Raw genomic sequence first — 57,671 nt, forward strand, 5'->3', positions numbered from 1 at the left:
AGCGAGAAATCTATGGACGGAATAAAAACCGTGTATTTCAGATTGAAGATACTCTTACAAAAAATGCTCAAAATTCAGACAATATTAAGAATGTTGTAATGCAAAACTATGGTGCTGCAGGTAATGAGTATTTACAAATGCTTGTTAACAAAGGTCAAGAAATAATCGAAGCCGACTATCAGAAATATAAAGATATGCTCATAAAGAACAGCAAAGAACTTGATGAGAAATTACAAGTCAAAGGCTCAAATATTTTGACCGATAGTACTTTAGCTGCTTATGAACAAAAGAAAAGATTGACAGACAGAATATGCAAAAGAATTATTCAATTTTAATATTGAAATATCTGATATGATAAATTATTCCTTGAATCTGACAAATGCAATAGAATCTGCTCAAACACCAGAAGATGAGTTATTGACAATAGTTCACGAAGATTTTGTAAAGAATATCAGAAAATACAAAATGAATTATCCGTTTGCTTTAAAAGTATTTGGTAAAAGAAAAGCGGAAGCGATTGACTATGACTTGCTCAATAGTGGTTATGTCGGACTGGTAAGACTTAGTGCAAGCGACAATCACTATGAAATATGCGTAGCTAAAAACTACTTTGAGCAAATGATGAAGAATAACGGAATAGTTGATTTCCGCAAAAGACTTAAAAATCTGAGAGCAACAGGTGTACTCATTGCAGAAAAAGACAGACTTGTCGCAAGAGAGAAAATCATAGAAATCATTGACCTGAAAGTATATATTTTCAAATTTCAGTTTAATGACAAGATGATGTCACTTCACAATGCTTATGAAGAAATGTACTTTGACAAAATAGAAAACTCCGATAATAAAGACTTTCTGTCAGATGATGAAGTACAAAATATAGAAGAATGTCTTGGAGGTGAATGATTATGCCAACTTTTGATTTTATACCAAAGAAAAAATATGAATATATTGATGACGGTACCTACACAGGTATTCTTGACGATATATATTTCAGTCCCGATTGCCGTAACTGCTGGTTCACAATAAAGGTAGATTCAATAGAAAACGGCTATTTTAACTGTATGTTCTCTAATATGGATATAGTTTTAAATAACTTCTGTTGTGAGTATGTAGATGATAATAACTGTTTTTGCAGTGATAATGTACTCGGCAAAAAAATTGAATTTTCTGTAAGTCAAAGAAAATACGGCAACAAATCTTTTTCAAAAATAACAGCAATAAAAGTTATTTCCGATAAAGAATAATATTTTAAAAAATTAAATAAAAAATCCCTGCTTGCAGTATTATCTGCAAAAAATAATCATCAGATTTTATTAGATAAATGGTTATTAGTGGTTTGGCATAAGAGTTGTGTAATCTGGGATACACAAGCCAAGCATATAGAGTTTTACTCTATTTTAATCTCTTGATATACATAATATTAGGAGGTTTTAATATGAAAGAATCATTAGTGTGTTGCAGTATACCCCGCAATCTTCTGCTTAAACAGGATTACGACAAGAGTATAGATAAAGCTGAACATACAGACAACCGCATTTCTTCGGATTTCTATAATGTAATAATAGATGTCCTCATCGAAATGCTTAATATAGATTAAAATATAAACTTTGAAAATCATCTGTGCAGTTGCTTTTCAGTGACTGCACTTTATTAAATTATAAATACATATTATTAAAATGAAGAATTATTCTTATAGGAGTGGTATATATGGAAGAAACAATAAAAGCAGTCGGATATGCACGATTTTCTTCTTCAATGCAACGAGAAGAATCTATAACAGCTCAAAAAAGATATATGATGATGTATGCCAAAAGAAACAATATGGAAGTCATTGATTGGTATTGTGATGAAGCAAAATCAGCAAAAACAGTCAACAGACCTGCATTTCAGAAAATGATAAATGACGCAAAGAACAACCCTGAATTTAAGGCGGTATTGGTACATAAAACAGACAGATTTTCAAGAAATTTGAGTGACAGTATTCAATATAAAAAAATTCTTGAAGAATACGGTGTGCAAGTCATATTTGTTAATGAGCGTTTTGAAGATAATCCCGAAAGTCATTTATTGTATCATATAATGGGTTCGGTCAATCAGTTCTACAATGAAAATCTTGCGAGAGAAGTAATGAAAGGACTGAAAGAAAATGCTTATCAATGCAAATTTACTGGTGGCAGACCACCTTTAGGATATGATGTTGACAAAGACCTTAAGCTTGTCATAAATGAAAAGGAAGCCGAAGCAGTTCGATTGATATTTGAAATGTCTGCCGAAGGATACGGCTATGGAGAAACAATAGACAAGCTGAATATTCTCGGATACAAAACTAAAAAAGGATTGCCTTTTGTCAAAAACAGTCTGTATGAAATACTGAGAAATGAAAAATACAAAGGTACATACATCTTCAACCGCAGTTGTTCAGCAAACAGCCTGAATAAAAGGAACAATCACAGAAGAAAGCCTGAAGAAGAAATAATAAGGATTGAAAACGGCTGTCCTGCAATAGTTTCATCTGGCTTATGGCACAGAGCAAATGCAGTTAAAAAAGCAACTCGAAGCAGTTATACAAATGCCAAAAATACATATCTGCTAACAGGTCTTATACATTGCGGAGAATGTGGAGGTAAATTTCACGGAAATGTTCGCTACAACAAAAACAACACAAATCTGGTATATAGATGTAGTTCCAAGAAGAATAAAAGAAAATGCGAATCAAAAGAAATAAGGTTCGAATATCTTGACAGCTTTGTTATTGATAAGTTTGTTGAATTCTTCTTTAATGATGATAATATAAAAGTAATAACAAAGCAACTCAATGAGCAATACAACAAATCCTGTATATCGGATTTGGAATACAACGAAGCAAAATCAACCTTAAAAATTCTTGAAAAGAGCAGGAATAATCTTGTTGAAGCAATAGCAAAAACAGGTATAAATGACATAATGTCCGACAAAATCAAGGAATATGAAGAACAAATCAAAAAGACTTCCGAGTTCATTCATAAGTATGAAAAGCAAAAAATTGACAGAGTAATAACGGAAGATGAAGTCAGAGAACAAATAAATCATTTAAAGGATTACTTTTACAACCCTAAGAATATAATAAGAACAAAATTTGTTCTTTCGCAATATATAGACAGAATTGACATTTCAAATGAAAATGTGCAGGTTCATTTTAAAGTATCAATGTCCCCATCAGGTAATACTGATGGGGATTATTTTTTTGTTCATACTGAAACTATAAAGAGAAAATATCTTTTTGATTATGTCTGCGAAAAGGTCGATTTTGAGCAATGGAACATAGAAAAACTGAATAAGTCCGAAACGGAACATAGAAAAGGAGCATAGAAAAAAGGGACTTATTTGGTGGCGACTGACCGTATACATACTCACAATACTAAAAATGCGATTGGAATGGGAAATTTTTATATGTGGTGAGTTATTCTGTGTACGGTTGCATAATTTATATTGTGTTGTTTTATACTTCATAAATGATTCTTGTTTTGCCTTAAAAACTGCATAAATATTGGAATAATCATATAATAAAAAAGTCACGACTGCATATGCAATCGTGACTATAATGGTGGAGCAGGGGTGCTCAAGGATGAACACCCCTCCGAAGCTCCGGTTTCGCCTTCAAATGCCGTTTCTATATCATCCAGCGGGATATTGTCAATGCTCAACGGCTTTTTGCTGGCGTTGATGATGAGGGTAAAGTGGTCGTCATACAGATAGATGGAATGAACAAAGATATTGATGATAGCTCGGCGCTTGTTCACATCGTCGGCGGGCATCTCGCAGACATAGTCCAGAAACGCCAGAATCTGTGCCTCCGTCAGCGTGATCTTCTTGTTTTCCTCGATGGCGAGCTGCGCCTTTTCCGCCATGCGCTTGTTGAGTCGATCCGTCAGCATCTCCACGGCCTGCCCCTGCTCAATGGCTTTCCAGAGATTCTCAATGGCCGTATCCGCCTCTCGGATCGCCTTTTTCAGCGCCTTGGCGGTCAGGTTATCCGGGCTTTTGGTGCACTCCTCAGCCACTTTCTTGGCAATGAAGCGGATTTTCTCCTCGGTCAGCATTTTCAAACACTCGTTGACCACACGGTCCTCTATATAGGACTTGCTGACGATCTTCTTGCCGCACTTTTTCCTGCGGGCGTTTTTGCACATATAGTAGTGATATTGCCTGCCGGTCTTGCTGGTGCCGCCGTAGCCCACCATCATTTCCTTGCAGTGTCCGCAGAACAGCTTTGTGGTCAGCAGTTATTCGCCCTCGCCGTGAGTTCGGGTCGGCGCACTTTTGTTTTTGTTCATCATCGATTGCACCCGGTAAAATAGGTCATCATCCAGAATGCGAGGCATCCCGCCGGGTGTTTCCTTTCCTTTGTAAAGATAGACACCGATATAACGCTTGTTGCTGAGCAGGCGGCTTAGGCTGTTGGGGCTGAATTCTTTGCCGAGGGAGGTTTTGACCCTGCGTCGTTTCAGATCCCGAATGATCTCCGCTTTCGTCTCGCCGCTGGCGTAGCGCTCATAAATCTCAGGGACAATGGCGTCTTCCTCTTCATCCACATAGAACCGCCGTTCGGCATCGACCTTGAAGCCCAAGCCGGGGTTGCTGCCGTTGGACAAGCACTTTTCGGCATTGATAGCCATACCCCGATGGATCTTCTGAGAAAGCTCCACGGAGTAGTATTCCGCCATACTTTCCAGAACGCCCTCCACCAAGATGTCGGAAGCGTCGTCCGCAATATTCTCCTTGGCAGACAGCACCCGGACACCGTTCTTTTTCAGTTTCGCCTTGTTGATGGCACTGTCATAGCGGTTGCGGGCAAAACGGTCCAGCTGATATACCAAAACGCCCTCAAAGGTGTGCCTGTCGCTGTCGGAGATCATCCGCTGAAATTCGGCACGGTTGTCCGTGGTGCCGCTGATGGCCCGGTCAATATATTCTCCGACAACGGTATAATGATTCGACTCCGCATATTCATAGCACACCTTGAGCTGTCCCTCAATGGACTGCTCCGTCTGGCTGTGGCTGGAAAAGCGGGCGTATATTACAACATTCATCTGTGAGCCTCCAATTCTTTCTATACATAATTATAATCCTCCTTTATTTGCTGTCGAATGTGCGAAAACTCAGACGCCCGATGCAGTTGCATCAGGTGTCCGTTCATCATATTCAGGGTGTTTGGTAAGCCATTTTTCAAAGTAAGCTTTGCCCTCGTCACTATCATAGAACTTCCTAATCTCTGGCGCTAATGCCTTTGCAAAAGAAGTGAGCAGTTCTTCGGGTAACTCTACCTTGGTATAATCAATCCTTGTATATTTCTTCATAGGCTCACCTCATCGTTCTCGGTCACGCTGTCGAATCAGATAGCGGCGGTAATGCTCGCAAGCTTTCATAACAAAGTCTTCTGCTTGCTTTGTATTGGCGTTAGGGACATATTTGCGAATGCGCTCCATCGGCACCTTGAACATTTCACGCTGATTTGCTTTTTCCTCGCTCATAACGGTGGCAATAACTTCGAGTGTCAAGCCTTCCTCCCCACTCATCTTCTTAAAACGGCAAGCCTGAGAGAGCGACGGAGTGCAATCATTCAGCTCCATCTGTTCCAAAAGGTCGTACTGTTCTTGCTCGTTAAGATACGAAAGCTCAACGGCGGGAGTAAAAGCGATACGCCCGTCATCCACATATTGCAGGATTTCGGGAATAAGGTTGGTAAGGCGGATATAGCGTTTAATAGTATCTTTGCTTGTACCCGCATCCTCTGCAATTTGTTCGGTTGCTAACTTCGGTGCAACTTGCACCGAAGTTAAATCTGTACGATATCCTTTGTGTGCCAATGCCTCCGCTTTCATCTTGTAAGCAAAGGCTTTTTCAGAGGGCAGAATGTGCTCTCGGTGTAGGTTGCTGTCTACAAGCACGATTGCCGCCGCATCACGGTCAAGGGAAACAATTAAGGCAGGGACTTCTGTGATCCCTGCCTTAACTGCGGCGTGTAAGCGGCGGTGTCCGCTTATCACCTCATATTCATCTGTGTTTTCAATCGGTCGAACAATCAGCGGCGAAAGAATTCCTTGCGTCTGTACGCTTTCGATCAAGGTATTCATTTCCTCATCGTCCTTGACCTTGAATGGGTGTCCGGCAAAGGGGTGCAATTTTTCTGCCGGAATTGCCACCGGCTTTTTCATCGTATTTTTCATTTTATCTCCCTCTTTCTTTGTATCTTGCACGGGCTTTTTTCTCCAGCTCGTGCTCTTGCTTTAATAATTCATACAAATGCGGAAACTTCTCCAAAATTTTCTCCGCACGGCGAAGCTTTTCTCGAACAGGCTTCATTTGTTTGCTGATCGCTTTTCGGCTCTCTTTGTTTTGGCTTTCATCCTCCGGCGATTTTGGACGGCGGATACGATTGCTGATGTCGCTGCGCTCACGTTCCAGTGTCAAAAGCTCAGACCGAGATTGCTCAATATTTACCTGTAGGTCGGAAACTGTATGAATATCCTGCTCCTGCAAAAAGTGATAGTCGGCAATCAGTTTTTTCAAATCCTTTTCCGCCGCCCTTAAATCAGGTGACAGCAGCATTACATTTGTAAGCTCGGCGGCAATTTGAATTACTGTTATGATGATATAGAATATCATATTTACTAAAACTGTTGCCGCATCGTGGCTGTGGTCGATAGAGAATTCAAGCTTTCGCAGTTCATCTTCCAACGGAAACTTTTTAGGTCTGTACGGTGGGCGGTACTCCAAGGTGAACAGGCGGTATCTGTTCTCGGCGTTTTTATCCAACTGTGCTTGTACGATTTCTTTTGTAAAACCAATATTTGCAAGCCGAACAGAGCGTTCCCAATGCTTTGCTTTCACGGAAAAACGTACGTGGTCAAGCGTATATCCGAGCGCATATAACTGGCTATCAAATTCTCTCGGAGAGGTAGCAAAAGACAGGCAATATTCCACATCCTCACGGAGATAGTCCCGATGTGTTTTCTTGCCGGACTTGTGCCGCCAATAGTCTTTTTTATTACCGCCGTAAAAATTGCTGTTTTCAAGAACAGATAAACCGTGTTCCCGGCATATCTCATCCGATACACGGCGAAGTTCCTTGTGGTCGCCGATTTTATTTTGAAATTTTGTACCGTCCTTAAATGAAACGGGATTCACAACAAAATGACAATGCAGATTATCTGTATTCAAATGAACGGTCACCAACACTTGATATTTATCGCCCCACATCTTTCGGGCGGTAGCTTTTCCGATTTCAAAGGCTTGCTCCGGTGTGACTTCGCCTTCACGGAAACTCTGAATCCCGTGATACCCGACAACCTTACCACGAATCCCGAACCGTCGCTGCACGGCAATCATTTCGGCATAGGCGTTTTGCTTTGAGCAGTTAATGCCGCCAACATACATTTTACGGTCGGTCTTATTATCGTTCTCGGCGTAAGAAAGCGCCGCATACAAATCATCGTCAAGATATTCTCTTGCGGTGGTCTTGTCGGGATTGTCGGCATAGTCAAGCGTTGCTTTCAAATTCTTGTAAATAGGCCAGAAGCCTGTAACAGCCACAATACATCACCCCTTTCCCGGCAGCAGAAAAGTTGCTGTAATTGCTTTCAGTACATCACCGATTTCCTTGTCCAATTCCGGTGAACTCGCTTTATCTGCAAGTTCACCGAGCTTTTCAAAACAAAGAAAAAGAGTGTCGGGTGGAATGCTTCTCGGCTCGTACCCCAACGCTCTTTGCTTTACATATTCAGTTGTACTCAGCCCGCACGTTCGGGCTTTTGACTGTATTTTCTCTTTTTCTTTTGCCGTGACACGCACGGCGATTCGTATATCTTTCATATACATTATTCCTTCTTTCGTTCTTTTTCCAAGGGGCTTGGGGGACGGAGTCCCTCAAAGAGTAAATCAGCCTCTTGGGGCGGATTTTGATTGGGAGTTTGGCACACAAAGTCCCTGCTTGTTACGGTGTAAGACACACACCATATGTGGTATTCGTCTGTTTTTCTGTGGCTTGCACCGTGAGGGAGCGACCTCATACAATTATTGTTTGTGCAAATCTTTCGATTGGTTCTGCTATTGGTTGATATTGGCATCACTTTTATTGTGATTACCGTCAGTTTTGAAAACTAGTGGAGTCATTGGTTTTAGTGGGGGCAATTCCTTTGGGTATTGCCATCACAGTACCGTCAAAAGCAGGAAGCAGTGACATCTTAGAAGCTGTCAAGAAAATCGAGTACCGCTTCTTCGCTGTCGTCGTTTTTTTCCTTTTCGGAAGGTGTTTGTGCAACGGGCTGTTGCACAAGTTGTAATAAGCCGCTAAGAGGGTTTGTTTTTGCCGTTTCCTCTCGGATGGTGGATATAACCCTTTCGAGGAAAGCTTCTTCGGTTGCAGTTCTTTCTGACAGCTCCATATATCCGCAGATAGCAGAAATGACCGCCTTGCTGTATGAAACCTCTGCACCTTGCAGATATTCATAAGCCTTGCGGTCATTTTCTTTACTCAGATTAAAGCGTACTTTTACATTCTTAATGCTCATACCGCACCACCGTTTCTGTTAAGGGAAACGAGTGCCATATACTCATATCCCTTTGCGGTGGCACAAATATCCTCGTTGATGATAACTCGGCTTGCATCGTAATCGGCAAAGTTACGGATAAGGCAACCACCGCCGCCGACCACATATAGTTTCATCAGTTTGGGATCGTATTCGTGTTCACGCAGACGGTGGAAGATACCGGCGGTGTATTCTTTTGCGGTTTTGATAACCGTTTCAAGATACTGCCCGTCAATATCTGCTGTGCCTTTCTTGAGAATTTCTGTGATTATCGCATCATCGATGATTGTATGATATTGCTTCATCATCTGCTCACGGATAAGCAGAGCGCATTGATGGGTGCCGTACTTCTCGGTGAACATACGCTGGGCATCAGGTTTCTTGTTTACAATCCGAAGCAGGTTCATTGTACCGTTGCCAATATCGCAGAGCATATTGACACCCTTAAAATCACCAAGGTTTTCGGCAACAGCAGCGAACCCCTGCGGATAGATTTCTGCACCGACAATTTTAATGCGGTAATCGGTGTTACGGAAAGAAAATTCAACATCGCTGTGTTGAAGCAGATATTTCTTAAACTCAGCCTTTTGCTCACGTACCCAAGTTAAGGGTAGTCCTGCGGCGATAAATACAGAAGCCTCGGTGAGGCGTTCTCTCCGTAACTCCCGTGCGATAGCGGCAAGGGTGAGTACATAATAGTCCTCGTCAGTAAACTTGTCTGCCGTAAATTCCTTATGACCGACGCCGATGGAATAGTATTTGCCGTTCCATTGGAGCAGGTCGCTGACAAAGGTGGTTTCGGTATCGCTTTTCATTACTCCGGTGGGAAAGCAGCAGTTCGCCGTTTTCATATTCCCGTAGCCGTGGTCGATACCGATAACGTACATTTCATTAAATTTTCTCATAATTTCATTTCTCCTTTTCTTACTTCAATTTGTTGTGCTTTTTGATTTGTTCGTACAGCTCTTTATCGGCGAGTAATACTGCTTTTTTGAAAAGCTTAGAGTTTTCGTGAGCCGTGTAAATGAAGCTGACCGATTTGACGAGGAACATTTGCTCCCCATAGCATTAGAAGTATTCGGCTCTGTGCCGTTTCCTGTGACAACGGAATATGTACCGATCAAGAAAGCCAGCCGCAGTAAAACGGCTACTCTTGCACGCAGGCTTTATTTCGACAGCTATTACAGCTTTGTGATGACCTACTTCTTTGAAGGCTTACATTACGGTCATTATCCAAGGAGATGCGATATCTGCAAAAAATATTTCCTTATGACCTCTGCGGCAAGGCAAAAGTATTGTACAGGTTATGCGCCGTTTAAGCTCAAGGGCAAAGCCATTACCTGCCGGAAATATGCGGCAAGGATCAACCGAAAAGAATTAGCGGCCGGAAATCCTGTTATCCGCATCTATAAAAACCGCTGCTCTGTGCTTCGTATGGAAAGAAAACGAGGTACTGTCACAGAAGAATTTGCCTCCACAGCGCTTGATCTTGCAAAAGAGCGTATGCAGCGTGCAAAAGAGGATGCCGAATATGCCAACAGTCAGTATGAGTCGGATATGAGCCGTGAAAAGCTCTACGCCGAAGTCGATAAGCAGTTAAAATAACGGTAAGTATCACAGAACGGAGGTGAGTGCCGTGACAGAAATTTATATAGATAAAGCAGATTTAAATATGTATCAATTGAAGACGGCACCGCCGAAATGGGATTTGCAGGAATATATTGTAACCTATCTGAAAGAGAAAGATAACCGCTATCTTGCTTGGTTTCTGCACTATTATGAAAAAACGCTTAACAACAATGTGCAGGAATATATGCGAAAGCTCTTTATGCCGGAGCATTTTGCGGATATGAAACAGGCATATATTGCCGGACTGCTCAAAGCATTAAAAAACTACGATATTAAGCAAGGCGCGTCGTTTACCTCGTTCAAGGAACGGTATGTGGAACGGGAGATACTGGACTATGTGCGCTCTATGCGTACAGGCTTCACAGCACAAAGCATCGCAGAATATGCCAAACTCCGTAAAGCAATGGCGATATGGTACAAATACGAGCGTGATTATTCAGATGAAACACTGATAAAGGTTGCAGGCGAGCTTGAGGAAACCGTTGAAAACGCTAAAGAAATATTACTCGGCGGTCTGCTCAATGAAAACCGGGTGGATTTGTATCGGCAATACACAGACGATGACGGTGAAGAAAGCACAGAGGAGGCACATTCCGATAGTTCTTCTGATACTTATACGCTGTTTATGAAAAATGAGCTGTATACCCGACTGTGGGAAGCATACGAAAAACCGGAGTATACCGAACGGAAAATGTTATCTCAAAGACTCGGTTTTTGCTTTGAATGCCATAGTGTGTTTTATATAGTTCATAACGATTTGGACGAATACGGTGAGCCGAAAAAGAAGCCAATCAAGAAGATGATGTATACGGATATTGCTACCGACCACGAATACAGCTCAGCAAATACGGCTCATAACAAGTGTGAAAAGGCGTTGGAGAAATTAAGAAAAGCAATAAATGATTTAATATAAATTAGCAAAAAGCGGCGGCAGGAAGATTCTATTCTTTCTGTCGCCGCTTTCCATTTTGGTAGGTATGTTCCGCTAATTTAGGCTTTATTTTTTCTTAACAGTAATCAATGAGGTCTTTTTCCCGTTTTTATTTCTCCTGTGCTATTCTTTTAGCGTAAGGAGGGATTAAATATGTCAGCCATATTTAAAGCTATACACGAATTTGATAAGCGCATTGAAGCACGAGCGGAGCATTTCGCATTCAAGCATCCGTATCTGTCCTTTTTTGCGGTATTTATCGGTATGCCGATTTGTGTTCTCGCTGCCGTGTTTTTCTTCACCGTAATTATTACGGTTCCGATTGCTTTGATTTTCGGATGGCTGTAAGCGTCTTAATATAGTTTTAATGCGCTGTATATTCTGCTAATCCCGATTTAATCTTTTTGCTGTTAAAATATCAAACAAGGAGGTAAGACTATGAATATTATAATCGGATTTATCGGTCTTTGTGCTGCGGCACTGCTAATCTACTATGTTTACATACTGATGAAAGGGGATGAGCAAAAATGAGTGCGGTAATACAATACATACTCTATCTTGCCGTTCTTATTGTTTTGGCGATTCCGCTCGGCGCTTATATCAAGAAAGTAATGAACGGAGAGAAAACCTTTCTTTCCAAAATTCTAACGCCCTGTGAAAACGCTGTGTATAAGGTTATGCGCATCAAAAAGGACGAGCAAATGAACTGGAAAAAATATGCCGTTTCCGTTCTGATTTTTTCAGGCATCGGACTTATTTTTCTGTTTTTGCTTCAGATTTTGCAGGGAGTTCTTCCCGGAAATCCGCAGGGGATTTCGGGTGTAAAATGGGATTTGTCCTTTAATACCGCAGCCAGTTTCGTAACCAATACAAACTGGCAGGCATACAGCGGCGAGTCCACATTAAGCTATCTGACTCAAGCGCTCGGACTTACCGTACAGAACTTTGTTTCCGCAGCTACGGGTATTGCCGTGCTGTTTGCCCTGATACGGGGATTTATAAAAGTAAAAGCCGATGGATTAGGCAGCTTTTGGGTTGATATAACTAGAATCGTCATTCATATTTTGATTCCGCTGAATCTTGTCATCTCCCTTTGCCTTGTGGGCGGCGGCGTGATTCAGAACCTGAAAGGCGCTGAAACCGTATCGTTCGTTGAACCGATTGCGGTAAGCGCAGACGGCGAAATTCTTGAAAACGCCGAAATTGACCTTGATACAAATACCGTAACAGTTGACGGCAAAAAAATAGAAGACGCCGAAATTGTTACCGAACAGTTTGTACCTATGGGTCCTGCGGCAAGCCAGGTCGCCATTAAGCAAACGGGTACAAACGGCGGCGGTTATATGGGCGTTAACTCCGCTCATCCGCTCGAAAACCCGAACGCTTTTACAAATTTGATTGAAATGCTTTCAATTTTGCTTATTCCTGCGGCGCTGTGCTTTACCTTTGGCAAGGCGGTAAAGAATAAAAAACAGGGCGTTGCAATCTTTATGGCGATGTTTATATGCCTTGCGCTGGCGCTGGGCACGATTGCCGTCAGCGAACAGGTTGCGACGCCGCAACTTGCACAGGATGGTGTCAACGTCTCAATGACCGACCAGGCGGGCGGCAATATGGAAGGTAAGGAAACCCGATTCGGTATTGCAACATCCTCTACTTGGGCGGCATTTACAACGGCGGCTTCCAACGGCTCTGTAAATTCCATGCACGACAGTTACACACCGCTCGGCGGTATGGTGACAATGCTCCTGATGCAGCTCGGCGAGGTTATCTTCGGCGGCGTTGGCTGCGGTCTTTACGGTATGCTTGCCTTTGCCATTCTGACGGTATTTATAGCCGGACTTATGGTCGGCAGAACGCCTGAGTTTTTAGGCAAAAAGATTGAACCTTATGAAATGAAATGGTCTGTGCTTGTTTGCCTTGCAACGCCGATTGCTATTCTTATCGGCAGCGGACTTGCGGCGGTCGTTCCGAGTGTGGCGGACAGCCTAAACAACAGCGGAGCGCACGGCTTTTCCGAAATGCTGTACACATATTCTTCCTGCGGCGGTAACAACGGCTCTGCCTTTGCCGGCTTTAATGCAAACACCGTATTTTTGAATGTTTCGCTCGGTCTTGTCATGCTGTTTGCCCGTTTCCTTCCGATCATAGGAACACTGGCGATTGCGGGCAGTCTTGCCGGCAAAAAGAAGATTGCAACAAGCGCAGGTACACTTTCCACAACAAACGGTATGTTTGTATTCCTGCTGATTTTAATCGTCCTTATTATAGGCGCACTCAGTTTCTTCCCGGCGTTGGCGTTAGGACCGCTCGCTGAATTTTTCAATAATGTTATTTAAGGAGGCACTGTTATGGCATCAAATAATAAAAGTGCTTTTGCCGATAAAAAGATGCTCGGCAGAGCCATAAAAGATTCATTTGTAAAACTAAATCCCAAAACACAGGTGCAAAACCCCGTTATGCTTTTGGTATATATTTCGGCGATCCTCACAAGCGGACTGTGGATTGTATCCCTATTCGGACTAAAGGACGCTTCAAGCGGATATACCTTGGCAATCGCAGTTATTCTGTGGTTTACCTGTATTTTTGCCAATTTTGCCGAAGCGATTGCCGAGGGCAGAGGCAAGGCGCAGGCGGACGCTCTGAGAGCTTCAAAAAAAGATGTGGAGGCACACAAGATACCCTCTGCCGATAAGAAAGAACAGATAACCGCTGTTTCTTCCGCGTTGCTTAAAAAAGGCGACATTGTCATTGTGAAAGCAGGAGAGCAAATTCCGGGCGACGGTGAGGTTATTGAGGGAGCCGCTTCCGTAGACGAAAGCGCTATCACAGGCGAATCCGCACCCGTTATCCGTGAGGCAGGCGGCGACAGAAGCGCAGTAACCGGCGGTACTACCGTACTTTCCGATTGGATCGTTGTGCGGATAACAAGCGAAGCGGGCGAAAGCTTCCTTGATAAAATGATTGCCATGGTCGAGGGCGCTTCCCGTAAAAAGACACCAAACGAAATCGCATTGCAGATTTTTCTTGTCGCCCTTTCCATTATCTTTATTCTTGTTACGGTATCGCTTTATACCTACTCCATATTCTCGGCAAAACAGGCGGGAATTGATAACCCCACCTCTGTTACTACCTTGGTAGCGTTGCTTGTCTGCCTTGCCCCTACCACCATCGGCGCATTGCTTTCCGCTATCGGTATTGCGGGAATGAGCAGACTGAACCAAGCAAATATACTTGCTATGAGTGGAAGAGCTATTGAAGCCGCAGGCGATGTGGATATATTGATGCTTGATAAAACCGGAACAATTACACTCGGTAACCGCAAGGCGAACGCATTTATTCCCGTAGACGGTGTAAGTGAACAAGATCTTGCCGATGCGGCACAGCTATCCTCTCTTGCCGATGAAACGCCCGAAGGCAGAAGCGTGGTTATTCTCGCAAAAGAAAAATTCAATATTCGCGGCAGAGAGCTTTCCGACAAGAACATGACATTTATTCCCTTTACGGCGAAAACCCGTATGAGCGGCGTTGATTATGACGGCAACGAAATCCGCAAGGGGGCCGCCGATACCATGGAAAAATATGTAACCGAAAGCGGCGGAATTTATTCGGAGGAATGCGACCGAATCGTTAAAGAGATTGCGAACAAAGGCGGAACTCCCCTTGTTGTAGCGAAAAATCATAAGATTTTAGGCGTTATTCATCTGAAAGACATTATCAAGCAGGGCGTTAAGGAAAAGTTTGCGGATCTTCGTAAAATGGGTATAAAAACCATTATGATTACAGGCGATAACCCGATGACCGCCGCTGCCATTGCGGCAGAAGCGGGCGTGGATGATTTCCTTGCCGAAGCAACTCCCGAAGGCAAGCTTCAAATGATACGCGATTTTCAGAGCAAAGGACACCTTGTGGCAATGACGGGCGACGGCACGAACGACGCACCCGCACTTGCACAGGCTGATGTGGCGGTTGCGATGAACACCGGCACACAGGCGGCAAAGGAAGCGGGAAATATGGTTGATCTTGATTCGTCACCGACAAAGCTTATTGATATCGTCCGTATCGGTAAACAACTTTTGATGACAAGAGGCAGTCTGACCACCTTCTCCATAGCGAACGATGTAGCAAAGTATTTCGCCATTATTCCCGCCTTGTTTATGGGACTGTATCCGGGTCTTTCGGCACTTAACATTATGGGACTTCATTCCCCGCAAAGCGCTGTTTTATCGGCAATCATCTACAATGCGCTGATTATTATTGCGCTGATTCCGCTGGCGCTCAAAGGTGTGAAATACCGTGAGGTTCCCGCAGGCAAGCTTTTGTCCCGCAATCTGTTAATTTACGGTCTCGGCGGTTTGGCGGCACCCTTCATCTTCGTTAAGCTGATTGATATGCTGCTTGTACTGTTCGGCTTGGCATAAGGAGGTTTTATAATGAAAACATTAAAAAATGTACTGCAGAGAGCGGCAATAATTTTTCTTATATTCACATTGCTCTGCGGCGTGGTTTATACGTGTGTCGTTACAGGGTTTGCGCAGCTTATTTTCCCCGACAAAGCAAACGGGAGTATTATTGAGGTTGACGGAAAAAAGTACGGTTGTGAGCTGCTCGGTCAGCAGTATACAGATGACGGACATATGTGGGGGCGCATTATGAATATTGATGTTTCAACCTACAAGGACGAAAACGGAAAAACTCTGATGTATGCCGCACCGTCCAACCTTTCCCCGGCAAGCGAAGAATATGAGGCTTTGGTGAAAGAGCGTGTGGAAAAACTTCGGGAGGCCAATCCCGACATGGACGAAACAGCAATCCCCGTTGATCTTGTGACCTGCTCGGGCAGCGGACTTGACCCCCATATTTCCCCCGCCGCCGCCAAGTATCAGGTGGCAAGAATCGCAAAAGCAAACGATATGACCGAGGACGAGGTACGGGAGATTATTAAGAAATGCACCGACGGTAAATTCTTAGGAGTTTTCGGAGAAGAAACAGTAAATGTTCTTAAAGTAAATTTGATGCTGGACGGAATTCTGTAATAATTTTAAGGCGGAAGAGTTTCGGCTTTTCCGCCTTTATCTTTATGCAATCTTAATATCGTCTTTATCTTGCTTACGCCGATTTAATGCAGATTAAGATAAAATAAAGAAAGTCTAAATTTGATATTAAGATTGCGAAGGTATCCGTTATGATAAAACGACAAAATCCAAAACACAAGCACATTACTTCGTTCCAGATTATTATATTAGGCTTTCTGTCTGTGATAATTTTAGGCAGCATACTGTTAATGCTGCCCGTTGCAACAAGGGACGGCAAAGGCGCTGTATGTTCAGATGCACTGTTTACCGCCACCTCCGCAGTTTGTGTAACCGGTTTGGTTATACACGATACCGCTACATACTGGTCAATGTTCGGGCAGAGCGTAATACTGTTTTTAATTCAAATCGGCGGTATGGGCATTGTCACGGTTGCGGTTTCGGTTGCGGCTTTTTCAGGTCGAAAAATAGGTCTAATGCAGAGAAGTACTATGCAGGAGGCAGTTTCTGCACATCATGTCGGCGGCATTGTGCGGCTTACAAAATTTATATTAAAAACCTCGGTGTGCATTGAGCTGATTGGAGCAGCCCTGCTTTTGCCGGCTTTTATCCGTGATTTCGGAATTGCGAAGGGTTTATGGTACGCCTTGTTCCATTCTGTTTCGGCATTCTGCAACGCAGGCTTTGACTTAATCGGCATTAAAGAGCCATTTTCGTCATTAACCTCTTATTCATCACAGCCTTTTTTCAACTTCACGGTTATGGCCCTTATTATTATCGGCGGAATAGGCTTTTTAACTTGGGAAGATATTAATAACAATAAGCTTCATTTCAGAAAATACCGAATGCAAAGCAAGGTTATCCTCACGGTTACGGGAATACTGATTATCCTGCCATCGCTTTACTTTTTCTTTTTCGAGTATCAGAACCTTCCACTGGGAGAAAGAATCCTGACCTCTCTTTTCCAGTCTGTTACGCCGAGAACAGCCGGCTTTAATACGACGGATTTAACAGCTTTCAATGAGACAGGTCAAATGCTGATAATATTGTTGATGCTGATCGGCGGTTCGCCCGGTTCAACGGCTGGCGGTATGAAAACCACCACAATCGCCGTTTTGGTTTCATCGGCGCTGTCCGTGTTTCGTAAAAAGGAAGATACACACTTTTTCAAACGGCGCATATCCGACGATACCGTGAAAAGTGCGGCAACTATCTTTTTACTGTATATTGGGCTGTTTATAGGTGGCGGAATGATCATCAGCCGCATCGAAAATCTTCCATTGCTCCCGTCACTGTTTGAAACAGCGTCGGCAATCGGAACGGTGGGGCTTTCGCTTGGCATCACCTCACAGTTGGGGGTTGCTTCGCAGTTCATTCTGATTATACTCATGTTTTTCGGTAGAGTCGGAGGACTGACATTGATATTTGCGGCAATGAAAGGTACGGGGACAAACATAACAAAATATCCGCAGGAAAAAATAACGGTTGGCTAAAGGAGAAATAATATGAAATCTGTTTTATTAATAGGGCTTGGAAGGTTTGGCAGGCATATTGCTATGAAGCTTAACGAGATGCGGCATCAGGTTATGGCTGTAGACAAAGACGAAAAAAGAGTAAATGCGGTATTGCCCTTTGTTATGAACGCGCAAATAGGTGATGCAACAAATGAGGAATTTTTGGAGTCTTTGGGCGTAAATAATTTTGATGTTTGCATCGTTGCAATCGGGGACGATTTTCAAAGCTCGCTTGAAACGACATCTCTATTAAAGGAATTGGATGCCAAAAAGATAGTTTCCCGTGCGGCACGGGAAGTACACGCAAAATTTCTTCTGCGAAACGGTGCGGATGAAATCGTATATCCCGAAAGGCAGCTTGCGGATTGGACGGCTATCCGCTATACTGCCGACCATATCCTCGATTACATAGAATTGGACAGCGATCATGCAATTTTTGAAATTGCCGTACCCGAAAAATGGATCGGAAAAACCGTTATTGAAGCAGATGTGCGTAAAAAGCACGGTATCAATATTATGGCGATTAAACGCGACGGTAAAATGAATCTAAATTTTGCGCCTGAAACAAGCTTTATACCGGGTGACACTATTTTGGTGCTGGGTGATACCAAAAATATACAAAAGTGTTTTCACATATAAATTCCGAAAGAAGACGGAAAGCATGAAAGAATTATTGTTAGTGTGCGCAGTGGCTGTCATGATTGTGTTCGGTTACTTTATAATGAAAAGGCTTGATGATTTTTTAGCCAATAACCACCACTTAATTGACGAAGAAATTGCAGAAAACAGCCTTTTTATTGCGTTTGATAATCCTATGATCTTGGATTCGCTGATACCGCTATTTGAAAAGTTTTCAAAAGGAAAGCCGAATTGTCAGCTTCATTTCCTGTTTGGAAATACAGAGGATATATATGATAAGCTAAACAAAAATCGCATTGATTTTGGCTTTATTGAAAACAATGCTTCTGCAAATGACGATACATACCGCTGTCTTATCATTTCTACAAAGCAAAATAGTATTATCTGTGAGAAAGCAGGATGTACGACAGAACCGCTGGATCCTTCCGTAATTCAGACCGCTGTGATATGGAAAAAGGCTTCAAATAATACCTTTGCTAATAGCTTCTCTGATTTTCTCTTTTCAAATCAAGCGGTGATCAATGCGGAATATGTAAAGTAGAAAATACTTTTATACTTGTGATATATGTGATATAATAAAAAGTAGAAAGGGGGAGTTGTAATGCAATACTTTATAAATTCAAAAGACGGGAGTCTGCAAGCCGCCCAAAACTGTGGCGATAAAAAGCCGTTTTTTACATTTATGAGTACGGCGGAATTTCACAAATGTAAAGAACAACTACCGTATTATAAAGAACTTCTTCACTGTCTTGGATCGATTCGTTATTGTAAGGCAGAGGTTTTCAAAAACTGCATCATCGGAACATTACGCCTGCCTCAAAAAAGCGAACAGCGTTCACCGCAGCTTTCCTTCAGCTTTTATTTGAAGGGACAGTCGCTCTTATTTGTCGAAGATGTAGGCGATTTGAAATTATGGGTAGACAAACGGATAAGTATGTTTCAGGAGCTGAACAGTCCGGCTCATCTTCTTTTGCAGTTTATGGAGCAAATGATAGAGGATGATGTTCTCTATCTTTCTCACATCGAGTCAGAAACAGAAAAAATGGAAGAAAATATCGGCTCCGGCGGTTCGACAGACTTTTTCCCTCTGCTCACAAAACACAGGCAAAAGCTGTCCGAATTAAATGCTTACTATGAACAATTGACAGATATCGGAGAGTTGTTTCAATCCCGCGCGTGTTCTTCATTTGCAGACGATACCGGGGACTGGGAAAAATTTACCCACCGTGCCGAGAGATTGCAAAATCATGTTCAGTTGCTTCGTGAAAATATGCTTCAACTTCGTGAGCTTTATCAGTCTAGGCAGGATGCACGGCAAAATAAGATTATGGGGATTCTAACAATCGTCACCACCTTTTTCCTGCCTCTTACTTTAATTACGGGATGGTATGGAATGAACTTTGCTTATATGCCGGAGCTGAAGTGGCGATACGGTTATCTGTCGGTGATTATTGTTTCTCTTATTATCGCAATAGGAGAAATCATCTACTTCAAAAAGAAGAAATTCTTTTAATTTTTTTCCAACTTGAAATATGAGACTTACAGGGGCGTTTATATGGATGAAATAAGGCAAAGTCCAGAACATTTTCTAAAAGAAATTGAAAAGGAAAAACAGAACCTAAACAGAGGACATTTGAAAATCTTTTTCGGCTATGCCGCAGGAGTCGGCAAAACCTATGCTATGCTGAAAGCAGCTCATTCGGTAAAGAGGCATGGTATTGATGTCGTTGCCGGATATATTGAACCTCATGCCCGTCCTCAGACCTCTGCACTTGTAAACGGATTGGAATGTCTTCCGAATCTTGTTTCGGAATATAACGGAATTACTCTTTCAGAATTTAATCTGGACGCTGCACTTGCCAGACATCCACAGTTAATTCTTGTGGATGAGCTTGCCCATACCAATGCCCCCGTGTGCCGACATACAAAGCGTTATCAGGATATTGAAGAGTTACTTAATGCGGGAATAGACGTTTATACCACGGTAAATGTTCAGCATATTGAAAGTCTAAATGACACCGTTGCATCTATAACGGGCATTATGGTACATGAGCGAATCCCCGATTCGGTATTTGATAACGCAAGTCAGGTTGAGCTTGTTGATATTGAGCCGCAGGAATTGATTGAACGGCTGCAAGCGGGCAAAGTTTATAACCCGACTCAAGCTGAGCGTGCAACAGAGAATTTCTTTACCGTGGAAAATCTAACGGCGCTTCGTGAAATTGCCTTGCGCCGCTGTGCCGACAGGGTGAATCTGCTTACCGAAACCGTCAGAACGAAAAGTCACAGCGATTATCATACCGATGAGCATATTCTTGTCTGCCTTTCGTCGTCACCGTCCAATGAGAAAATTATCCGCACCGCCGCCCGAATGGCGAATGCCTTTAAGGGCGCTTTTACCGCGCTGTTTGTTGAAACTCCTGATTATCAGGTAATGTCCGAGGAAGATGTTAAGCGACTGCGGAGCAATATGCGTCTTGCAGAACAGCTTGGCGCTAAAATTGAAACCGTGCACGGTGAAGATGTTTCCTATCAAATTGCCGAATTTGCAAGGCTTTCGGGAGTCTCAAAAATTGTGATAGGAAGAAGCTCCGCAACCCGAAAAAGCATATTTTCTAAACCTACTCTTACAGAAAAACTGATTGCAAACGCACCGAATTTAGATGTGCATATCATACCCGATACTGATGGTAAAAACACCGCATACCGCACCAAAAAAGCAAGGAAGAAAAATGGAATCGTATTTTCGGTTTCCGATCTTTTAAAAAGCGTTGCCATTTTAATTTTGGCAAGCTGTATAGGAATGCTGTTCAGGCAATTGGGGTTTGCAGAGGCAAATATCATCACGGTATATGTTCTCGGCGTTCTTGTGACCTCGGTCGTTACAAGACATCGGGTTTACAGCCTGATTTCTTCTATTGTCAGCGTTTTGGTTTTCAACTTTTTCTTTACCGATCCGCAGTTCACACTTCGGGCTTACAATCAAGGATATCCTGTCACCTTTTTAATTATGTTTTTGGCGGCACTGCTCACAAGCTCGCTTGCCGTGAAGTTGAAAGAGCATGCGAAACAGGCGGCAAAGGCGGCTTACAGAACAAAGGTGCTGTTTGACACAAATCAGCTTTTGCAACAGGCAAAAGACAAAAACGAAATCGTTTCCGCAACGGCAAATCAGCTTATAAAACTACTCGGAAAGGATATAGTGTTTTATCTGACTGAGGGCGAAACGCTCGGAGAACCTCATATTTTTACAGTTTCGGGAGATAAAACAGACAAAGAAATAACGGGTACAAAAGAAGAGGCAGTTGCGGAATGGGTGCTAAAAAACAACAAACACGCAGGTGCTACTACCGAAACACTTTCAAACGCAAAATGCCTATACCTCGCCGTAAGAGTTAACAGCCGAGTTTACGGCGTTGTAGGTATTTATATAGGCGATGAGCCCCTTGATGCGTTTGAAAAAAGTATTCTGTTGTCCATACTCGGCGAATGTGCTCTGTCGCTGGAAAACGAAAAGAATGCAAGAGAAAAAGAAGAAGCAGCAATTCTTGCAAAGAATGAACAGCTCCGTGCAAATCTCCTGCGGGCTATTTCGCACGATCTGCGAACACCGCTTACTTCTATTTCGGGGAACGCAAGCAATCTTATATCAAACGGCAATTCCTTTGATGAAGCGACAAAGAATCAGATTTATACAGATATTTACGATGACTCTATGTGGCTTATAAATCTTGTGGAAAATCTACTTTCGGTAACAAGAATTGAAGAGGGACGGTTGAATCTTCATATTACAGAAGATTTAGTGGACGATGTCATTACAGAAGCACTTCATCATGTGAACAGAAAAAGCGTAGAACATCATATTACCATCTGGCATAAAGAAGATTATCTTCTTGCTAAAATGGACGCAAAGCTGATGGTACAAGTTATCATCAATATTGTGGACAACGCCATTAAATACACGCCGAAAGGCTCCAACATTCTGATAAAAACCTGGAAGCAAGGAGATAAAGCCGTTATATCTATTGCCGATGACGGCGACGGTATACCGGATGAAATGAAAGCGCGGGTATTCGATATGTTTTACAGCGGAGCGAATAAAATAGCCGACAGCCGCCGCAGCTTAGGCTTGGGATTATCTCTGTGCCGTTCCATTGTAAATGCACACGGCGGCAAAATAACCGTTTCGGACAATACACCGCACGGCACGGTGTTCACCGTTACATTACCTGCCGGGGAGGTAGAAATTCATGAATAAACCATTGATATTGGTTGTAGAAGATGATAATTCGGTCAAAAATCTTATTACAACAACCCTTAAAGCACACGATTACAGATACTTAACCGCACTTAACGGTGGCGGCGCCATTTTGGAAGCGTCATCGCACAATCCCGATATTGTCCTACTTGATTTAGGACTTCCCGATATTGACGGTGTTGAAGTAATCAAAAAAATCCGCACTTGGTCGAATATGCCGATTATAGTCATAAGCGCACGAAGTGAAGATACCGATAAAATTGACGCACTCGATGCGGGGGCCGACGATTATCTGACCAAACCGTTTTCTGTGGAGGAATTATTGGCAAGGCTCAGGGTAACGCAAAGGCGGCTTAATATGATACAGAACGAGGCCGCCGCCGAAGCGTCTGTTTTCACAAACGGTCAGCTTCGTATAGATTATGCCGCAGGATGCGCCTATCTCGGCGACGATGAACTGCACCTTACACCTATTGAATATAAGCTTTTATGTCTGCTTTCAAGAAATATCGGCAAGGTTTTAACCCATACCTTTATTACCCAGAACATTTGGGGCAGCAGTTGGGATAACGATATTGCTTCCTTGCGTGTTTTTATGGCAACGCTCCGCAAAAAGCTGGAGAAGGACGCAGATTCTCCCCAATATATCCAAACGCATATCGGCGTTGGTTACAGAATGATGAAGGTTGAATAATCTGTTAAACAGAAAATGCATACGCAAAAACGGTGCTGTAAACCCTTTTGATGTTTACAGCACCATTAATCTTTTATGAAAAAATCAATTCATTATTTATGACTTCCTTTGCTCTGCTGCGGATGTTATTCATCCGACCAACCCATTCCATTTGGTTGTTGGCTTTCAGCGCTTCCGTAATGCCCTCTGCATCTGCCATTTGCTTTACCAGCCGAAGAAAAAGTTCTTCTGCCTGTCGGTCAATATCCACAAGATAGGCATTCAATTCACCGCTGGTCAGCAAATTGGCATATCGTCCACGGTGGTACCTCTTGAGATAGCGGAGATGCCGCTGTCCCCATATACCGACCGGCTCGCGTTCTTCCGGCTCATCTTCTCTGGCAATCAGATAATAGTCGCCAACCAGCTCATACTTCAGCCCAGTGTGTTCATCCGTGACAAATCTTTCCATTCGTATAACCTCCTGTTCCTTTCTGCAATCATTGTAGCAGTAGGAATAGCAGAAATCGAATGTGTGGACAGCAAAAAATCGCCGTCTCGGGATCACTCCCAAGACGGCGATTTTCTGTTGTGGATCAGAGCGAACATTTCACGGCGAAACCGCCGCTGAAGAAATAGGTGTTCGTCCAATACCTGTTTGGTGGAGATGAGGGGAATCGAACCCCTGTCCGAAAAGTGTTTGCCAAGGCTTTCTACGAGCGTAGTTGTCGTTTTAAAATTCCCTTGCCGCAGCACCCGACAACGGGTTATACGGTTTGGTAGCCTCTAATGTGTGATGCTGCCCGAGGCACTGCCGCATTCACATTTACCACTAATCGACGCCCCTTGCATAGCCGTGGTGCTCTATGCAGGAACGAGCAGCTTACGCTGCTAATCTAACTGTATTTTTGTCAGTTATTTTAAAAGTTGCGGATTTTATAGTGGTTCTCCGCACCACTGCTCGCTTACCGAGGTTCACGCTCCCCGTCGAAGCCTTTACATCCCCGAATATTAACAGAAGTTATCTTCTTAAGACTAATATTATAGTATAATATTATAAATTTGTCAATTGTTTTTTCTAAAATAGCGCACCACAATATACAATCTTAAAAATTACTTCATATGTTATTAAAGCTGACATATCTTTGTGCAAGGGCAACATTTCTGTACTCAGGTTCGTAACTTACCTCTCTTATCAATTTTACAAACGGTGGCAATTCATACGGCTGATCTTCGGAAAGCAATTCTATTTCAACTGTTGCTTTATCATTCCAAAACGGGTAAACATCAAGTTCAAAATATTCATCGTTATAAACTATGCAATATCTGTCTTTTGAGATAATTCCCGTAATACAGTCCTTTTTTGAAAGGTAATTGTTATATTCAAGTTCGCTTAAATATGTTTCCTTTTCTATTCTCTTTAAATCGTTGATTTTGATTTTTACGGTTTTTATATACACTGCATCTTTGCCCTGCCCACGCTTGCGAATTCTAAACATTCCCTCTTCGGGTGTATTCAAATACGCTTGCGTTATCGGTACTTTTCTGCAAGTCGTCATATTTTCAAGGAAGTTTATATCGGGATATTCTATCAAAAACTTGCGTTCGATTTCAAGCGGCTCGGGTATGCCGATAAATCCCGTTACTTCTTTCAGCAAATTTTCAAGCTTTTTATTAAAATCTTTATCGTTTGCAATAACTCTTAAATGAGATGTGCCCGTCCATATCGACAATATTTTTTCATCAAGCGCTTTGGCAAGGTCTATATCTTCTTTTCTGATAGAATTCTTATTCTGCATATATACGCTCTCGTCACTGAGCGCAACACTTTTCAAATGAAATACCGCATCGTATGAATTTCTTAACAGGTCTTCATTTTTATTGCTGAGCGAAATGTATCTTTCAAATTCTTCGTCTGTAACATAAGCCTTGCTGTCGAGCAATCCCCTATCAAACAAAATAACTGTCCTCTCGCCCTCGTAGCCAACTGCTCTTTCCTCAAGCATATTTTCTTCTGCCAACTGAGTTTCAAAAAGCTTTTTATGAAATTCATATGCGCCGAGCTTTTGCGGAGTTATACCTTTTTTCATTAACTTGCTTGCTGCCTCTTGCAAAACAAACACCTTTATATTTAATTTTTCGAGTTCTCTTTTCAAAAAATCCATTGCTGTTGTTTTGCCTGCACAAGGGCCACCCGTTAAAACAATTTTAATTACTTCAGCCATAACCACACCTCATTTAGTTTATTATAACCTCAAATTTAAGCTTTATTATTCTATACTTGAAAAAAGGCGACTGCAAATTACTCTGCAATCGCCTTTTTGTTATTACTTACTTCTTTTCTTAGCGAAAATGATTGTTCCTGCAAAGCCTAATGCACATAAACCCGAAAGTACGCCTAAAAATGTGAGATTCTCACCTGTTTTTAGTGTTATTGGCTCTACATACTGAGTTTTATAAACTGTTTTTTCCTGCACAACAGTTTCCACTGTCGGAGTTGGCTGTGATGTTGTAGGCTGTGGCTTTGTTTCGGCTATCTTTTCAAATGAATAAACATAGATTACTTCTTCTGTTCCCGATACGGTTTGAGTCGGCTCAATATCCCACTTGCCGTTTTCGTAGCCGTAATTTGCTATCATACCTGTTGGAATATTTATTCTTGCCGAGCCGTTTACACTCCACTTGCCGTTATCGTCAAGCAGGGTTACATAGAAAGAAATATCTTTGTTTGTTTTATCCTCCCAAGTACCGTTTACCACTTTAAAGGTAACTTTTTTCTGATACTTATCGGGGATTCCGTCAGGGTTCTCTCCGTCACCGATTTTATCTACTTCCCAAAGAGCGGATAATTCATACTTTCTATTAATAGATTCAGTTATAATCTGATTTCCTGTGAAAGTATCGTCACCGCACTGCCAGCCGTCAAATACATATTCATATTTAGTCGGCTTGCTTGCAATCGTTGTAACAGATGCGCCCTCACGATAGATATATTCTAAATCTTCGTTCAGAGTACCGCCGTTAAGATCATAAAGCACTGAGTAATACTTGATTTCAGCGCTGTTATTGTTTTCATCTACGCAAAGTACAACATCTTCAATCTGCTTATAACTGTTGCCGTCCTTTAGATATACTTTATAATTACCCTTAGTAAGCTCAGCGGTATAGCCGTTTTCACTGCTCTGCAATAAAATATAATCATCGTCTGATTTTACTGCAACCTCAAAGGCGTTTCCAAATATGGTTTCAGTGTCTGCAATGCTGTCATCAAGTTTAAACACAACACTTGCCGAATAGCTGTTCTTCGTTGTATCTTTCACATAGGCATAGGCAGTCTTTGGAACACCGTCATCATCAATATAATTGCCCCTAACCTCTACTGTATATTCAGTAGACGGTGTGAGATTTGTAAATACAATTTTTCCGTCTGAAACTTCGCCCTTAACACCGCCAATGTAGTATTCGCAACGGTCATCAAGGTTTGTAAGCGTGAGTGTTGTAGCGGTTGTAGAGGTATCAGGTTTTTTAAATACCTTAACCGTTGTGGTTGAACTGTTCTCAGAGTCCATATGGAACTTACAGTTTTTCTTTTCAAGCTTAATTGTTATTACGCCTTCGCCTGCTTTAAGTCCACGAATACTATAACCGTTAGGCGATTTCTCCAAGCTGATGCAATCACTGCCCGAAATAATCTTTCCTTGACTTACATAACAGGCAGGACATACAACATGAACAACAGAGCTTTGACCTAAAAGGTTAAGGATGTCAACAGTTTCTCCCTCAAACACACCGAATACTGCGTTTGCCATATCCTTTGATAAATCATAATCTTTAAAATCATCGGTATAAGATGCTGTTGCAATGATATTTCCATATGAATCCTTTACCTTTACGGAAATACCACCCTTTAATTTCTCGCTGCTGACACCTGCGCCGTATACAGCCGCATAAGCAAAACGTTTTTTAGAATAGGTTTTATTATGCGTTCTGCCTGCCATATTCTTTGACGGACTAACATTTTTGTCAGTGTTGTAAATTTCAATTTCACTTTTTGTGCCACGCACAACAGCCATATCGTGTTTGTCAAACACATACAGATAAGTGCCGAGCTTGTTCTCCCATTCGTAAGTCAGCTTCTCAGGGTTTCCGCTGTAATTACTTAGCTTTGCCATTAAAAGCTCACTTGAGCGAAGGTCTTTGCTATCCCCCCTCATAAATCCGACAATTTCCACTGTCGGGGCAGAGTTGTCGAGCGCAAGTACAGCAGATGGAACGCCGACTGCGCCAAGAATGATTGCCGCCAAAATAAAGCAGAACACTCTCTGCAATGCTGACAGCAAGGTTTGTTTGTGCTTTTTTATCATTGCCATATATTACCTCCATACAAAAAATTATATGCAGTAGACAGGCAAATAATACACGACAAAATAAAAAAGGGAAAGCTTGGCTCTCCCTTGTCCTAAAATATTCCGTATTTTGTTTTTAATCGCTGTAATTTTCTGCCGATTGGCTTTGTAAGCAACAACAAAAAAATCACATTAGAAACCATATACACCACCGTAAAAGGAGCGGCGGTTGTAATACTCGCAATGAATCTTGCAATGTTAAACGTGCCGTCTGCCCAAAGCGTTGTCCACACATCCATTATAAATGAAAACACAACACCTGAAAGCGCACCGAAAATAATAAGCAGTACCTTGCTTTCAAGAAGTCTTTTAGCAAGCAGACCTGCAAGAAATCCTATTAATCCCCAAGCAAACATTTGGAACGGAGTCCATGGCCCTTGCCCGAAATAGAAATTTGAAACTACGGCTGAAAAAGCACCGGTAATAAAGCCAGCCTCTGCGCCAAGATAAATTGCGGTAATAATTACAATAGCCGTAACAGGCTTGAAAAACGGAATCGGTGCAAACACAAATCTACCTGCAACCGACAACGCTGTCATAACCGCAATTATAACAATTCTGCGAGCATCGTTTTTTCCCTTTTCAAATGATACAAAAAAAGGAATACAGGCAACTACCGAAAGAGCGAGTGAAACGAAAGCGTATTTTCTGTCGCCTAAGAAAAATACTCCGCAAAGCACGATAAGCGGCGCTACTAAAAATACGCATAAATATTTAATTACCTTTTTAGCAGTCATTTTAGCCCTCCTCAACACAAGAAAGAAGCTCGGCGGTAGTAATTATGCCGTCTTGTATTCCCCTTGAAATTTTATTTGCAGAAGTTGTGTAAAATCTTTTTCCGCAATAAAATTCGTGCGGCTCAAGTCTTTTTGAAAGAGTGCCGTTAAAAAGCATTGCGCATACTGTTGATACCTCGGCAGAAAAATCAAGATCGTGGGTAACAAGCAAAACAGTTATTCCGCTCTGCGAAAGCTCACGCAAAATTTTTGCGAGTTCTGCCTTTGAAAAGCTGTCACAACCCTTGGTGGGTTCGTCAAGCAACAATATTTTTGGCTCAAGCAACAGCAGCTTTACGAAACCTGCTCGCTGAATTTCACCGCCGCTGAGGTCATATGGGTGATGATTTAAAAATTTTGAAACATTAAATCGTTGGCTTAATGTATTAATTTTTTCAATATCTCCGCAAACGGATTTAAAATCTTCCATTAAAGTATCCTTTACAAAAAGGAGCTGCGGATTTTGTGGCATTGTAGCGGTTTTTTCAGAAACCTTCACCTTGCCCCTGTACGGCTTTAATCTTGAACCGATTACGGAAAGCAGTGTGGATTTTCCACTGCCGTTAGCTCCTACAACGGAAAATATTTCTCCTTTTTTTACGGTTAAGTCAAGACCGAGCAACACATCTTCTGACTTCTTTTCGTATCTGAAATAAACATTTTTTACAGATAGTATTTCATCAGCAGAATTATTGCTTGCTTGTTTATTTAAAGATATATTTTTGCCACTGCAATGATTATCAAAAAACTCTCTGCCCTCTTTTACGGTAATCGGGCAAATAGTATCGGAATGTGAAACGGAAAAAAGTCTTGTAGGAACAGGCAAAGCGAGCATCATAGGGTGATTTTGTGAAACAGCGCAAAGGCTTTTGCAAGTATCCCTCGGTGTTGTGTCCGAGATAATTTTGCCCTGCTCCATAACAATAATTCGGTCTGCAATCGGAAATAGATTTTCAAGCCTATGCTCGCAGATGATAACCGTAATTCCTAAGTCTTTATTGAGCTTATCAAGAATAGTAAAGAAATTCTCTGCCGATACGGGGTCAAGCTGACTTGCGGGTTCGTCAAGAATTAAAACATCGGGTTCGGCAACCGAGGCAGCCGCAAGGTTTAGAATCTGCATTTGACCGCCCGAAAGTGAATTTGTCTTTTGCTCAATTATTTTTGAAAGTCCGAAATATGTTGCGGTTTCACTTATCTTGATATTAATTTCTTCACTTGAAAGTCCCATATTTTCAAGTGTAAACGCAAGCTCATGCATAACGGTATCGGTAACAATCTGATTTTCGGGATTTTGCGCTACATATCCAATCTTGAATGCCGTATCCACATCACTGCACTTATCCAAACTTTGCGAGCAAAAAAGGATTTCTCCTTTTTTTTCTCCATGAGGAGCAGACTGCGGTTTTAACAATCTGAGCAATGTGGTTTTTCCGCATCCCGACTGCCCGCATATAACGCAAAACTCTCCCTTTTTTACCGAAAAGCTGACATCATCAAGCGCCTTTGTCTGCATTTGCGGATATGTAAAGCTCAAATTTTTGACAGAGAATATTTCCATACAAGCTCCTCCTTTAACTCAATAATAAACGGCATAAACGATAGCACTCCAAATGATACCATACCGAGTATTGATACCACTGTAATATCGCACATCTCGATATGTGGGTATATTTGAAAACTAAGCTGACCAGTTGCAAATGCCGAAAGCACAACAAAAAACATAGTAAGAGTTACTGCCGTAAACGCAACATCTGACTTTGTAAACGGGAAACGAGAATAAAAACTGCGCTTTTTCACTCCGTAGCCTCTCGCACTCATAGAGTCGGCTGTCTGCACAGAACCCTCAAGCATTACCGATACCGATGCCGAAAACGCAACGATATATTTTTTAAATTTATTTTTACCGCAAAAGTCAGACTGTGCCGACAATGTGCGCTTAAATACTAAAATAAACTTTGGCACAAAGTGGAGTACCATAGAAAACAAAAGGGCAAGGCGAGGTAAAATTCTGCCGAAAATATAAATCAGCTTTTCAGAATCGAACACGCTGTTGAAAACGGAAAACCAAAGTATTACGCTCAAAAGCATTAAACCGAGGACTGCTCCGTAAACTATCGCCTCAAGTGTAATTGGCACATCGTTTATAAAGACAAGCGGAGTTATGCCTTTGTGAGAAAAAATTGGGTTTGTTATTGTTACAAGCAGGAAAATCATCGCATAACCAAAAAAGGATTTTAAAAATGCTTTAAAACCCTTTTGTAAAACAGAATATGCCACCGCCGAAATAAGCGAAAGCAGTAAAATTATATAATTCCAAGTGAACATTGACACCGACAGCACAGCTAAAAAATAGACAAGCTGGGCTATCGGATTAAAGGAATTAAACCTTAACATTATTCTTCTCCTGTAAATTCATTGCCAATATCTGCGCCTAAGTCGCAAGTATATAAAAACTTGATGGTATCTCCGTCTTGTATATCATAAGAATTACAGCCTACCGACGGGAAAACATCATTTACGCAATATTCCCAGCCTGAAAGCTGACCGCAAGAAAATTCATAGAGATTAGCTATGCCCTCAATGTAAATGTCAGCGCCTGTTCCCTCGTATTCGTACTGAATTTTATTCTGACGGCACGCCTCACTGAGTGCATCATAGGCGGTTGCTTTTTCGCCAAGGGTTACCTTTGTAGGCTTTAAGATAACGCCGTCACTCGGAACATAGCTTTCAAGTCCGCTCTCAAGCTGATCCATATTATTTAAAATAGTTGAACAGTTTATAGAAATGAGGACTTCCATTCCCTCTTTTTCAGACGAGGAAGAGTAATAGTCCTCGGGTGACTGAACCGAACAGCCGCAAAATACTGCGGTAATAATCAATAAGAGAATCAGTAGCTTAGTTTTCATTATTTGTCACCCTTTTTTCTGCCAAAAAGTCTGAATGGCTCGCCGTTTTTTCTGAGTACGGTTAATCTGATAATTATAAGCACAACCGCAACAGCTATAAGACCGATAAGCGAAACATAATAAATAAAATTATTATTGTCTTCTGATTTAGCCGCCACTGAGTCGGGAGTTGAGGCTAAAGTAAACGGCTCGTAGTTACCGTTTGCCGAGTCCATTTTTTGATTTTCGTATTCATTGGAATTGCTTGACTCCGAATTATGTTTCTGCGTAATATCGCCCGTATTAACAGAATTATTTTTATCGTTGCTGTCTATATTAACAGCAGAATTGCCCGACTCTGTATTGCCGCTATCCTGCTGAGAATTTCCATTGTCAGTATTATTTTTCTTTGTTTCTTCAAATTCAAAAATCTCTGTGTTGCCCTTAGTCATATATTTATACAAATCAACAAGTGAATTTAATGCCTGATAGCAAGCGATGTTATTTGATTTGCTGTTTTCGGTATGAGCAAAACCACCGTCTGAATTTTTGAATGACATAAGATTATCTATAAGTGTATTTCCGTTTTTAATAAATCTTGAATCTGTCTGCACATCTATACCAAGTGCAACAAGTGCCGATATGACCTGAGAAACGCTCTCGGAATTTACTGTACCGAAAGAGGAATATCCGCCCTTATCATTCTGCTTTTTTGACAAAACGCTTAATGCTCTGTCAATAGCCTCGTTTACCGAGCTGTCGGATTTGTACGGAGCAAGTGCCTGTATGCACATTGCGGTAACATCTGTATCGGCTGACTTTCCCATAAGAGTAAAGCCGCCGTCCGAAAGCTGTAAACCGATTATTTTTTTGATAAAATACTCTCTGTCGTATTTTGCGTCACTCGGAACTTTTGCGTTTGCACAGTCGAGTGACAGCAAGGCATAAACATAAGCATTTATGCCCTGCTTGTTCACATTTTCGCTGTTATAAGCTCCGTCACTGAGGAGATTATATCCGTTAATATCTTCGGGATTAAGTCCGCAAGCGTAAAGCGCAAGTGCGGTACGCTGAAAATCAGTAGCCTTGCTTTTGGATTGATACAGCTTTTCAGCAGATTTTATCATAGAACTCTTTACTGCCGATACATCTTTACCGTATTTTGACATAGAAATAATGTACCACTGGGTTTCAGAGCTGTCTGTTGTAGCGGAGAGCTTTTGCATAAATGCCGCTGTATCGTCAGCCTTGAGTGTGGCTGACTTGTATGAGATTATTCCGTCAATGACTTTTGAAATATCTTCTTTTGTGTATGTGCCTGCCGCATTTACCGCAACCGATAAAGACATCATAACCGCACATACGAGCAAAGCTGTAATTCTTTTCAGCATATATTAATCATTCCTTATTAGAATTATTCTGCCTGACCTGAAATAATAGTCTGGAGTTTTGTAACATCGTTTACATCAAACTTACCGTCTTTGTCAATATCGGCAATTCTTTTCTGCTCATCTGTAAGAACAGTATCGCCGCTAAGGCTTGTCTGAATAAGTGTTACATCGTTAATATCAACCTCACCGTCAAGGTTTACATCGTTAATAATCTTTGTATCTACAAATACTCTGTAATCACTAGCGTATCTGAGAACGGCAGGAGCACCGCTGTAACCGTACTTTTCTACCTGTAAGCTATGATAGCCGAATGTGAGCTGATTCTCATCAATTACAACTACGCCATTGTAATCTGTTGTGTATTCTTTTCCGTCAAAATATACTGTCATATTGTCGATAGGAAGAACAGCGTCACCGAAAGTAGCCTTTGCTGTAAAAGTAATTTTACCTTCGGTTGTAAGTAATGAAGTATCTGCGATTGGGAGATAGCAAGGATATTCGCCATAGTAAAGTACAACATTGTCGCTCTCGCTGAGAGTGTAGTCCTTTACGCCAAAGTTAGGAACAACACCGTTTACTGCATAGTACCAGCCGTCCCAGCCGCCAAATGAACCGGCTGAAATGCCGTTTACTTCTGAAATGTAGCCTGCATCTGCACCAACTACTTCGAGATCATCAGAAATCTCATCTGCAAGGCTGATAAGCTCTGCTACATTACTGCCGCTTGTAATTTCGAGTGTATCGTTGTAATAGCAAGCCTCCGGGCCTTCGATTCTGAGATTTACATTGATAGTATTTTCTCTTGAAATATTTACTGAAAAATCATCTGCATAGCGAAGTACAGTAGGTGCGCCGTTAGAGTTCTTCTTAGCAACCTGTACGCTGTGCTTGCCTGAGGTGAAGTCAGCCTTTGAAAGTGTGATTGTGCCGTTTTCATCTGTTGTGTATGTGCTGTCGTCAAAAGTAACTGTCATATCAGTAACAGGAACTGTACTTACGGTTGGATTCCAATCACTGTCATATGTAGTTGACTCTGCATTAAAGCTGATTTTACCGTCACTGTTTAAAGCTGAAGTATCAATCTGAGGAATAAGGCATGGGAAATCGCCATAGTAAAGCACAACTGTATCGTTGTCGCTGAGTGTGTAATCGCCAACACCAACGCTTGGTGAAACTGAATTTACAATGTACTGCCAGCCGTCCCAGCCGCCGAATTTACCTGCTGTTTCGCCGTTCACATCTGTAATGTAATTGTTTTCAGCACCTGTTACGGTAACATCATCAGAAAGGCTGTCTGCGTACTGAATGAGGTCAGACGCTGTACTGCCCTGCGGAATTGTGTAGTTGTCATAAAGGACACAAGAATCAACACCCTCAATACGAAGTGAAACTGTAATGTCTTTTGTTTCTGCCGCAAATGCCGGTACTGCCGATGCAGACACAAGCAATGTTGCAAGTGAAGCAGAAATAATTTTTGCTGTCTTTTTCATAAACATTCTCCTTATATAAAAAATAGCCCCTTAAAAGAGGCATAGCTATATAAAGGGTAAGATTTTACCCAATAACTATTCTCCCGTTGCCCAAGAAAGTTGCTGTACCTTATTATGGCAGGTCTCCTGACTTACAGCCTGCGTTAGCGGTTTCGGCGCCTTCTCGGTTACCCAATGGCATATGCCGAAATTATAAACTGCTTACAGTAATGGCGGTTGTGACGGACTTACACCGTCTTCCCTATTAATTAAGCGAATAAACCATAATAAATTATTAAGTTCAAATTAAATTTTATAGCATAATTGTATTTATGTCAAGCTAATGACTTTGTTTTTCATCTTTTGCCTTATTTTTTCGCTTTTTGACGAATAAATACAGTATAAAACACAACACGCACACTGCAATTCCGCTGAGCAAACCGACAACGAGCATAAAGGTGTTGTTATCGGCAAACTCTGAGTTGAGTGAACCCGTTATATCTTTACTCTCGTATTTTTCATCATCACTTGATTTTCGCAAATTTCCTTGCTCCTCTGTATCCTCTTCACCTAAGTTTGAGTTTTCATTTTGCACATAGACCGTTCCGCTTTCACATTTGGATATTTCTACACTTTCAGGTAAGGAATTAACGCAATCGTATGCGGTATATTTTAAATCTGATTTTCCGAGGGCGATAGCCTTAAATTTTAAAGTAAAAACAGTGCTTTCGTTGCTGACATTTTTTCCGTTTTTGCATAGATACGATACATTCAGAGCTTGTCCGTTATCGTAAGCATAGGCTATGCTGTCGGACGGCGTGGAAATTGAGCGGTATTCGAGAATATTTCTGTCATATGAAAACCTAAACAAAACAGCCGACAACTTCTGATTTGATTTTGCTCTCACCTCAACCGCTATTATCCTGTTTAAACTGCATTGTGCATCCTCTGTTTTGAACATCACGCCGTCTGTATTCACTGCAAAAACAGACGGAGCGGAGAAAACTATGAAAAATCCTATCAGTAAAAACGATATAAACTTCTTCATATTTTCTCCGCCCCTTTTAAGCGTGCTCTGCTTTATTAAAATTTTTCTGCACTGTATCCTTTGCCTGTCCCTCTTTTTTGCTCTGCACATTATAAGAAATTCTTGTGAGCATATTTTCACTTACAAAGCGCTGAGCAACCTTTGCCACCTTCATTGTAAAGCCTGGGATTATTACCATTTTGCCCTTAATGGTCTTTTCAATAGCGTACTTTGCAACAAAGTCGGGAGAAAGTCCGTTAAGGCAAAACTTTACATCTGCAACATTATTAAAATTGGTATTTACAGGGCCGGGACAAAGGACTGAAATTTTAACATTACTGCCCTGTCGCCTAAGTTCCTCATGAATAGCCTCTGTAAGTCTTACAACATAATTTTTAGATGCGTAATAGCTTGCAAAGGTAGGACCTGCAAGAAATCCTGCCGACGAGCCTACATTTAAAATGCAGCCTTTATTTTTCTTCACCATATCCTGCAAAAAACATTTTGTCAGAATATGAACTGCGCTTATATTTGTGTGAATTAAATCAAGCTCCCTTTTCAGAGGAACATCCAAAAATCTGCCGTATGCGCCAAAGCCTGCATTATTAACAAGAAAATCTATATCCTCATCTTTTAAATGCTCGTACAAATCAATAGCGTCTTGTTCTCTCGACAAATCTATGGTGATTACTCTGACATTTACATTTTTAAGTTCAGCTTTAAGCTCTGTCAGCCTATCATAATTTCTTGACGCAATAATTAAATCATACCCCATTGCTGCCAAGATCCTTGCAATTTCCTTACCAATTCCCGAACTTGCTCCTGTAATTAAAGCCTTCATACATTCACCTGCTTTATTTAATTTTTTGCACCTATGGCACAAAGCCAGGTAGTGCCCTCCTTTTTGTAAGTTTCAATGTCTGAAAAACCTGCCTTTGCAAGCATTTCTCTTATCTCCTCCTCTGTTACGGTTTTTATGCCTATTTTATCCTCAACAGCCTTCCATTTGTCAGGCTCTTCAGGAGTTTTTAGCATTTCAAAAACGAGCATAAGTTTACCGCTCGGCTTGAGTACCCTGTATATCTCTTTCAAATCATTCAGCTTGTCCGGCCAGAAGTAGTAGGTTTCTACCGCAGTTACAACATCAAAGCTGCAATCGTCAAAAGGCAAAGAAGAAACAGAAGCAAGCATAATTTTTACTTTATTACAAAGAATATTTTTTCTGTTCTGAGCTTTTGAGTGTTTGATACAAAGAGCAGAATAGTCTATTCCGTAAACCTTACCATTGCCTATTCTCTCTGCAATTCTTGATACGGTGAGTCCTCCGCCGCAGCCGACATCAAGTACTCTGTAATTTCTTTCAAGATTTATATGATCAAGTGCCCAACCGGTGAGCTCATAATGACCTTCGTTCATTGAATTTATCATTTTTTTGCCCCAAAAACCCTTTGGCTTTTTGGCATTTTCCAACAGCTTATGATATTTCACAAATGTCGTCCTTTCTGTAAAACACCTTCATCTAAAATTCTATAAAATCTTTCAATCTGATATTTTTATACTACATAACAGTGTTTATTGTAAATTATCACATTGTTTTTACTGTTCAGGTAATATTTTACTGTGTATTTTTATTATTATACCATAATAAATTGTATTTTACAATGAGGAAAAGCAATAATTATTTTTCTGTTTTCGAATAAAATAATTAAAGCCGTACATTCATACTCAACACAAATGTACGGCTAAATAATTACTTATTCTTTTTCTTTTTAATATGAATTTCGGGGACGGCTACCGTATCATAAGTTACAGTTTCGTCCGGGTCGGGTTTATCGCTTGACTTTTGCTTTACTTTGCCTGTGTGAATTTCAGGAAAAGCAAGATTTTCGGTTTCAACAAAATATTTATCCTTATCCTTCATAATACACTACCTCCATTTTACAACAGATTAATAAAGAATGTGATTGTAAGGCTGTTAAGAAAATCTGCAAACAAACTGCCCACGATTGGAATAAGCAGATATGCTTTTACAGACGGAGCGTATCTTTCGCAGATAGCCTGCATATTTGCCATAGCGTTTGGAGTTGCGCCCATACCAAAGCCGCAAGTACCTGCCGCCACCACTGCCGCATCGTAATCCCTGCCCATTACATTGAATACTACAAAATAAGCAAAGAGGAACATGAGCAGAGCCTGTCCTGCAAGCAGTATAATAAGCGGAAGCGCAAGGTCGGCAAGCTGCCATAGCTTAAGCGTAATCATTGCTATTCCAAGGAAAAGTGAAAGGCAAATACCGCCAAGGTCGTTTATTTCGCCCATATGAATTGTAATTTTTCCTGTATATTCGCCTATGTTTCTCATAATAGCAGCTATAATCATTGCGCCGATATAAATTGGGAAAGTCATACCTGTAAGAGAAAGCAGGTCGGAAACCACCGTGCCAAGTCCAACGGCTATTATAAGCTGAAATACAGCAGGAGCATACATTGAAAAATGTCTTTCGTGCTTTACTTCTTCCTCAACAAGGAGAGTATCATCTTCCGCTTTTATTGTATCAAGCAAATTATGCTTTTTGATGAGTCTGTTGCCGATAGGGCCGCCCATAAGCGAACCTGCTATAAGTCCGAAAGTTGCGGCGGCGGTGCAGACTGTTGTAGCGCCGCTTATACCAAAGTCCTCAAGTACCGGACCAAAAGCGCCTGCAGTACCGTGACCGCCAACCATAGGTATTGAACCTGTGGTCATACCTACAAGGGAATCAAGTCCGAGCAAATTTGCAAGTCCGACCGCTGTAAAGTTCTGGGTAATTATAAGAACGATTACAAGTATGAGAAAAACAAGGAGCGGCTTTCCTCCGCTTTTGAGAACCTTAAGGTTTGCCTGAAAGCCTACCGAGGTAAAGAAAAATACCATGCAGACTTCTTTTAGAGTGTCGTCAAAATCAATTTCAAGTATTCCTGTTGAATAGCATATCAATGTGAAAACGGCAAATATTAATCCGCCGATTACAGGGGCAGGAATACAGAATTTTTCGAGAAAAGAAATTTTCTTTTTAAGAAAACTTCCTAAAATCAGTACAACAACAGCAACTGCGATTGTCTGATACATATCAAGTGTAATGCTCAATGTTTACATTCCCTTCGGAGTTATTCTGCTGTTTTTACTTCAACGCCCTTTTCGCTGTAATACTCCGCTGCACCGCTATGGAACGGAATATTTACACCTATTACGGCATCTTTTTCCACAATATCAAGGTCAGCCGAAACAGTAAGCTGGAGTTCGTTTGCGTTATCAAAAATCAGCTTTGTAAGCGACTTTACTTTATCGTTTGAAAGTTTGTTGCTTACAATAAGCACCGACTTAACTCCTACTGTATCCACTGCTTTTGTCTGACCGCTGTATGTATTTGCTTTTACAGTACAGTCAATATACGAGTATGCGGATTTTAGCTTTGAAGAAGTTGCCTTATCTATACCGATAAGTCTTATATCGCACTGTTTAGCAAGCTCGTCAATTACAGTTGCATTTGTTCCCAATGTCCAAAATGCAGCGTCAATATCACCCGATACAAGCTCCTTTGCCGATTCGGCATAGTCAAGATTAACTTCCTTTATCATTTTTTGGTTTAAGCCATATGCAGACAAAATCTGCTTTGCATTAAGCTCAGAGCCTGACTCCTCTTCGCCGATGCTTACGGTCTTTCCGAGCAGGTCGTCTATGCTGTTTATATCGGAATCAGCCCTTACAACTATGTGGCACACCTCGGTATAAAGTGCTGCGACAGCGCTGTAATCCTTATAAGGTGTTTTAAAAGAATTTTCACCGTTGTAGGCATCGCTGATAATATCCGACTGTGCAATGGCTGCGTCAAGATAGCCCTGCGAAAGCAAACGAACATTAGCTGCCGAGCCTGCCGTTGTTTTTAAATCAATATTAAGCTCTCCGTCTTTTTCGGCAAGCTGTTTAATTGATGTTGCGGTTTGGTGATAAACACCGCCTAATCCCGCCGCACCAAAACGGATACTTTCATTTCCCATAGAGCAGCCGCAAACGCAAAGCATTGCAGTCAGCAAAACAAGAAAAAGTGCAATAAATTTTTTCATCTTACCGCCTCTTTTTTAATAACAAAAAGGGAATTGTAAACAGCGTACAATTCCCCGATATTTACAGTTAATTGTAACATATTTTGTGAAATATGTCAAATCGCCAAGATCACTAATTTAACCTCAGTTCTACCTTACTGCCACCCGAATTCTCTTTGGTAACAACAATTTGCTTGTCGATTTCTGTTCTAAGCTCTGCCACATGAGATATAATGCCCACAAGGCGGTTGTTTTCGGAAAGGCTCGACAAAGCCTGCATAGCCTGTCTGAGTGTTTCCTCACTGAGTGAACCGAAACCCTCGTCAACAAACATTGTTTCCATTCTTATTCCGCCTGCCGACGCCTGTATTTCATCTGAAAGACCGAGTGCAAGTGAAAGTGACGCAATGAAAGATTCGCCGCCCGAAAGGCTTTTTACGCTTCGCTCCGTACCGTTGTAATGGTCAATAACATTCAAGTCAAGTCCGCTTTTACCCTTTAGGTTATCCACAACCTCTTTGCGCTTCAGGTCATAATTACCGCCCGACATTCTCATAAGGTGAACATTTGCCCTGCTGATAATCTTATCAAAGAAAGCGGTTTGAATGTAGGTTTCAAGCGTCATTCTCTGCTTTCCCGACAGTGTGCCGTTTACAGTATCGGAAAGCGATTTCATTTCTCGCCAATTTATATCAAGTTGTGCAAGCTCCTCGGATTTTGCGTTCAGCTTTTCTAAAGCCGATTTGTTTGCAATAATACGCTGAGATATTATGTTATTTTTCTCTGCAAGCTGATTTTTCTCATTAACAAGAATACTTTTTTCGCTCTTTTTATCTTCAATGTCTACATTTTCGGCATTTTTAAGTATTTCGTTAAGCTGAGCAATCTGTGCTTTATAATCGTTAATTGCTTTTTCGCAGTCTTTGTAGGCCTTTTCAGCTTTCTCGGCTTGCTCTTTATTTGTGCGAATTGTATTTTTAAATTTTAATATTTCTGCCGTTGCCGACTTTTTGCTGTCAAAAGTAAGTTTTTTAAGCAAGCCCTCCTTTTGCTTTTCCTGTTCATCAACTGCTGTACTGAAAGCTGAAATTTCGGCTTTCAGCTTAGAAGTCTGTTCGTTTGCACTGTTTAATTTTTCTTCTGTATCCTTAATAATTTCGATAAGCTCTGATTTTCTTTTCAGTTTCTTATCTTCTTCGGTTATTTGTGTTTTGAGTTGGGTTTTATTCTGCTTGATTTCGTCAAGAATTTTTGCAATCTTATCCTCGGCGCTATCCAACTCCGCATCTGCAATCAGCTTTTTCAAATTGCTTTCGGCTGTCTTTTTTGCATTGTTGTAAACTCCGCCCTTTTCGCCGCATTTACTGCTTAAAACATTAGCTTTATCCTGTAAGTCTTTAGCCTCCTTTTCCGATTTCTTAACTTCCGCCTCGGTAGGGGCATTTTCTGATTTTACAGCTTTATGCGGATGTGTGCATGAACCACATACAGGGCAAGGCTCGCCGTCTGTTAAGGTTTCTGCAATAATTCCTGCTTGCTCGCTGTTAAATGCAATTCGCATTTTATCCGACTTTTCTTTAACAGACTTCGCCCTTTCTTCAGCCAAGACATATTCTTTTTGCGCAAGCAAATAGTTATTTTCTAACTTTTTAAGCTCTTTTAAATCATTTTTCAGCTGTAAAATTTCATTTTCTTTCACAACGATTTTTTCAAGCTTGGTAGAGAATTTCAGCCTGTTTTCGGCACTGCTTTCAAGGGAAGCGCTCTCTTCTTTATATTCGCCTAAGCTTTCGCCGAGCTTTATAAGCTGTTTTTCATTATTGCTTAAAGATTTTTGACTTAAATTATACTTTTCCGTATTATCTTTAATCTTTTTAGCCAATAAATCAAGCTCGTCATAGTCTTTTAGCTGCTGCTCAATTATAGTGACATTCTTTTCAAATTCATGTGTTTGCGGTTCTTTTTTCTTTTCTTTTTCAAGCGCTGATTTTAAAACTTCCGATTCGGGCAGCATTTTTTGTAGCTTTTCGTTTGTATTTTTCAGCATCACACGATTTTTATTTTGTTCTTCAGCCTTAGTTATTATTCCTGTAATAGCATCAATTTTTTTGTCTGCGGCTTTCAGCTTTTCTGCCGAAATTTGTAATGACTCGCTGTCATCTTTAATTATGTTTTTTATAAGCTCAATTACATCAGCCGTAAGCATTTCGCCGCTCTGCGCCTTTTGCAAATCTATTGAAAATACGCTGTCTTTACTGCAAACCGCACTGTTAATATATTGACTGATATAATCGTTTGCTTTTTCTCTCTCCTTTTCAATCTCGCTGAAATCGTTTTTAACCTTTTCCTGAAAAATTTTATATATATCGGTTTTAAATATACTTCTGAATATAACCTGCCTGTCCTTTGTTTCTGCAAGCAAAAGTTTCAGAAAATCTCCCTGAGCAATCATTGCAATTTGTGAGAACTGAGTTGGGGTAACACCGAGAATTTCAACGAGCTTTGTGTCTACCGCCTTTTTGTTTGTTTCAACATCACCGTTTGGGAGAGTAAGCTCTGCGCCTGCGGCTTTTTTGGTATAGCCATCGCCCTTAGTTTTCTTTTTCATATATTCGGGATTGCGCTTTACGGTATATTCCTTATCACCATTCGCAAAAGTCAGCTCAACTAATGTTGGAGTGTCGTCATCAGCATATTTGGAACGAAACATAGAAGAATCTCTGTTACTGCCGCTCGCCTCGCCGTAAAGAGCGTATTTGATTGCGTCAAATATGGTAGTTTTGCCTGCTCCCGTATCGCCTGTAATAAGATAAAGTCCGCTTTTGCCGAGCTTTTCAAAATCAACCTCCTGCTTTTTTGCATAAGGGCCGAATGCCGACATAGTCAGTTTTATAGGTCGCACTAAAATTCCTCCTTAATCTGTTCAAATAAATTTGCCGCATACTCAAGCTGTTCATCGCTCAAAGGCTTTCCGTTCTGCTTTTCAAAAAATTCCGATAATAATTCTGTATCGGATTTCTTTTCTGTTTCTTCCGCCTGCGTCAAAGCAAGGGAATTTCTTGTGCGGGTATTATCGTAATCGAGTTTCATTAAATTCGGATAAACGCATCTGAGTTTTGCAACCGCATCCGCAACATCTTCTTCATCGGTAAGAATTATATGCAAATAATCTTCGGTATTTGTATTTTCGTAATTTTTCTTAAAAGTTAATTCCTCATAAGTACCCTTGATTTCCCGCATATCAAGTTTTGGGGTAAGCTCAACGGTTGAAACCTTAACATTACCCTTTTCTTTCATTTCAACAACGGTAACGGATTTTTTGTGGCTTATTTCTGAAAAAGAATATTTAAGAGGAGTGCCGCAATAGCGGACAGTATTTTTTCCGACATTTTGTGGGCCATGAATATGACCAAGGGCTACATAGTCAAAATCGTCAAATACATATGAATCAACATTGTCTGTACCGCCAACGGCTATTGTTTCCGACTCCGAGCGCTGGGCACCTGTTACAAATTGATGTGTGATAATCACATTCCTTGCTTTTTTGTTTACATTCATATGAGATACGGCAACACGAACAGCATCGGTATATGTATTTATTTCTTCGTCCTCAAAAAATCTGCGTACATTAGACGGTTTTACAAACGGGAGCATATAAAAATTAACCTTTCCGTACTTGTCTTTTAGCTCTACAAGGTCATTTTTGCCGTTATAAACCTGCGACATATGCACTCCGCTTTTGTCCATAAAGCGGGAACCGAACGCAATTCGTTCGGGGGAATCGTGATTTCCGCTTATAACCAATATCTGCAAATTTCTTTCCACAAGTCTGAATAAAAAATCATCGAAAAGCTGCACAGCCTCTGTCGGCGGTATAGGCTTGTCATACACATCGCCTGCTATTACAACAGCCTCTGCCTTTTGCTCATCAATTACATTCAATATTTTTAATAATATGTATTTCTGATCTTCAATCATAGAATAGCCGTTTACACGCTTTCCTAAATGCAAATCAGATAAATGTACAAATTTCATAACATCATCCCTTAAAATTTGTTGTTTTATGTTATTATATCATACATTTTTAATAAATAAAAGCCTTTGCAAAAAAACAGACCGTTACTTATCTGCAACGATCTGCTGTAAGGGAAGGAAAAGTTTAGATAACTTTTCAGTTGTAGGAAAATTATTCGGCGTCTGTAAGTGATACGGCATATGTCATAGTACCTGAATACTTAACGCCCTTAGGAGTTGACGGATTGTTGAGAACGGGCTTTACTGTAAATGTTGTTGAGCCGTCCTCTGTAAATGATGCAAGTTCAACACCGTTTACCTCATCTTTTGCGCCTATGGTTTCTACAATGCTTTCATCAGGCATAATGAATTGGTATCTGAGTGTAGGCTTTGCGGCACTCTCAACCTCTCCTGTAAGCACCATCTGGTTGCGGAAGTAGCTTGTACCTGCGATTGTTACAGATACCTTTTGCCGCTTGGAACAAAGGCTGTGTCGTTTTCAAGTGCAAGTGAATATGAAAGTGTAGATGACTCTTTCTGAAGTTCTGCTGTGAGAGGAATAGAAACTGTGTAAGACGGTACAATTTCAGATTCGCTTTTTGAATATGTAATTTTCTGCCGGAAATCTGCCGATGTGTGGTTTTGTCAACGACCGTAGTGCTTTTAGTCTTTTTCTCCATTTCTCTTCCCCTTTTCTGACATTATTCTAACACCCGATTTTTACAGTAGAGTTATATTTGTTTATTTCTCTTGTAAAGAATTGTAAAAAATAGCGCATAAAAAAGCCCTGCGTAAAGCAAGGCTTAAAAAACAGATTTAATTTGTGCTGTCTATGAATTTTTTAAATATTTTTCTGCTGTTTTCATCTGTAAAAAATGAATACTCGGGGTGCCACTGAACCGCCCATATAAAGTTTTTATCAGGCGCACACACCGCCTCAACAAGTCCGTCCTCTGAAACAGCCATACACTCAAGATTTGGAGCAATATCTTTTACGGCTTGGTGATGCAGACTTGTAACATTTAGCAAATCAACATTCAAGAGTTTATGCAAAGGTGAATTTTTATTTATACTCACGCTGTGAATAGGTTTGTCATATGGGTGTGGCTGATGATGAACAGCAGTGCTTGGATGTTCTGTATTTAAATCCTGATAGAGTGTGCCGCCCATTACGGCATTTATGAATTGTATGCCACGACAAATGCCGAAAACCGATTTATCCGCATCATAAGCCAATCTGAACAGCTCGGTTTCCATATTATCTCTTTGAGAACAGCTTTCGCCGCATAGCTCTGATTTTTTTGCATTATAAATCCGTGGTGCAACATCCTGTCCGCCTGTAAAGAGAAATCCGTCACAAGTATTTACAAGCTGTTTTATAACCTCCTTGTCCTCTGTCAAAGGCAGCATTACGGGAACACCCCCAGAAATTTCAATACCTTTCATATAGTTAGGCAGCATCCAATAACATTCTTTTTCAAAATCTACAAGCGGAACTACGCCTATTAACGGCTTTTTCATACCTATTACCTCCAATAAAAAAGACAAGGGAGTCCAAATGAACTTCCTTGTCCAAAATTTTTATTTATTATAGCACAAAATATAAAAGAATACAATATCAACAGTTTAAACATTTGCCTTTGGAGTAACATAAACCGTTTTATTGTTTACATAAATAACCATACCCGGTTTTGCACCGCTTGGCTTGCTTACATATCGCACAAGCGTATAATCAACAGGTACTTGGCTGCTTTCTCTTGCCTTGCTGTAATATGCCGCAAGCTGAGCCGCCTCTAAAATTGCGGTATCGCTTATCTCTTTGCCTTCGGCTAAAATAATTGTATGCGAGCCATGAATATCCTTTGTGTGCAGCCACATATCGTTTTTGTTTGCTGTTTTTAAGGTCAGCTTATCATTCTGAATATTATTTCTGCCCACAAGAATTTTAAAGCCGTCACTCGAGGTAAACTCAAGCGGTGGAAGTGCCGCCTGCGGTCTTTGCTTGCCATTTTGTTTACGCAAATAACCCTGCTCTGTAAGCTCTTCTCTTATCTGCGCAAGCTCTCGTTCGCTCTCTGCACGGTTTACGGTATCAAGTACGGAGTCGATGTATTCAAGTTCGGCTCTGCCCTTTTTTATTTGCTCGGTAAGAATATGCTCTGCGTTCTTTGCCTTTTGGTAATCCTTATAATACTTCTGCGCATTTGCGGCAGGAGAAATTGCCGGATTTAACTTTATGCGAATAAGCGCCATATTTTCATCGTAAAAGTTCTCTACCTCTGCAAAACTTGCGCCACGCTCAATTCTGTAAAGGTTTGCCTGCAACAAATCGCCGTTTATTCTAAGCTGTTCACGATTTGCACATTCCTTTAGCTCAATCTTTTGCTTTGAAAGTTTACGGGAAGTTCGCTCACTCAAATTAGCAAGCAATTTTGTCAAGTCCTGTGACTTTACCCTCATTCTCTCTCTTGAATCCCTTGTTTCGTAAAAGCTGTCAAGGAGCTGAGAATAAGTATCAAAATACTTAATCTGCGCAAAATCGCCGTACTGCTCAACATTCATAAATGTAAAATCTATCGGCTTGCCGTCATCTCTTATAACCATACAAGGCTTGCCTGCATATCTGTTTACATTCATATAAAGATTATCAATTACTTCGATTAATTTTTCATAATGCGCCCTGTCCATATGAGTGGTTGTGCCCTCGCCCACCTGATGCTCAAGCTCTCGGCACACAAGCGGCGACACACCTTGAATTGCTTTTAAAAGTGCCTTATTAAGCGTCATTTCGCCGTCAAAATCAACTGTCTTTTCGGCAATTTCTTCGGCTGAGTGGTCAAGAATAGAAAGTTTATCCTGCGCCTCGGGAAGTTCATATTTAATATTCGGCAGTACAAGTCTGCGACTGCTCATTGTAAGGTCTACCCTCTTTAGCGAATCTATAATCACGCCGTTTGAATCGACAATAATTATATTGCTATACATACCCATAATTTCGCATACTACGGTTATAAGAACAGTATCGCCAAGCTCGTTTACGCACTCAAAATCAAGAAAAAGCACTCTGTCGCACTCCTGCTGACGAACCGCTACGAGCTTGCCGCCGCCTATTCGCTTGCGTAAAAGCATACAGAACATTGGCGGCGACGGTGGGTTTTCGGGAGTGTGACTGCAAAAATGCACTCTCGGAGAATTTGCCCTTGCAGAAAGCAAAAGCTTTTTGTTGCCGTTAAAGGTGCGCATTGCAAACACAAGCTCATCTCTGTTTGGCTGATAAATCTGCGATACCCTTGCACCGAGCGCCTCGGTTTCTATTTCGTGTTTTATATATCTTAAAAAAATTCCGTCTAAAGCCATTTTTTACCTCTATTTATGATATTTGCCATTAGTTGAAATTTCAAACGAACGGTAAATCTGTTCGGAAAGCACCATTCTCGCCATTTGGTGCGGAAAAGTCATTTTGCTCATTGAAAGTTTAAAATCGGCTCTGCTTTTAACTTTATTGCTCAGTCCGTAACTTCCGCCGATTATAAAGTCAACCGTACTTTTTCCCATAATTGCGGCATTATCAAGCATTGCCGAGAGTTCCTCACTTGAAAGCTGTTTTCCCTCTATGCACATAGCCACAACATAGTCGCCCGAACCGATTTTTTTAATTATTCGTTCGCCCTCAGCCTCAATTACCTCTGAAATTTCTGCCTGATTGGGATTATTGTTTCTGATTTTTTCTTCCGCAAGTTCTACTATTGAAAACTTACAAAAGGCAGTAAGCCTCTTTGCATATTCCGAAATTGCATCTGTAAAATATTTTTCTTTAATTTTTCCTATACAAATTATATTTATTCTTATCATTTTTCACCGTTAAAAAATTACTGATTTTGCGTTGGTTTCTACTGGTGCAATGTCAAGGGTGTAGTCTATCCCTCGTTTCATACCGTACTTAGAAAGCTCGTTCACCGCCGTATTAAGCGCTATTGATGGAGTGTTGTTCTGTTCGCTGAGATGACCGAGCATAAGTCTTAGTGTACCCGACTGCACAAGTCCCGCAAGCTCGGCGGCACAATCCGGATTTGACAAATGGCCGTATTTAGAAAGTATCCTCTTTTTAAGCACATACGGATACGGACCGTTTTTCAGCATATTAACATCGTGATTTGACTCAACAACGGCAAAATCACTATGTGCAACGGCATTTCTCACATCATCGGTCATATATCCCATATCGGTGGCAACAGTGGCGGTTTTTCCGTCTGCAAGCGTTACAGAGTAGCAACAGCTTTCAGCCGCATCGTGCGGAGTGTCAATTCGTTTTATAAGCATATCACCGATTGCAACCTCGTTTTCAATAACTTCGGTTTCAAAGCGGTTGTCAAGGCGGTTAGCCCTTTCGAGTGCGTCAAGCGTACCCTCGCTTGCATACACCTTAAATTTATAGCGAGATGCAAGCACCTTGATTGCATTGCAATGGTCTGTATGTTCGTGTGTAATAAAAACTGCGCCGATTATGCGTGGATCTATTGAATTTGTAAGTAAAGCATTTTCAATCTGCTTGCATGAGCGTCCTGCGTCAATAAGTACGCCCTGCGTTGCTGTACCGAGAAAATAACTGTTTCCTTTACTGCCGCTAAAAAGCGGTACTGCCTTTGCCAAACTAATCTACCCCTAATCAATAAAATCATAATATATAATAGCACAAAAAATTCACTTTGTCATCTGCATAATGAAAACCCACAGCTTTCGGCTGTGGGTAAAGTGATTATTTTTTAACAAGAGCGGATGCAGGGAGTGCATATTTTTTCTTGTACTCCTTGTAATCGGCATTATACTGAATATCGTCTGAGTTCTTCAGCTCGTGGAGATATTCGTGTGCATCATAACCATTGTTGTTGATTTCGATAACACCTACTGCGATGTTTGAACAGTGGTCAGATACTCTCTCCATACTTGTGATAAGGTCGGAGAAAATAAAGCCAAGCTCTATTGTACATTCACCGTTTGTAAGACGCTTTACATGAGCCTCTTTCAGCTTATCTCTTATGCGGTCAATAACCTGCTCAAGCGGTTCAACCTTTGCCGCAAGTTTTACATCGTTATTAATAAACGCAAGCGTTGCGTTATTGATAATCTCTCTTACGGCGTCCATCATAACATTAAGACCTGCCATAGCCTCGTCTGAGAAAACGGCTTTTTTCTCTTCAATTTCTTTGGCTGCGCCTACAATATTCATTGCGTGGTCGCTGATTCTCTCGAAATCACCTATACCGTGCAAAACTCTCTGAACACTTTTACTGTCGTTTTCAGAAAGATTTTTCTGACTTAGTTTTACAAGATATGTCGAAATTACATCTTCGTACATATCAATTGTGTCTTCGTTTTCAGAAAGGGTGTCAGCCGCTTTTTCGTTATAATTACCAACCATTTCAAGTGCGCCGAGAAGTGTACCCTCCGAAAGTCTTGCCATTTTTCCCGTAACATTCAATGCACGATCTGTTGCAAGTGAAGGTGTGTTGAGGAAACGCTCGTCAAGGAACGGTGTTTCGCTATCTTCATCTGAATCCTTAATAGTAAGGCAAGCAAGTTTTTCAAGCTGGCGTGTGAAAGGAAGCAGCATAGCTGTTGCCGCAATGTTAAATGCAGTATGAATAATAGCAATATTTGCCTCGGCAACAACATCATCTAAAAATCCGTATTGGAAGATTAAGTTTGTGCCATAGAACAGCGCACAAATTACGATTGTGCCTATAATGTTAAAGTACAGGTGAACCAAAGCGGCTCTCTTAGCGTTTTTCTTAGCGCCGATACACGAGATAAGCGCTGTAACGCAAGTACCTATGTTTTGTCCCATAACAATCGGAATTGCCATTGAATAAGTAATAGCGCCTGTTTTTGACAGTGCCTGCAAAATACCGACAGACGCACTTGAGCTTTGAATAATAGCTGTAAGCAAAGCACCGGCAATGATACCGAATACAGGGTTGTTGAAGATTGTAAGAAGATTTGCAAAGTTTGGATCATTTGCAAGCGGCTTTACAGCGGCGCTCATAGAATCCATACCGAACATTAAAATTGCAAATCCCAAAAGAATAGACGCAAGGTTTTTCTTACTGTCGCTCTTTGCAAACATAATAAGAATTATGCCTATAAACGCAAAAACGGCAGAAAAAGATGTCGGTTTAAGCAGCTGCATAAATACGCTGTCGCCCTCAATACCCGAGAGGCTTAAAATCCACGCTGTAACTGTTGTGCCGACATTAGCACCCATAATAATTCCTATTGCCTGTCTGAGTTTCATAATACCCGAGTTTACAAAACCAACCACCATTACTGTGGTAGCAGACGATGACTGTATAACAGCTGTAACGGCTGCACCGAGTAAAAATCCCTTGAAAGTATTGTTTGTCATTTTTTCAAGAGTTTTTTCAAGTTTACCGCCTGAGAACTTTTCAAGTCCGTCACCCATGGTATTCATACCATACAAAAAGAGTGCAAGACCGCTCAGCAGCTGAAGTATCGAAAAAATATCCATATCCCTAAACTCTCCTTTTCCTTTGTAATGATATTAGTATTAAGTCAAAGTTTTATTTTGCATTTGTAAAATCTATGTAAAGTTTTTTGCACAACAACAACTGCGCCCTGTTTATAAGTAAGACTTAAACAAGACGCAGCCGTAATATTAAATATTAATATTTAATTTTGCTAAAAGTACATTTTATAATTTTTACAATGCTTTTACTTTAAATGTAAATACCGTACCGTTTTCATTACTCTTTAATGTAATAGTACCGTCATGTCTTTCGGCAATATGTTTTACAATTGCAAGTCCAAGACCTGTACCGCCGGTTTCTTTGGAGCGGCTTTTGTCAACTCGATAAAATCTTTCAAAAACTCGCTTTTGGTGCTTTACAGGAATACCTATTCCCGTATCCGCAACGCTTAGAAAAGCATTTTCTCCGTCTTTTTTTACGGTAACGGTTACACTGCCGCCCTTGCGGTTATATCTGATAGCATTGTCGCAAAGGTTGTAAACAAGTTCGTAAAGCTGATTGCGGTTGCCGTTTATCAGTACCTTTTCGGCTGCATTCACCTTGATTTCCACCTCGTGCTTATTTGCATTGGTGTGCAAATCTTCGGCAACCTCTCTTGAAAGTCCCGACAAATCCACTTTATCGTAATTTGCGGGTCTTGTATTTTCGTCAAGCTCCGAAAGCTCGATAATATCGCCTATAAGTGAAAGCAGTCTGCCCGATTCCTTATGAATTTTTCCTGCAAATCTTTCTATATCTTCTGGAGCGGCAATACCGCTTTCGATGATCTCGGCATAACCCGAAATTGAAGTGAGAGGTGTTTTTAGCTCGTGTGTAACATTTGCGGTAAACTCTCGCCTCATTTTTTCAGCCTTTCGCTTTGCCGACACATCAATAATAAGACAAATAACGCCCTTTTGCTCGCTGTTTGAATAAACGGGACTTGCTATTATCTGCAGCACTCTGCCGTTTATATTGCCTTCATTACTGCTGCGTTCACCGCTGAAAGCCTTGTCAACACATTCGCACAAAACCTCGTTTCGTGAAAAAGAAATTAAACTTTCTCCGACAGTACCCTCGGAATCCGTACCGAGGTATTTAGATGCCGAGTGGTTGCACATAAGCATATTTTTATCCATATCAAGCATTATAAAGCCCTCGGACATATTTTGAATAAGTGTATCAATTCTGTCTTTTTCAAGCTGCAAGCGTGTTACCTGCTTGCTGATTTGCTTTTGCTGACTTGAAATGGTGCGGGAAATTGAACTTAATTCCTCATATTGTGTACCATCTGCATTGCTCTCAAGGTTTTCGATAGGTGCGATTATTTTTTTAGTTGACCTTTTTGAAAGTATATAGCAAAGAATAAACACAAGAATTATAACGCCCAAAAGAATAGGAACAAGGTGCATAAACAGAGAATATCCGTTTTCAATTGTTTCCGACACACGCAAAACATTTCCGTTTGCGGTTTTTTCAGCGTAATAATATGTAACCCTGCCGATGGTTTCGGACTTTCGGCTGTCATCACCGTAGCCGTTTTTCATTGCGTTTATAAATTCGGGTCTGTTTGAATGGTTGCCCATTTTGGTAACATCTACACCGTCCTCGCTTTCAAGGAGAACATTTCCGCTGCTGTCGAGCAAGGTTATTCGTATTTTAGACGAACTTAAATCGTGCAGCTGCTCATAACTGCTGTCTTTGTTATAAAGTGAAGTTACCATAGCTGCATAATTCTTAATGGTCGCTTTTTCTGAAGAAGAAAAAATAAACCAGAAAGCGGCTGTTGAAAAAACAGCCGTTAAAAGAATAGAAACACCCGCAGTTATTAAAAATCTTTTTAAAAGAATTTTGCGTAATTTCATCTGTTATTCTCCTGCCTTATATCCTACATTGCGTACGGTTTTAATGAGATTGCCGCATTCACCGAGCTTTTGACGGAGTGTTGTAATGTGCATATCAACCGTACGGCTCTCGCCCTCAAAGTCATAGCCCCATACATTAATAATAATGTTTTCTCTTGTAAGTGCCATACCCTTGTTGTTGAGCAAATACTTGAGCAGTTCATACTCTTTGTATGTAAGAGTGCATGGCTCACCGTTTGAAGTGACAATATGCTTGGAATCATCAAGCACAATTCCGCCGAGCTCAACGGTTTCGGGCTTTTCTTCTACCGTACAGCGTCTTAAAATCGCCCTTACTCTTGAAATAAGTTCAAGTACGGAGAACGGCTTTGTAAGGTAATCGTCAGCGCCCATATCAAGACCTTTTACCTTGTCCATTTCGCTTGACTTGGCGGTGACCAAAATAACAGGAATATTTTTTGTTGACTTGTCCTTTCTGAGCTTTTCAAGTACAGAAAGTCCGTCAAAATCGGGGAGCATTACATCAAGAATAACAAGTTGCGGCTTTACATCGGCGCAAGCCTTAAAAAAGCTTTTGCTCTCGCCAAAGCTCTGCACATCATAACCGCTGTTTTTGAGCGCATAGGTTTCAAGCTCTCTGATGTCTGTATCGTCTTCTACAATATAAATTAACATAAATTCTCTAACTCCCCGAAATAGTATTAAGGCAGAGCACATCTACCTTAAAACTAATTATATCACAATAGTCATTTTTTGCAACAAAAAACAAACACGCACTTATTTATTCTTTACTGCCTGTAATTGAAAAAACTACCCATTCACCGATATTTTCCGCATGGTCACCGATTTTTTCAAAATACTTTGCAATCAGCATAATATCAATAGCCTGATGGTCGAGTTCCTTATTTGTATTGATAATATCAATAACCTCTTCCTTTACCTTGTTGAAAAGGTCATCAATCGCATCGTCCATAGTGGCAACTGTTCTTGCAAGTTTTAAATCTTTCTTTACAAAAGCGTCAATCGCAGTTGTTACCATATTTGATGAGCGCTCAGCCATTTCTGAAATATGTGTCATTGAGTAAAGGCTTTCGCAGTCCTTTAAGTAAATAGACATTTCCGCAATATCAATAGCCTGATCGCCTATTCTCTCAAGGTCTGTAATCATCTTGAGCGCTGCCGATACTGTTCTTAAATCGCCTGCAACAGGTGACTGCAAGAGTAAAAGGTTCAAACAAAAGCTCTGGATTTCTCTTTCCATCTTATTTATTTTTTCTTCTATAATCCTTGCTGTTTCAAGCTTATCGTACTCACCGTTTGTAATGATAGTTATTGTGTTTTTAATAGCACCCTCAACCAAAGCGCCCATTTCAATGAGCTTGTCGTTGAGTGTTTTTAATTCCAAATCAAAATATTCTCTCATTAGCCGAACCTTCCTGTAATGTATTCCTCTGTACGCTTATCCTTTGGAGTAGAAAACAAGGTAGCCGTATCAGTGCATTCAATCATTTCGCCAAGCAGGAAGAATGCCGTATTATCAGCAATTCTCATTGCCTGCTGCATATTATGTGTAACCATAATAATGGTATATTTATCTTTAAGCTTCATACAGAGTTCTTCAATTTTACCTGTTGAAATTGGGTCGAGCGCCGAAGTTGCCTCGTCCATAAGTAAAACCTCAGGCTTTACCGCAAGTGCTCTTGCAATGCAAAGACGCTGCTGCTGACCGCCCGAAAGACCGAGAGCGCTCTTTTTAAGTCTGTCCTTAAGCTCATCCCAAATTGCGGCATCTCTTAATGACTGCTCAACAATTTCGTCAAGCTCTCTTCTGCTCCTCACACCATGAGTTCTCGGGCCGAATGCTATGTTGTCATACACGCTCATAGGAAATGGGTTTGCCTTTTGGAAAACCATACCCACTCTTTTTCTGAGGACATTAACATCCATATTTTTTCCGTAAATATCCTCATCATCAAGACGAATATCACCTGTAATTTTACAGCCCTCTACCAAATCGTTCATTCTGTTGAGCGACTTTAAGAGCGTTGATTTACCGCAGCCCGACGGGCCGATAAACGCTGTAATTTTGTTTGCCTCCATATTAAAGTTTACAGACTTTAATGCATGGAATTTGCCGTAATACAGGTTCATATCCTTAATTGTAAACTTATCCATTTGTTTTCCTTCCACCGTTACTTATTTTTACTTGTAAGCTTTTTTGCTATAAATGCCGAAAGTGTATTGATTAAAAGTACAAGCACAAGCAATACAACCGCTGTTGCCCAAGCCTGATCTGTATGCAATCCTTCGTTTGCAAGCACATACATATGAATAGCAAGTGTTCTGCCCGAGGACATAAGTCCGTTTGCAAGACCCGATGCCGAACCCGATGTATATAAAAGTGCCGCTGTTTCACCGACTATTCTGCCCACTGCAAGAATTATGCCGGCAAGAATACCGGGCATTGCACTCGGAAGAATTACTTTTACAATAGTTCTCAGCTTGCCTGCTCCAAGACCATAGCTGCCCTCTCGGTAAGAATCAGGTACAGAAAGCAAAGCCTCTTCTGTTGTTCTCATAATTGTAGGCAGCACCATAATTGCAAGTGTAAAAGAACCTGCAAGCAATGAAAGTCGCCACTGCAAAGTAGTTACAAAGAATAACATACCGAACAAACCGTAAACAATCGACGGAATACCCGAAAGTGTTTCTGCCATTGTTCTGATGAGCTTTACAAACTTATTGCCTCTTTTTGCATACTCGGCAAGATAAATTGCTGCGCCAACACCAAAAGGTACAGCGATTACCAAGGTAAGCAAAGTAACTATAATAGTATTGATAATAGCCGGCATACAAGATACATTGTCACTGTTGTATTCCCACGCAAACAAATCCGGAGTAATGTGCGGAATACCCATTACAAGGATATAAACAATCAAAAATATGAGTGCAAGTACCGATAATGCCGCTGCAAGCACAACAAGAATGAATAAAACAAGTGAAAGTGGCTTTCTTTTATATTCTCTTAATCTTTGGGCAAAACCTGTTTTGTTGATTGCCTTTATTTCGTTATTTTCAGCCATTTTTTTCACTCCTGCTCTTAATTGCCTGCATTGAAAGTGTAATAATAAGGATAAATACAAACAAAACCACACCTGTTGCTATAAGCGCCTGTCTGTGAAGTCCTGTTGAGTAACCCATCTCAAGTACAATGTTTGCTGTAAGTGTTCTTACACCGTCTGTAAGCGATGTAGGAATCTGTACCTGATTGCCTGCAATCAGAATAACAGCCATAGTTTCGCCGATTGCTCTGCCTATGCCAAGCACAACACCTGCAAGAATACCCGACTTAGCTGCCGGCAGCATTGTTTTAAATACACTTCTCTCTCTTGTTGCACCAAGTGCAAGGGCTCCCTCGTAGTAATTTTCGGGCACTGCTCTGATAGCCGATTCCGACACACCGATTATTGTAGGCAAAATCATAATGCCAAGCACTATTGACGCTGCAAGCAAGCTTGAGCCGTTGCCGCCGAAATTTTCACGAATAAACGGTACAATTACCATAAGTCCGAAAAAGCCGTAGACGATTGACGGAATACCTGCAAGCAATTCTGTTGCCGGCTTAATCACCTTGTATAAAGGCTTTGGGCAAAAACGAGCAAGAAAAACTGCTGTTAAAATTCCGATTGGCACACCGATTACTACCGCACCGGCTGTAACATATATACTGCCGATAATCATTGTAAAGATGCCGTAGCTTGCAGGAACATTTGTCGGTGCCCATTCAGAGCCGCCTATAAAATCAAAAAATCCGATTTCTGCCATTGCCGGAACACCGTTGTAGAAAAGGAAAATACATATAAGCACAACTGCCGCTATGCTTGCAAGGGCTGTCAGGAAGAAAACTCCCTGCATAGCCCTTTCTTTAATATTGTTTAATCTCATTTAGTTATATCGCTCCAAACCTTAGCTTCGCCTGTATAGATAGCTTTTACCTGATCCATTGTGAGATTATCTGTTGTGTTGTTTGTGTTTACGATTACTGCAATACCGTCTTTTGCGATTGTTGTTGATGTAAGAGCTGTTTCTGTATCTTTAAGCTCTCTTGATGCCATACCGATATCACAAGTACCCTCGAGTGCCGACTGCATACCTGCTGATGAGTCTGATGTCTGAAGTTCAATGTCAGCCTTTGTATTTACCTGCTTGTAAGCCTCGATGAGCTTTTCCATTACAGGTGATACTGAAGATGAACCTGCTACTGTAATTTTGCCCTCAGGCTTTGTTCCTGCATATGCTGCGTTTTCAGATACCGGAACATAACCCTCTTTAGAAATTACTGCCTGACCGTCTGAGCTTAAGATATAATCTACAAAATCCTTAGCAAGACCGCTTAAGTCGCCCTTATAAGCAATGTTGAACGGACGGCTGATTTTGTATTCTCCTGATTTTACATTTTCTGCTGTTGCCTCAACATCTTCAACCTTAAGAGCCTTAACGCTGTCGTTGAGTGAACCGAGTGAAATGTAACCGATTGCTGCGTCATTGCCCTTTACATTAGTAATAACAGCCTCAGTACCGTTTACTGTAACTGCATCTGTTCTTGTCGTATCTTTCTTTGTGTCGCCGTCTTTAACAAGAACACCTGTAAGCTCTACGAAAGCATCACGAGTACCGGAACCCTGCTCTCTTGTAATTACAGAAAGTGTTTTGCTTGTATCAAAAGCACCTGCACTTGATGAATCTGCATTGCTTGCACCTTCACTTGCAGTTGATGATGAGCTGCCGCCGCAACCTGCAAATGCACCTGCCATAATTACGCCTGCTGCTAATACTGATAACAATTTTGTGCTTGTTTTTTTCATAAATATAATCTCCTCAAATAATTATCGTACTTCTTTTGAGTACGGTATTAGTTTAGTCAATTTTTGTAAAGCTATTTACCCGGCATTTGTAAAATGCCCGTAAATAATTATTTTTATTATGTAATGTAATAATATTTCCTATAAAAAGTGATGACAACTTTAAAATAATATGTTATAATGTTATAAATGTTAAAATTCAGGAGGTTGAAACCAATGGAAAATACAAAAATTCCATATAAAATTTACCTTGACGAAAGCGAAATACCTACTCAATGGTATAATGTTCGTGCAGATATGAAAAACAAGCCTGCTCCTCTTCTTAACCCTGCTACATTAAAGCCTATGACAGCAGAGGAGCTTTATCCTGTTTTCTGTAAGGAACTTGTAGCACAGGAGCTTAACGATACAGACGCATACATAGATATTCCGCAGGAAATTCAGGATTTCTATAAAATGTATCGTCCATCTCCGCTTATCAGAGCATATTTTCTTGAAAAGGCTCTTGATACTCCTGCTAAAATTTACTATAAGTTTGAGGGTAACAATACAAGCGGCAGTCATAAGCTGAACTCCGCTATTGCTCAGGCTTACTATGCTAAAAAGCAGGGACTAAAGGGCGTAACCACAGAAACAGGTGCAGGTCAGTGGGGTACAGCGCTTTCAATGGCTTGCTCATACTTCGGACTTGACTGTAAGGTATATATGGTAAAGGTATCTTACGAGCAAAAACCATTCAGAAGAGAAGTTATGAGAACATACGGTGCAAGCGTTACTCCTTCACCGTCTATGGATACTGCCGTTGGCAGAAAAATTCTTGAGGAGCACCCCGGCACAACAGGCAGCCTTGGATGCGCTATTTCTGAGGCTGTTGAAGTTGCTACATCTACCGAGGGTTACCGCTATGTACTCGGCAGTGTGCTTAATCAGGTACTTCTCCACCAGTCGGTTATCGGTCTTGAGGCTAAAAAAGCTCTTGATAAATATAATGTAAAGCCTGACATTATTATCGGTTGTGCAGGCGGCGGCTCTAACCTCGGCGGTCTTATCTCTCCGTTTGTAGGCGAAAAGCTCAGAGGCGAGGCTGATTACAGAATTATCGCTGTTGAGCCTGCGTCTTGTC

The 57,671-nt window shown here is 41.0% G+C and carries 57 protein-coding genes, 1 other RNA gene and 1 riboswitch (2 of these 59 only partly in view); of the genes, 19 read left to right on the forward strand and 39 right to left on the reverse strand.

The genetic code is table 11. The features are described from left to right. The 6 genes from DXC23_RS03145 to DXC23_RS03165 form a co-directional block, all read left to right on the forward strand. Positions 1–99, forward strand: the 3' end of a protein-coding gene (locus DXC23_RS03145; RefSeq protein WP_147329120.1) for a DUF927 domain-containing protein. 957 nt of this gene lie to the left of the window's left edge; 99 of the gene's 1,056 nt are visible here — the last part of the coding sequence; the start codon falls outside the window, past its left edge; the stop codon is at positions 97–99. Then, entirely contained in the window at positions 99–335 is a 237-nt protein-coding gene (locus tag DXC23_RS03150; protein WP_117704726.1) for a hypothetical protein, read from the forward strand. Before DXC23_RS03145 ends, DXC23_RS03150 begins: the two co-directional genes overlap by 1 nt. A 16-nt stretch (positions 336–351) precedes the next feature. After that, a complete protein-coding gene (locus DXC23_RS03155; RefSeq protein ID WP_117704727.1) occupies positions 352–903 on the forward strand; it encodes a hypothetical protein in 552 nt (183 codons plus the stop codon). Positions 904–905: 2 nt separating this feature from the next. Then, positions 906–1,244 (forward strand): hypothetical protein, encoded by a 339-nt coding sequence (locus DXC23_RS03160; protein WP_022234622.1) that lies wholly within the window; start codon positions 906–908, stop codon positions 1,242–1,244. 191 nt (positions 1,245–1,435) lie between these two features. Then, positions 1,436–1,597: a hypothetical protein gene (locus DXC23_RS12370; protein WP_022234621.1), complete on the forward strand. Its 162-nt coding sequence runs from the start codon at positions 1,436–1,438 to the stop codon at positions 1,595–1,597. Between the two features lie 110 nt (positions 1,598–1,707). Further along, entirely contained in the window at positions 1,708–3,348 is a 1,641-nt protein-coding gene (locus tag DXC23_RS03165) for a recombinase family protein (RefSeq protein WP_117704728.1), read from the forward strand. 227 nt (positions 3,349–3,575) lie between these two features. Here DXC23_RS03165 and DXC23_RS12600 read toward each other — a convergent pair whose 3' ends face one another. The 8 genes from DXC23_RS12600 to DXC23_RS03200 all read right to left on the reverse strand — a co-directional run bounded on the left by DXC23_RS12600 (position 3,576) and on the right by DXC23_RS03200 (position 9,472). After that, a complete protein-coding gene (locus DXC23_RS12600; RefSeq protein ID WP_347474781.1) occupies positions 3,576–4,262 on the reverse strand; it encodes a zinc ribbon domain-containing protein in 687 nt (228 codons plus the stop codon). Then, positions 4,263–5,069, reverse strand: a complete 807-nt coding sequence (locus tag DXC23_RS12605) for a recombinase family protein (RefSeq protein WP_242997392.1) — start codon at positions 5,067–5,069, stop codon at positions 4,263–4,265. 69 nt (positions 5,070–5,138) lie between these two features. Then, on the reverse strand, positions 5,139–5,336 hold the full coding sequence (locus DXC23_RS03175; RefSeq protein WP_005358002.1) for a hypothetical protein: 198 nt from the start codon (positions 5,334–5,336) through the stop codon (positions 5,139–5,141). A gap of 9 nt (positions 5,337–5,345) precedes the next feature. Further along, positions 5,346–6,206 (reverse strand): ParB/RepB/Spo0J family partition protein, encoded by an 861-nt coding sequence (locus DXC23_RS03180; RefSeq protein ID WP_022264147.1) that lies wholly within the window; start codon positions 6,204–6,206, stop codon positions 5,346–5,348. A gap of 1 nt (position 6,207) precedes the next feature. Beyond that, positions 6,208–7,572 (reverse strand): relaxase/mobilization nuclease domain-containing protein, encoded by a 1,365-nt coding sequence (locus DXC23_RS03185; protein WP_158552417.1) that lies wholly within the window; start codon positions 7,570–7,572, stop codon positions 6,208–6,210. 6 nt (positions 7,573–7,578) lie between these two features. Continuing rightward, positions 7,579–7,851: a hypothetical protein gene (locus DXC23_RS03190; RefSeq protein ID WP_022264149.1), complete on the reverse strand. Its 273-nt coding sequence runs from the start codon at positions 7,849–7,851 to the stop codon at positions 7,579–7,581. 371 nt (positions 7,852–8,222) lie between these two features. Further along, positions 8,223–8,549, reverse strand: coding sequence for a hypothetical protein (locus DXC23_RS03195; protein WP_022264150.1), 327 nt, complete (start codon positions 8,547–8,549; stop codon positions 8,223–8,225). Further along, positions 8,546–9,472, reverse strand: coding sequence for a ParM/StbA family protein (locus DXC23_RS03200; protein WP_117704730.1), 927 nt, complete (start codon positions 9,470–9,472; stop codon positions 8,546–8,548). Before DXC23_RS03200 ends, DXC23_RS03195 begins: the two co-directional genes overlap by 4 nt. A gap of 106 nt (positions 9,473–9,578) precedes the next feature. Between DXC23_RS03200 and DXC23_RS03205 the strand changes: the two genes are divergently transcribed. From DXC23_RS03205 to DXC23_RS03265, 12 genes are all read left to right on the forward strand, one after another. After that, a complete protein-coding gene (locus DXC23_RS03205; protein WP_242997393.1) occupies positions 9,579–10,172 on the forward strand; it encodes a DUF6076 domain-containing protein in 594 nt (197 codons plus the stop codon). A gap of 31 nt (positions 10,173–10,203) precedes the next feature. Further along, positions 10,204–11,109: a hypothetical protein gene (locus DXC23_RS12610; RefSeq protein ID WP_242997394.1), complete on the forward strand. Its 906-nt coding sequence runs from the start codon at positions 10,204–10,206 to the stop codon at positions 11,107–11,109. Between the two features lie 171 nt (positions 11,110–11,280). After that, positions 11,281–11,475: a hypothetical protein gene (locus DXC23_RS03220; RefSeq protein ID WP_117704731.1), complete on the forward strand. Its 195-nt coding sequence runs from the start codon at positions 11,281–11,283 to the stop codon at positions 11,473–11,475. Between the two features lie 179 nt (positions 11,476–11,654). Continuing rightward, positions 11,655–13,466 (forward strand): potassium-transporting ATPase subunit KdpA, encoded by a 1,812-nt coding sequence (gene kdpA, locus DXC23_RS03225; RefSeq protein WP_117704732.1) that lies wholly within the window; start codon positions 11,655–11,657, stop codon positions 13,464–13,466. Between the two features lie 12 nt (positions 13,467–13,478). Continuing rightward, on the forward strand, positions 13,479–15,548 hold the full coding sequence (gene kdpB / locus DXC23_RS03230; RefSeq protein WP_117704733.1) for a potassium-transporting ATPase subunit KdpB: 2,070 nt from the start codon (positions 13,479–13,481) through the stop codon (positions 15,546–15,548). 12 nt (positions 15,549–15,560) lie between these two features. Continuing rightward, positions 15,561–16,163, forward strand: coding sequence for a potassium-transporting ATPase subunit KdpC (kdpC, locus tag DXC23_RS03235; protein ID WP_117704734.1), 603 nt, complete (start codon positions 15,561–15,563; stop codon positions 16,161–16,163). Between the two features lie 149 nt (positions 16,164–16,312). After that, positions 16,313–17,653, forward strand: coding sequence for a potassium transporter TrkG (locus tag DXC23_RS03240; protein WP_117704735.1), 1,341 nt, complete (start codon positions 16,313–16,315; stop codon positions 17,651–17,653). 12 nt (positions 17,654–17,665) lie between these two features. Then, complete coding sequence (locus DXC23_RS03245; protein ID WP_117704736.1) at positions 17,666–18,313, forward strand: TrkA family potassium uptake protein; 648 nt, start codon at positions 17,666–17,668, stop codon at positions 18,311–18,313. A 22-nt stretch (positions 18,314–18,335) separates the two neighbouring features. Beyond that, positions 18,336–18,854, forward strand: a complete 519-nt coding sequence (locus DXC23_RS03250; RefSeq protein WP_117704737.1) for a hypothetical protein — start codon at positions 18,336–18,338, stop codon at positions 18,852–18,854. 60 nt (positions 18,855–18,914) lie between these two features. Further along, a complete protein-coding gene (locus DXC23_RS03255) occupies positions 18,915–19,826 on the forward strand; it encodes a CorA family divalent cation transporter (protein WP_117704738.1) in 912 nt (303 codons plus the stop codon). Between the two features lie 42 nt (positions 19,827–19,868). Next, positions 19,869–22,571, forward strand: coding sequence for a sensor histidine kinase KdpD (locus DXC23_RS03260; RefSeq protein WP_117704739.1), 2,703 nt, complete (start codon positions 19,869–19,871; stop codon positions 22,569–22,571). Continuing rightward, complete coding sequence (locus DXC23_RS03265) at positions 22,564–23,265, forward strand: response regulator transcription factor (RefSeq protein ID WP_117704740.1); 702 nt, start codon at positions 22,564–22,566, stop codon at positions 23,263–23,265. Before DXC23_RS03260 ends, DXC23_RS03265 begins: the two co-directional genes overlap by 8 nt. A gap of 73 nt (positions 23,266–23,338) precedes the next feature. On the opposite strand, the gene DXC23_RS03270 is transcribed toward DXC23_RS03265, so the two are convergent. From DXC23_RS03270 to DXC23_RS03420, 31 genes are all read right to left on the reverse strand, one after another. Then, a complete protein-coding gene (locus DXC23_RS03270) occupies positions 23,339–23,716 on the reverse strand; it encodes a TnpV protein (protein WP_117704741.1) in 378 nt (125 codons plus the stop codon). A gap of 187 nt (positions 23,717–23,903) precedes the next feature. Continuing rightward, positions 23,904–24,250, reverse strand: a transfer-messenger RNA (tmRNA) gene (gene ssrA / locus DXC23_RS03275). A 112-nt stretch (positions 24,251–24,362) separates the two neighbouring features. Then, positions 24,363–25,469, reverse strand: coding sequence for an AAA family ATPase (locus DXC23_RS03280; RefSeq protein WP_117704742.1), 1,107 nt, complete (start codon positions 25,467–25,469; stop codon positions 24,363–24,365). A gap of 102 nt (positions 25,470–25,571) precedes the next feature. Further along, on the reverse strand, positions 25,572–27,614 hold the full coding sequence (locus DXC23_RS03285) for an InlB B-repeat-containing protein (protein ID WP_117704743.1): 2,043 nt from the start codon (positions 27,612–27,614) through the stop codon (positions 25,572–25,574). An 89-nt stretch (positions 27,615–27,703) separates the two neighbouring features. After that, positions 27,704–28,387, reverse strand: coding sequence for an ECF transporter S component (locus tag DXC23_RS03290; protein ID WP_117704744.1), 684 nt, complete (start codon positions 28,385–28,387; stop codon positions 27,704–27,706). Position 28,388: 1 nt separating this feature from the next. Continuing rightward, positions 28,389–29,987 carry an ABC transporter ATP-binding protein gene (locus tag DXC23_RS03295; protein ID WP_117704745.1) on the reverse strand — a complete coding sequence of 533 codons (1,599 nt, stop codon included), beginning with the start codon at positions 29,985–29,987 and terminating at the stop codon, positions 28,389–28,391. Next, positions 29,960–30,823 (reverse strand): energy-coupling factor transporter transmembrane component T, encoded by an 864-nt coding sequence (locus DXC23_RS03300; protein WP_117704746.1) that lies wholly within the window; start codon positions 30,821–30,823, stop codon positions 29,960–29,962. The genes DXC23_RS03295 and DXC23_RS03300 overlap by 28 nt, the downstream gene beginning before the upstream one ends. After that, positions 30,823–31,335 carry a DUF4430 domain-containing protein gene (locus DXC23_RS03305; protein WP_117704747.1) on the reverse strand — a complete coding sequence of 171 codons (513 nt, stop codon included), beginning with the start codon at positions 31,333–31,335 and terminating at the stop codon, positions 30,823–30,825. The genes DXC23_RS03300 and DXC23_RS03305 overlap by 1 nt, the downstream gene beginning before the upstream one ends. After that, positions 31,335–32,705, reverse strand: a complete 1,371-nt coding sequence (locus tag DXC23_RS03310) for a hypothetical protein (protein ID WP_117704748.1) — start codon at positions 32,703–32,705, stop codon at positions 31,335–31,337. Before DXC23_RS03310 ends, DXC23_RS03305 begins: the two co-directional genes overlap by 1 nt. A 23-nt stretch (positions 32,706–32,728) precedes the next feature. Next, the gene (locus DXC23_RS03315) at positions 32,729–34,195 is read right to left on the reverse strand and encodes a DUF4430 domain-containing protein (RefSeq protein ID WP_158552418.1); all 1,467 of its coding nucleotides are present in this window, start codon (positions 34,193–34,195) and stop codon (positions 32,729–32,731) included. 98 nt (positions 34,196–34,293) lie between these two features. Continuing rightward, a riboswitch (cobalamin riboswitch) is annotated at positions 34,294–34,476 on the reverse strand. Between the two features lie 38 nt (positions 34,477–34,514). Next, entirely contained in the window at positions 34,515–35,222 is a 708-nt protein-coding gene (locus DXC23_RS03320) for a cohesin domain-containing protein (protein WP_117704750.1), read from the reverse strand. Positions 35,223–35,238: 16 nt separating this feature from the next. Beyond that, positions 35,239–36,042 carry an SDR family oxidoreductase gene (locus tag DXC23_RS03325; protein ID WP_117704751.1) on the reverse strand — a complete coding sequence of 268 codons (804 nt, stop codon included), beginning with the start codon at positions 36,040–36,042 and terminating at the stop codon, positions 35,239–35,241. Between the two features lie 17 nt (positions 36,043–36,059). Continuing rightward, on the reverse strand, positions 36,060–36,689 hold the full coding sequence (locus DXC23_RS03330) for a class I SAM-dependent methyltransferase (protein ID WP_117704752.1): 630 nt from the start codon (positions 36,687–36,689) through the stop codon (positions 36,060–36,062). A gap of 262 nt (positions 36,690–36,951) precedes the next feature. After that, positions 36,952–37,122, reverse strand: a complete 171-nt coding sequence (locus tag DXC23_RS12375) for a hypothetical protein (RefSeq protein ID WP_158552419.1) — start codon at positions 37,120–37,122, stop codon at positions 36,952–36,954. 17 nt (positions 37,123–37,139) lie between these two features. Next, on the reverse strand, positions 37,140–38,327 hold the full coding sequence (gltS, locus tag DXC23_RS03335) for a sodium/glutamate symporter (RefSeq protein WP_117704753.1): 1,188 nt from the start codon (positions 38,325–38,327) through the stop codon (positions 37,140–37,142). Positions 38,328–38,347: 20 nt separating this feature from the next. Continuing rightward, a complete protein-coding gene (locus DXC23_RS03340) occupies positions 38,348–39,304 on the reverse strand; it encodes a TAXI family TRAP transporter solute-binding subunit (RefSeq protein ID WP_117704754.1) in 957 nt (318 codons plus the stop codon). Between the two features lie 112 nt (positions 39,305–39,416). Continuing rightward, positions 39,417–42,185: an SMC family ATPase gene (locus DXC23_RS03345; RefSeq protein WP_117704755.1), complete on the reverse strand. Its 2,769-nt coding sequence runs from the start codon at positions 42,183–42,185 to the stop codon at positions 39,417–39,419. Then, the gene (locus tag DXC23_RS03350; RefSeq protein ID WP_117704756.1) at positions 42,185–43,318 is read right to left on the reverse strand and encodes an exonuclease SbcCD subunit D; all 1,134 of its coding nucleotides are present in this window, start codon (positions 43,316–43,318) and stop codon (positions 42,185–42,187) included. The genes DXC23_RS03345 and DXC23_RS03350 overlap by 1 nt, the downstream gene beginning before the upstream one ends. A gap of 151 nt (positions 43,319–43,469) precedes the next feature. Next, positions 43,470–43,721, reverse strand: a complete 252-nt coding sequence (locus DXC23_RS03355; RefSeq protein WP_117704757.1) for a hypothetical protein — start codon at positions 43,719–43,721, stop codon at positions 43,470–43,472. 392 nt (positions 43,722–44,113) lie between these two features. After that, positions 44,114–44,818, reverse strand: a complete 705-nt coding sequence (locus DXC23_RS03365; RefSeq protein WP_117704759.1) for a gamma-glutamyl-gamma-aminobutyrate hydrolase family protein — start codon at positions 44,816–44,818, stop codon at positions 44,114–44,116. A gap of 105 nt (positions 44,819–44,923) precedes the next feature. Continuing rightward, positions 44,924–46,654 (reverse strand): NFACT RNA binding domain-containing protein, encoded by a 1,731-nt coding sequence (locus DXC23_RS03370; RefSeq protein ID WP_117704760.1) that lies wholly within the window; start codon positions 46,652–46,654, stop codon positions 44,924–44,926. Positions 46,655–46,663: 9 nt separating this feature from the next. Beyond that, positions 46,664–47,146 (reverse strand): 23S rRNA (pseudouridine(1915)-N(3))-methyltransferase RlmH, encoded by a 483-nt coding sequence (gene rlmH / locus DXC23_RS03375; protein WP_199523047.1) that lies wholly within the window; start codon positions 47,144–47,146, stop codon positions 46,664–46,666. Positions 47,147–47,158: 12 nt separating this feature from the next. Further along, on the reverse strand, positions 47,159–47,947 hold the full coding sequence (locus DXC23_RS03380; RefSeq protein WP_117704762.1) for an MBL fold metallo-hydrolase: 789 nt from the start codon (positions 47,945–47,947) through the stop codon (positions 47,159–47,161). A gap of 106 nt (positions 47,948–48,053) precedes the next feature. Then, positions 48,054–49,823 (reverse strand): Na/Pi cotransporter family protein, encoded by a 1,770-nt coding sequence (locus DXC23_RS03385; protein WP_117704763.1) that lies wholly within the window; start codon positions 49,821–49,823, stop codon positions 48,054–48,056. Between the two features lie 192 nt (positions 49,824–50,015). Further along, the gene (locus tag DXC23_RS03390; RefSeq protein WP_117704764.1) at positions 50,016–51,686 is read right to left on the reverse strand and encodes an ATP-binding protein; all 1,671 of its coding nucleotides are present in this window, start codon (positions 51,684–51,686) and stop codon (positions 50,016–50,018) included. A gap of 3 nt (positions 51,687–51,689) precedes the next feature. Continuing rightward, entirely contained in the window at positions 51,690–52,361 is a 672-nt protein-coding gene (locus DXC23_RS03395) for a response regulator transcription factor (protein ID WP_117704765.1), read from the reverse strand. A 106-nt stretch (positions 52,362–52,467) separates the two neighbouring features. Then, on the reverse strand, positions 52,468–53,109 hold the full coding sequence (gene phoU / locus DXC23_RS03400) for a phosphate signaling complex protein PhoU (RefSeq protein ID WP_117704766.1): 642 nt from the start codon (positions 53,107–53,109) through the stop codon (positions 52,468–52,470). Then, a complete protein-coding gene (pstB, locus tag DXC23_RS03405) occupies positions 53,109–53,861 on the reverse strand; it encodes a phosphate ABC transporter ATP-binding protein PstB (protein WP_117704767.1) in 753 nt (250 codons plus the stop codon). Before pstB ends, phoU begins: the two co-directional genes overlap by 1 nt. 17 nt (positions 53,862–53,878) lie before the next feature. Continuing rightward, entirely contained in the window at positions 53,879–54,769 is an 891-nt protein-coding gene (pstA, locus tag DXC23_RS03410) for a phosphate ABC transporter permease PstA (RefSeq protein WP_117704768.1), read from the reverse strand. Continuing rightward, positions 54,762–55,631, reverse strand: a complete 870-nt coding sequence (gene pstC, locus DXC23_RS03415; RefSeq protein ID WP_117704769.1) for a phosphate ABC transporter permease subunit PstC — start codon at positions 55,629–55,631, stop codon at positions 54,762–54,764. Before pstC ends, pstA begins: the two co-directional genes overlap by 8 nt. After that, complete coding sequence (locus DXC23_RS03420) at positions 55,628–56,551, reverse strand: substrate-binding domain-containing protein (protein WP_117704770.1); 924 nt, start codon at positions 56,549–56,551, stop codon at positions 55,628–55,630. The genes pstC and DXC23_RS03420 overlap by 4 nt, the downstream gene beginning before the upstream one ends. Before the next feature lie 213 nt (positions 56,552–56,764). On the opposite strand from DXC23_RS03420, the gene DXC23_RS03425 reads away from it, so the two are divergent. After that, positions 56,765–57,671, forward strand: the 5' portion of a protein-coding gene (locus DXC23_RS03425) for a TrpB-like pyridoxal phosphate-dependent enzyme (protein WP_117704771.1). It continues 473 nt past the right edge of the window; 907 of the gene's 1,380 nt are visible here — the first part of the coding sequence; its start codon is at positions 56,765–56,767; its stop codon lies beyond the right edge, outside the window.

The organism is Eubacterium sp. OM08-24 (assembly GCF_003438075.1).
GTDB lineage: Bacteria > Bacillota > Clostridia > Oscillospirales > Acutalibacteraceae > Ruminococcoides.

Coding starts and splice junctions, on each gene's coding strand:
- DXC23_RS03150 (WP_117704726.1), top strand. CDS start 99: ATGCAAAACTATGGTGCTGCAGGTAATGAGTATTTACAAATGCTTGTT.
- DXC23_RS03155 (WP_117704727.1), top strand. CDS start 352: ATGATAAATTATTCCTTGAATCTGACAAATGCAATAGAATCTGCTCAA.
- DXC23_RS03160 (WP_022234622.1), top strand. CDS start 906: ATGCCAACTTTTGATTTTATACCAAAGAAAAAATATGAATATATTGAT.
- DXC23_RS12370 (WP_022234621.1), top strand. CDS start 1,436: ATGAAAGAATCATTAGTGTGTTGCAGTATACCCCGCAATCTTCTGCTT.
- DXC23_RS03165 (WP_117704728.1), top strand. CDS start 1,708: ATGGAAGAAACAATAAAAGCAGTCGGATATGCACGATTTTCTTCTTCA.
- DXC23_RS12605 (WP_242997392.1), bottom strand. CDS start 5,069: ATGAATGTTGTAATATACGCCCGCTTTTCCAGCCACAGCCAGACGGAG.
- DXC23_RS03175 (WP_005358002.1), bottom strand. CDS start 5,336: ATGAAGAAATATACAAGGATTGATTATACCAAGGTAGAGTTACCCGAA.
- DXC23_RS03180 (WP_022264147.1), bottom strand. CDS start 6,206: ATGAAAAATACGATGAAAAAGCCGGTGGCAATTCCGGCAGAAAAATTG.
- DXC23_RS03190 (WP_022264149.1), bottom strand. CDS start 7,851: ATGAAAGATATACGAATCGCCGTGCGTGTCACGGCAAAAGAAAAAGAG.
- DXC23_RS03195 (WP_022264150.1), bottom strand. CDS start 8,549: ATGAGCATTAAGAATGTAAAAGTACGCTTTAATCTGAGTAAAGAAAAT.
- DXC23_RS03200 (WP_117704730.1), bottom strand. CDS start 9,472: ATGAGAAAATTTAATGAAATGTACGTTATCGGTATCGACCACGGCTAC.
- DXC23_RS03220 (WP_117704731.1), top strand. CDS start 11,281: ATGTCAGCCATATTTAAAGCTATACACGAATTTGATAAGCGCATTGAA.
- kdpA (WP_117704732.1), top strand. CDS start 11,655: ATGAGTGCGGTAATACAATACATACTCTATCTTGCCGTTCTTATTGTT.
- kdpB (WP_117704733.1), top strand. CDS start 13,479: ATGGCATCAAATAATAAAAGTGCTTTTGCCGATAAAAAGATGCTCGGC.
- kdpC (WP_117704734.1), top strand. CDS start 15,561: ATGAAAACATTAAAAAATGTACTGCAGAGAGCGGCAATAATTTTTCTT.
- DXC23_RS03240 (WP_117704735.1), top strand. CDS start 16,313: ATGATAAAACGACAAAATCCAAAACACAAGCACATTACTTCGTTCCAG.
- DXC23_RS03245 (WP_117704736.1), top strand. CDS start 17,666: ATGAAATCTGTTTTATTAATAGGGCTTGGAAGGTTTGGCAGGCATATT.
- DXC23_RS03250 (WP_117704737.1), top strand. CDS start 18,336: ATGAAAGAATTATTGTTAGTGTGCGCAGTGGCTGTCATGATTGTGTTC.
- DXC23_RS03255 (WP_117704738.1), top strand. CDS start 18,915: ATGCAATACTTTATAAATTCAAAAGACGGGAGTCTGCAAGCCGCCCAA.
- DXC23_RS03260 (WP_117704739.1), top strand. CDS start 19,869: ATGGATGAAATAAGGCAAAGTCCAGAACATTTTCTAAAAGAAATTGAA.
- DXC23_RS03265 (WP_117704740.1), top strand. CDS start 22,564: ATGAATAAACCATTGATATTGGTTGTAGAAGATGATAATTCGGTCAAA.
- DXC23_RS03270 (WP_117704741.1), bottom strand. CDS start 23,716: ATGGAAAGATTTGTCACGGATGAACACACTGGGCTGAAGTATGAGCTG.
- DXC23_RS03280 (WP_117704742.1), bottom strand. CDS start 25,469: ATGGCTGAAGTAATTAAAATTGTTTTAACGGGTGGCCCTTGTGCAGGC.
- DXC23_RS03285 (WP_117704743.1), bottom strand. CDS start 27,614: ATGGCAATGATAAAAAAGCACAAACAAACCTTGCTGTCAGCATTGCAG.
- DXC23_RS03290 (WP_117704744.1), bottom strand. CDS start 28,387: ATGACTGCTAAAAAGGTAATTAAATATTTATGCGTATTTTTAGTAGCG.
- DXC23_RS03295 (WP_117704745.1), bottom strand. CDS start 29,987: ATGGAAATATTCTCTGTCAAAAATTTGAGCTTTACATATCCGCAAATG.
- DXC23_RS03300 (WP_117704746.1), bottom strand. CDS start 30,823: ATGTTAAGGTTTAATTCCTTTAATCCGATAGCCCAGCTTGTCTATTTT.
- DXC23_RS03305 (WP_117704747.1), bottom strand. CDS start 31,335: ATGAAAACTAAGCTACTGATTCTCTTATTGATTATTACCGCAGTATTT.
- DXC23_RS03310 (WP_117704748.1), bottom strand. CDS start 32,705: ATGCTGAAAAGAATTACAGCTTTGCTCGTATGTGCGGTTATGATGTCT.
- DXC23_RS03315 (WP_158552418.1), bottom strand. CDS start 34,195: ATGAAAAAGACAGCAAAAATTATTTCTGCTTCACTTGCAACATTGCTT.
- DXC23_RS03320 (WP_117704750.1), bottom strand. CDS start 35,222: ATGAAGAAGTTTATATCGTTTTTACTGATAGGATTTTTCATAGTTTTC.
- DXC23_RS03325 (WP_117704751.1), bottom strand. CDS start 36,042: ATGAAGGCTTTAATTACAGGAGCAAGTTCGGGAATTGGTAAGGAAATT.
- DXC23_RS12375 (WP_158552419.1), bottom strand. CDS start 37,122: ATGAAGGATAAGGATAAATATTTTGTTGAAACCGAAAATCTTGCTTTT.
- DXC23_RS03340 (WP_117704754.1), bottom strand. CDS start 39,304: ATGAAAAAATTTATTGCACTTTTTCTTGTTTTGCTGACTGCAATGCTT.
- DXC23_RS03350 (WP_117704756.1), bottom strand. CDS start 43,318: ATGAAATTTGTACATTTATCTGATTTGCATTTAGGAAAGCGTGTAAAC.
- DXC23_RS03355 (WP_117704757.1), bottom strand. CDS start 43,721: ATGGTGCTTACAGGAGAGGTTGAGAGTGCCGCAAAGCCTACACTCAGA.
- DXC23_RS03365 (WP_117704759.1), bottom strand. CDS start 44,818: ATGAAAAAGCCGTTAATAGGCGTAGTTCCGCTTGTAGATTTTGAAAAA.
- DXC23_RS03370 (WP_117704760.1), bottom strand. CDS start 46,654: ATGGCTTTAGACGGAATTTTTTTAAGATATATAAAACACGAAATAGAA.
- DXC23_RS03385 (WP_117704763.1), bottom strand. CDS start 49,823: ATGGATATTTTTTCGATACTTCAGCTGCTGAGCGGTCTTGCACTCTTT.
- DXC23_RS03390 (WP_117704764.1), bottom strand. CDS start 51,686: ATGAAATTACGCAAAATTCTTTTAAAAAGATTTTTAATAACTGCGGGT.
- DXC23_RS03395 (WP_117704765.1), bottom strand. CDS start 52,361: ATGTTAATTTATATTGTAGAAGACGATACAGACATCAGAGAGCTTGAA.
- phoU (WP_117704766.1), bottom strand. CDS start 53,109: ATGAGAGAATATTTTGATTTGGAATTAAAAACACTCAACGACAAGCTC.
- pstB (WP_117704767.1), bottom strand. CDS start 53,861: ATGGATAAGTTTACAATTAAGGATATGAACCTGTATTACGGCAAATTC.
- pstA (WP_117704768.1), bottom strand. CDS start 54,769: ATGGCTGAAAATAACGAAATAAAGGCAATCAACAAAACAGGTTTTGCC.
- pstC (WP_117704769.1), bottom strand. CDS start 55,631: ATGAGATTAAACAATATTAAAGAAAGGGCTATGCAGGGAGTTTTCTTC.
- DXC23_RS03420 (WP_117704770.1), bottom strand. CDS start 56,551: ATGAAAAAAACAAGCACAAAATTGTTATCAGTATTAGCAGCAGGCGTA.